This is a genomic window from Arthrobacter gyeryongensis (assembly GCF_039543785.1).
Lineage (GTDB): Bacteria > Actinomycetota > Actinomycetes > Actinomycetales > Micrococcaceae > Arthrobacter > Arthrobacter gyeryongensis.
This window is the reverse complement of sequence record NZ_BAABKK010000024.1, coordinates 1-57,671: the sequence shown is the minus strand read 5'-3', so window position 1 is coordinate 57,671 and position 57,671 is coordinate 1. Positions and strand designations below refer to the sequence as shown.

Sequence of the window (57,671 nt, the reverse complement as noted above, 5' to 3'; positions counted from 1 at the left end):
ACGTGTCAACGGCAAGCTGGTTCCGCTCAACAGCGAGCTCAACCACGGCGACTGGGTGGAGATCTTCACCTCCAAGGCCGAGGGCGCTGGACCGAGCCAGGACTGGCAGCACTTCGTCAAGAGCGCCCGGGCACGCAACAAGATCCGGCAATGGTTCAGCAAGGAACGCCGCGAAGAGGCCATCGAGCGCGGCAAGGACCAGCTGACGCGGGCCATGCGTAAGCAGAACCTGCCCCTGCAACGGCTCATGACGCATGACGCCCTGTCCACGGTGGCGGAGGAATTCCATTACGTCGACATTTCCGGCCTGTATGCCGGTGTGGGCGATGGTCATACTTCGGCTCAGTCCGTCATGGAAAAGCTCATGGAGCACCTTGGCGGTCATGAGACGCCCGACGAGGACCTGGACGAAGTCAGTATTCCCTCGCAACTCCAGAAGACCCGGTACTCGGACTCCGGAGTCATCGTCCGGGGTGTAGGGGACGTCTGGGTGAAGCTGGCCCGTTGCTGCACGCCTGTGCCGCCTGATCCGATCCTCGGATTCGTGACGCGGGGCTCGGGCGTGTCGGTACACCGCACGGACTGTACGAATGTCTCGGATCTCCGTGACCAGCCCGATCGCATCGTCGAGGTTGAATGGGCTCCGACCCAGTCCAGCGTCTTCCTGGTTGAAATCCAGGTGGAAGCACTGGACCGGAAGTCGTTGCTCTCGGACGTCACCCGCGTGCTGTCGGAAAACCACGTCAACATCCTCGCTGCTTCTGTGCACACCTCCAGCGACAGGGTGGCCATCTCCCGCTTCGCTTTCGAAATGGGCGATCCGAAGTACCTGCACCACGTGCTCAGTGCCGTGCGCAGGATCGACGGCGTCTTCGATGTCTACAGGACCACGGGCAACCGCAGGAGGAGCTGAGCCGTAGCACAACTCAGGCGGCCGCCTCCGGTGGGAATACAGCGGCCGGCCGCGCGTCGGCGGTCGGAGCCAGGGCGGCGAGCTTGCGCAAAGCAGCCTTTTTGTGGGGCACCCTCGCGGATGCCTCCACCGCGAGGGTCAAGAGCCGCAACCGCACGCCCAACTCGCCCTGGGAGAGCATCATTCGCAGCGCGGGCACGGCCCTGCTGGCTTCGACGTGCAGGGCCACATCCACGGCCGTCCGCAGGGGACTTGTCACGAGCAGCCCGCCGATGCTGACCACGTCCAGTTGGCCCAAGCGGACTTCGTGCAGAATGCAGCCGCGGGCCGAGCGCAGGCTCGATATGCGGTGTTTGGCGTCCACCAGGAGCGAAAGCCTCTCAGGGGCATCCGCGCAACCGTAGATCCATGCCGCCGTCATGCGGCCCGCAATGACCTTCCTGCGAATACGATCCGGGACCACCAGGGCGGCCGCGCGGGCGCGGAGTCTCGGCGTGACATCCAGCCCGGGAGGAGTGAAGCTCTTCTCGTACAGAGGGCTGAGGACCCCGTCCGCGGCCATCGATTGAAGCTCTGCCCACGTGAACATCGGGCTAGGCGCGTACAGCTCCTGGGAAAGGAAGTCCTGTTGTTGCGGGGGCGGGAGTCCTGGGGCCATTCAGCAATCATCGCGTGGCCGCCGCAACAGAAACAGGCCCCGGCCTGGTTATGTGGATAACCGGGACGGGGCCTGTTGGTTCAAGCTGTGCTGCTAGGCGAGATCACTCGCGGAGCGCTGGATCTGGTCAAGCCAGGCCTCGCGGGCCTCCAGGGCCTCACGTGCATTCTTGATGCGGCGCTGGTCTCCGGCCTTTTCTGCCTTTTCCAGGTCTTCCCTCAGGCCGGCGATGGCCGCCTCCAGTTGCGACAGGGCGCTGTTGGTACGGGCCTTGGTCTCCGGGTTGCTCCGGCGCCACTTATCCTCTTCGGCTTCGCGGACGGCATCCTCAACCTTGCGCAGGCCGGCTTCGATCCTGCCCATGTCGGCGCGGGGGACCTTTCCGGCTTCTTCCCAGCGGTCGCGGATGGACTGCAGAGCCTTCTTGGCAGCATTGAGGTCCGTGATCGGCAGCAGGGCCTGGGCCTCGACAACGAGTTCTTCCTTGACGGAAAGGTTCGCTGTGTACTGCTGGTCGATCTCGTCGTTGGCAGCCTGGCGGTTGCTGAAGAAGACATCCTGCGCGGCACGGAACCGGAGCCAGAGGGCGTCGTCGTCCTTGCGGCTGGCGCGGGGCGTAGCCTTCCACTGGTCCATGAGCCGGCGGTATTCGCCCGCCGCGAAACCCCAGTCCGTGGAACTGGAGAGTGCTTCGGCCTCGACGATCAGTTGTTCCTTGGCGACCTTGGCGGCCGAGTTGGTGCTGTCCAATTGCGAGAAATAGGCCCGGCGGTGGCGGTCAAAAACGGTACGAGCCGAGCGGAACCGCTTCCACAATGCGTCCTCGTTGCTTCGTCCAAGCCGGATGCCGTTCTTCTGGGCTGTTTTCCAGCTCTCGAAGAGTTCGTTCATGCGGGCGCTGGACGTCTTCCACTGGACCTGGGACGGATCCTGGGACGCGATGGATTCTGCTTCGGCAACAATCGCCTCGCGTGCCGCGAGTTCCGCGGAGCGTGCGGCGTCGTGCGCGGCCTTCTCGGACTTTTCCAGTTCGGAAATCTGTCCGGCGAGGGCATCCAGACGGGCTTCCGCAGTGCGGATGTCTCCCACCATGTTGCGCTCGGCCAGCTGCTCGCGCAGGTGCTCGACCGTCTTCTGCATGTCCGTGGCCGGGGCCTTGGACTCGACGCGGTGTTCCATCAAAACGATCTGCGCAACCACGTCGTCGTACTTCCGGGCGAAGTATGCCAGCGCCTCGTCGGTGCTCACTCCCGGGTACTGTCCCACCGGCTGCTCTTCGCCGTCGATGGTCAGGAAGACGTGGCCATCACCCTCGGCGCGCCCCCACTTGGCGGCTTCCGCCAGGGACACCGCCGTAGGCTGGGCTGCCGGCGCCGCCGGAATGACGCTGGCTGAAGCTTTCGGGCGGGCAGCAAATGCCGAGGGAGAAGGCGCATGCGAGGGGGCCGGTCGTGGCGCCGGAGAAGCAGGCTTGGCGGCGGGCTCTGCCGGGGCTGCTGCCGGGGCAGCGGGTTCTGCCGCGTCGGCTACCGGAGCAGCAGGCTCTGCCGGAGCTGCGGGTTCTACCGCGGCGGGCTCAGCCGGGGCAGCGGGCTCTGCCGGAGCAGCAGGCTCGCCGCCGGCTTGCTCAGCTACGGGAGCCTGGGTTTCTTCGTCGTTGGCCACTACTGCAGTTTCGTCGGATTTCTGACTGTCTGTCACCGCTAAAAGTCTTTCGCTTGGAGGGATTACTAAGGTAATGCGCCGTGGACCGTGGTCCGGGCTGGTTACTTCAGAGAAAACGAGTCTATCGTGACAGGTGCCACAGGGGCGCCGTCGGTGGCGCTGCTACCCGGATTAATACCGGCTTGGGCGATCTTCGTCACCACATCCATGCCGCTCGTCACCTTGCCGACCACCGTGTACCCGCCGGCGGAGTCCGGGGGAATGACCGTGTCCTTGTACACGATGAAGAATTGGTGCCCGTTCCCGTAGGCGTTGTTGCCCGTCCTGGCCACAGCGATGGTTCCGGCCGGGTAGGTGTTGTTGGCGGGGGTGTTCTCCAGTGGTCCCCAGTGGAAGTTGGGGTCGTCGGTGGTGTCCGTTCCCTTGGCTCCGCACTGCAGTAGCGAGAAGTTGTCCGCGGTGGTCAGTCGAGGGCACTTGAGCCCGCTGTAGTAACTCGCGTCAGTGAGGGATTTGAACACGGCTGCGGCCTGCGGAGCCGTTGTGCCGTTCAGTTCGACGCCGACGGCCCCTCCATTGAGGCTGAGCTGGCCAGTGAATGTCTTACCCGCGGCTGTGTCGGCTTTGGGAATGCCGGCACTATTCGAGCCTGTTGCTGCGGCGGAAGCGGATGGGTTCGCGGAGGCAGACGGCGAACTCAGCCCGGCCTGCGCCGCTGCGAACTCCGATTCGCTCGGGTTCGAGTTGAACACCGTGAGTTGGAGCACGACGGCGGTAATCAGGGCGGCGGCGCCCACGCCGACGGCGATCACATTGTCCCGGCGCCGGCGCTTGCCCTGTGCACGCCGAAGCTCGCGCTTGGCCTCCATCTGCCTGATGCGCCGTTTGGCTTCACGGTTGTCCCGCGGCCTTGTAGACAAGGGTCCTCCTGGTTGTCTGGACGAGCTTCCATCGCAGGCAGGCCGAACCCGGGTGCCCGCATTAGATGTGCAGGCGCCGAAAGCATAAACTGGCTGCCGCACATAGTTTATGCATGACTGGCTGGACGCCCGCCTAACCTGAGCCGAATCGGCCCGTGGTTCGTGGCGCCAGGTCCGGCCCGCGCAATCATTGAGGAGAAATTTCCACCATGGCCCGTACCGCCTCCCTGTCCGGATTCCCCGAGTGGCTTCCCCAGGAGCGGTTGGTGGAACTGCATGTCCTGGACACGTTGCGCAAGACCTTCGAACTTCACGGTTTTTCTTCGATCGAGACCCGCGCTGTGGAGACAGTCGGCCAGCTCCTGCGCAAGGGCGAGATCGACAAAGAGGTGTACGGCCTCAGCCGCCTGCAGGAAGACGAGGACGCCGCCGGTGGCGAGGGCGGAAAGTCGGACAAGGCAGATCCGAACGCCCTGGCCCTCCACTTCGACCTCACGGTGCCGTTTGCCCGCTATGTCGTCGAAAACGCCGGCTACCTCGCCTTCCCGTTCCGCCGCTACCAGATCCAGAAAGTGTGGCGGGGGGAGCGTCCGCAGGAAGGCCGCGCGCGCGAGTTCACGCAGGCGGACATCGACGTCGTGGGCGACGGCGAGCTACCTTTCCGCTACGACGTCGAGATTGCCCTCGTCATTGCGGAAGCGTTGAGCGCCCTTCCCATTCCGGACTTCCGCCTGCGCATCAACAACCGCAAGCTGGCCGAGGGCTTCTACCGCGGTATCGGCCTCACCGACACTGCCGGCGTGCTTCGCAGCATCGACAAGCTCGAGAAGATCGGCGAAGCGAAAGTTGCCGAATTGCTCAGGAGCGAGCTTGGCGCCACGGATGAGCAGGCAGCGCTTGCCTTGAAGCTCGCCAGCATCCGCACGGAGGACACGTCCTTCGTGGCGCAGGTGCGTGCCCTTGGCGTCTCGGACGAGCTTCTTGAAGAGGGCCTCAGCGAGCTGGAACAAGTGATCGATGCTGCCGTGCAGCGCGCCCCAGGCAAGGTTGTTGCCGACCTCAGCATCGCCCGGGGCCTGGACTACTACACCGGTACCGTCGTCGAAACCGTCCTGGTGGGCCACGAGCAGCTCGGTTCCATTTGCTCGGGAGGCCGCTACGACGCCCTCGCCAGCAAGGGCAACCGCAAGTTCCCCGGCGTCGGCCTCTCGATCGGGGTGACCCGCCTGGTTTCCCGCATCCTGAGCCAGGAATTCGCGACGGCGTCGCGCTTGGTTCCCACGGCAGTCCTCGTGGCGCTGAACAACGACGACAGCTGGTCTGCCGCCCAGGATGTGGCGGCCCAACTCCGCGGGCGGGGGATCGCTACGGAAGTCGCGGCGAAGGCCGAGAAGTTCGGCAAGCAGATCAAATTCGCCGACCGGCGCGGCATTCCTTTCGTCTGGTTCACGGACGACGACGGCAAGCACCAAGTGAAGGACATCCGCACCGGAGAGCAAGTCGACGCGGATCCGGCCAGCTGGGAGCCGTCACCCGAGGATCTCCACGTCCGCATCACCACGCGCTAGCCACGAACCGGCGCCTCAAGGCAAAAGCCCGCGGGCCCCGGGCGGGAGCGGGCCGCGCCCGGTGGGGCCACGCTTCGTTCATACGGGTAAACTCGAACGGGATCGTTTTGTCATGATCCTGAAAATCATGTTGAAAGGAATGCTGTGCTGCGCACACATGACCTCGGATCCTTGCGTTCCGAGCACATTGGACAGACCGTCACCCTGGCAGGCTGGGTAGGCCGCCGCCGAGATCACGGTGGCGTGGCCTTCGTCGATCTGCGTGACGCGTCCGGTGTCGCCCAGGTGGTTGTCCGCGAGGAAGAGGTCTTCCACGGCCTGCGCAACGAATATGTGCTGCAGATCGTGGGCACCGTGAGCAAGCGTCCCGAGGGCAACGAGAACCCGCACCTCGCCACGGGCGAGATCGAGGTCATCGCCGAGAAAGTGGTGATCCTTAACACCTCGGACCCCCTGCCGTTCCAGATCGACGAGCACGTCGAGGTCGGTGAGGAAGCACGCCTCAAGCACCGCTACCTTGACCTGCGCCGCCCCGGTCCCGCCCGGAACCTGCGCCTGCGTTCCGAAGCGAACCGCGTGGCCCGCGAACTGCTTCACCAGCAGGGTTACGTTGAGATCGAGACTCCCACGCTGACGCGTTCGACGCCGGAAGGCGCCCGTGACTTCGTTGTTCCGGCGCGTCTGGCCCCGGGTTCCTGGTACGCGCTTCCGCAGTCGCCGCAGCTTTTCAAGCAGCTGCTCCAGGTCGGCGGTTTCGAAAAGTACTACCAGATCGCCCGTTGCTACCGCGACGAGGACTTCCGTGCGGACCGCCAGCCGGAATTCACCCAGCTCGACATCGAAGCCAGCTTCGTTGACCAGGACGACGTCATTGAGCTCGGCGAAAGCATCGTCAAGGCACTATGGCAGCTGATCGACGTCGAGATCCCGACGCCGATCCGCCGCATGACCTACCACGAGGCCATGGCCAAGTACGGCTCCGACAAACCGGACCTGCGCTTCGGCCTTGAGCTCACCGAGTTGACGGAGTTCTTCAAGGACACGAACTTCGGCGTCTTCAAGGCGCCCTACGTCGGCGCCGTCGTCATGCCCGGCGGAGCCTCGCAGGCCCGCCGCGCGCTGGATGCCTGGCAGGAGTGGGCCAAGCAGCGTGGCGCCAAGGGTCTTGCGTACGTGCTGTTCAAGGAGGACGGCGAGCTCACGGGCCCCGTTGCCAAGAACCTCACGGACACCGAGCGGGCCGGCCTGGCCGACGCCGTGGGCGCAAAGCCCGGCGACTGCATTTTCTTCGCCGCTGGCGAGAAGTCCCCGTCCCGCGCCCTGCTGGGTGCTGCCCGCGTCGAGATCGGACACCGCACCGGCCTGATCGATCCCAAGGACTGGGCTTTCGTCTGGATCGTCGACGCGCCGATGTTCGAACCCGCAGCCGCAGCCGTCGCCTCGGGTGACGTCGCGGTGGGTGGCGGACAGTGGACGGCCCTCCACCACGCCTTCACCTCTCCGAAGCCCGAGTTCCTGGACTCCTTTGACAAGGACCCGGAAGCGGCGCTGTCTTACGCCTACGACATCGTGTGCAACGGCAACGAAATCGGCGGCGGATCCATCCGTATCCACGAGGCCGATGTCCAGGAGCGCGTTTTCGAGCTCATGGGCCTGGACAAGGAAGACGCGCAGACCAAGTTCGGCTTCCTCCTTGAGGGATTCAAGTACGGCGCACCTCCCCACGGCGGCATGGCCTTCGGTTGGGACCGCGTCGTTGCCCTGCTGGCGGGCGTGGACTCGATCCGCGACGTCATCGCTTTCCCGAAGTCCGGCGGCGGCTATGACCCCCTGACCGCTGCTCCTGCGCCCATCACGGCACAGCAGCGCAAGGAAGCCGGAGTTGACTTCAAGCCTGAGGCCAAGGCGCAGGCAGCGCCGGCAGCCAAGCCGGAGTAGCTGGAAACCGCAGCAGTAGCCCGGAGGCCCTCGCACATTGCGGGGGCCTCCGGCGTAGCATGACGGCGACTGAATTTGAGGAGGACGCGTGGCACAGGAAATGAGCCTTACATCGATCGAGGAGCTCATGGACCGGGCATGGCCCGCTCCGCACCGTGAGGACGCCGGGGGATGGGTCATGCGGGCCGCCGGCGGTGTCACGCAGCGGGCGAACTCGGTCTGGCCCAGGGAACAGGCCAGTGACCACGAGTCGGCAGTACGGGCCGCCACGCAGTGGTACCGCTCCCGGCGCCTGCCGCTGATCCTCCAGGTCTTCGACGACGAACGGAGCGCGGGCCTCAACGCAGTGCTCGATGCGCAGCGATTCACCCGGCAGTCCGAGACCCTCATCATGGTCCGCCGGGGCGGCATCCTTCCAGCTACCCGGCTGGGTGACCTTTCGACCGACGTCGAGATCTCCGAAGAGGCTTCCGAAGAGTGGCTCCGGCTGTGGTGGTCGGTTGACGGACGTGGCGGCGACGCGGAGCTGGAGATCGCGCGGAGCATCCTTTCGTCGTGCCCCTCGGTCCACGCCCTCGTGAGGGACGACGACGGCGCCCCAGCCGCCGTCGGGCGCCTCGCCCTGGTGGACGGCAAGGGAGGCATCTACTGCATGGCAACCAAGGCCGGACACCGTCGCAGTGGCTTCGGCCAGCGGGTGCTTGACGCCCTTCTTACGGCTGGCAGTCACCGGGCCGTGTCGGAGTTCTGGCTACTGGTAATGGCCTCGAATACCGGCGCCCGGGCCCTCTATGAGGGCGCCGGCTTCGCAGAGCACGGCAGGTATCTCTACCGGCAGGCCCGGCCGCAGCGGGCGTTGTCAGGCTGCTAGTTGGCGCTACACGCCTCTACAGCGGATCAGTAACCTCGATCCGCACGGCACACGCATCCGCCGCAGCCCTGCGTAGCACGGTTGCGTTGGGGTCGGCAACTGCCAGGAACGCGAGCCTTGTCCGCGACGCGTATTCCTTTAACGCCTTTTCTTCCAGGACCGCCGCGGACAGCGCGGCGTCTCCGCCCAGGACGAGATATTCAATGCTGTGTCCGGCGAACACAGCTGCGGCATAACCGGCCACGGCTTCCGTCAGCGCATTGGCCTGATTCTCGCGACGCCGGGCGAAGCGCTGCTGCGATGATCCACCTGCTGCCGAGCGAGACTGCACGTAACGGGAACCCGATTTGGATGCGGCCACCTTGCCGCCGCTCACGACCCCCACCGCGTAGCCGCCCCGACGCACCAGGATGATTCCGAGCCGCCGTTCCTGCGAAGCGAGCGACGCCAAGCGCTCAACCGTGGTAGCGCCCCTGCCGGGCCTTCCATCGACGGGCCACGGGGCTCTCAAGAGTGCCCGGGCGCCGTCAGCCGCCTTCAGGAGGGTACCGCCGTCGTCGGGCTCCTCCTGAACCGCGCCATGGCTCGCGGCGAAGCGGTCCACCCAGCCGGCCAACCTCGGACCGGGGATGAAAGCGGTGCGCCCCGCCCCGCACGGCTGCTTTTCGTTGGGGCCGGATGGCCGGGTCTCCACGTCGATGTCTCCTTAACTGGAATCATGAGTAGCCTATCCATGTGGATGATCTCTTTGGTGCCGACTCGGACAACGACGACGACGCCGGTAGCCAGGCGGCGGATTCGGACCGTTCCGGGACGGGACGTGCGGGCACAGGACGTGCCGCGTCGCCGCGGAGCCCTTTGGCGGTCCGCATGAGGCCCCGGACGCTCGACGACGTCGTGGGCCAGCAGCATTTGCTGGGCCAGGGGTCCCCTCTGCGGCAGCTTGCCGCGGGGGCCGACGCAGTCGGCCCTGCCGGTCCGAGCTCGGTCATCTTGTGGGGACCCCCGGGCACGGGCAAGACGACGCTGGCGCATGTCATCGCCCGCGGACCGGGCCGGAAGTTCGTTGAATTGTCCGCCATTACCGCGGGCGTCAAGGATGTCCGCCTCGTCATGGAAAACGCCTTGACCGCCCGGGATCTCTACCGGACCACCACCGTGCTGTTCCTTGACGAGATCCACCGCTTCAACAAGGCCCAACAGGACGCCCTGCTTCCCGGCGTCGAAAACCGATGGGTGGTCCTGGTCGCCGCGACCACCGAAAACCCTTCGTTCTCGGTGGTCTCGCCGCTGCTCTCCCGATCCCTGTTGCTCACCCTGAAGCCGCTCACCGACAGCGACATCGAAGCGCTCCTCCAACGGGCCGTTGCCGATGCGCGCGGCCTGGCAGGGGGAGTGGAGCTCACTCCCGAAGCCCTCGATCATTTGGTCCGCTTGTCCGGGGGAGATGCCCGCCGCGCGCTCACCGCGCTCGAGGCCGCTGCCGGCGTCGCCTACGGAGACCGGAACAACGACGGCGGCGACCCTTCCGAAGAGCCGGGGCTCGCGGGTGACGGCGCCCCGGACGCGCCGGTCGTCGTCGAACTCCGGCATACGGAGCGGGCCCTTGATGTGGCGGCGGTCCGATACGACCGCGCGGGCGACCAGCACTATGACGTCGCCAGTGCGTTCATCAAGTCGATCCGCGGCTCAGACGTCGACGCGGCCCTCCACTACCTGGCCCGCATGCTCGAAGCCGGAGAAGACCCGCGCTTCGTGGCCCGCCGGATCGTCATTTCGGCTGCCGAAGACATCGGCATGGCGGATCCGACGGCGCTGCAGACCGCCGTCGCCGCGGCCCAGGCAGTACAGTTGATCGGCATGCCCGAGGGCCGGATCATCCTCGCCGAAGCCGTGGTGCATTTGGCGACGGCGCCCAAGTCCAACGCCGCCTATATGGGCATCAACAAGGCAATCGCCGATGTGCGTGCGGGGATGGGGAACGGGATTCCGGCGCACCTGCGGGACGCGCACTACCAAGGAGCGAAGGGCCTTGGCCACGGCCAAGGCTACAAGTACGCCCACGATGCCCCGCACGGCGTGGCCACCCAGCAGTACGCTCCTGATGATCTGGTCGGCAGGGACTACTACCAGCCGACGGCGAACGGTGCCGAACGGGATATTGCTCCCAGGCTCGAGCGGCTGCGCAGGATCATCCGGGGCGAGTAGGCGTCATGGTAGGCTGGATGCTTGTCTGGCAAGGCTCGGGCGCACAATCCATCAAAATCCAGGTTTTGATGCTGTGCCCTGCGCCCCGTAGCAAAAGGCAGCGGTTGGCCGATGCTCTCCCTCATGGAGGCCAGTAACACTGACACACCGCAGATATTGGAAGGACACAAGTGGCTAACAACACTCGTGCTCGCCGTACCGCACGCCTTTCGCGTGCACTCGGCATCGCTCTGACTCCCAAGGCCGCCAAGTACATGGAGCGCCGTCCGTACGGCCCCGGTGAGCATGGCCGTGCCCGCAAGAAGCAGGACTCTGACTACGCTGTACGTCTGCGCGAAAAGCAGCGTCTGCGCGCCCAGTACGGCATCCGCGAAGCCCAGATGACCCGTGCCTTCGAAGAAGCACGTCGCACCAAGGGCCTGACCGGTGAAAACCTGATCGAACTGCTCGAAATGCGTCTCGACGCCCTCGTGCTGCGTGCCGGCTTCGCCCGCACCATCGCCCAGGCCCGCCAGCTGGTTGTGCACCGCCACATCCTCGTTGACGGTATCCGCGTGGACCGCCCGTCGTTCCGCGTTGCCGAAGGCCAGCTCATCCACGTTCACAGCCGCAGCGAAGTCATGGCTCCGTTCCAGGTTGCAGCTGCCGGCGCACACGTTCTGAACGTCGTTCCGGCTTACCTGGACGTCAAGATCGACGCCCTGCAGGCACGCCTGGTTCGTCGCCCGAAGCGCTCCGAGGTCCCCGTGACCTGCGAAGAGCAGCTCGTGGTCGAATTCTACGCTCGCTAAATTCCAGCAGGCAGATACAAAGAAGCCCGTGGCACGCGCCGCGGGCTTCTTTGTATGTAAGGTACTTGGGGAAGCCACGCCGAGGGTGCCTGTGTAGAACCACGCCGCACACCGATGGCAACGCAACAAATGCTAGGAGATGAGTGTCCATGACTGGTGGCGATATTGCAGGCCTGATCGCAGCCGGAGTTTTCGCGCTCCTTGTGGTGCTGTTGGCTGTGCCGATCCTCAAACTCGGGCGGGTCTTCGATGAAGTCCGCACCTCCATCCGCTCCCTGAGCGACGGAGCAACGCCCCTGATGGACGAAGTCACGGCGACGGTTTCCACCACAAACCAGCAGCTTAAGAAGGTGGATGGCATCACCTCCAACGTTTCCGACGCCTCCGCAAACATCTCTGCTTTGTCCTCACTGGTCGCCGCGACAGTCGGTTCGCCGCTCATCAAGGTGGCAGCGTTCAGCTATGGAGTGCGCTCGGCTTTTGCCGCCCGCCGCAAGTCGAGCAGTGGCCGCCGCAGCCGCTGAATCCGTTCGTAAGTCACGACCTTCGTATGTCAGGAAAACTGTGAAAAGAATTGTCTGGATGGGGATCGGCGTGGCAATCGGAGTCATCGCCTTCCGCAAGATCACCCAAGCGCAGGCCGCTATCGGCCCCGAAGGCCTGAACCGCGCCGTAGCGCGACTGGCCGACGGCGTGTACGACTTCGCCGACGCCGTGCGCGCCGGAATGAATGAACGCGAAGTCGACCTCAGGGCCGCGCTCGGCATCTCAGAGTCCGACGCCGGCGGCCAGTAGCAGCCGCGGTACAACTTGCGGCGGTTCGCCCAAGCGGCCGTCAACAAGGCAGAATTAGAAGCTGCGGCAATGGCATATGCCAGAACCGCGCACAAACTCATGTGCAGTGAATTGAGAAGGGTAAGTAATCAGCTAATGAAGTCGCAGGAGATCACCAAACGCTGGGTGGACTTTTTTGTCAGCAAGGGCCATACCGCCGTCCCCTCAGCATCGCTCGTATCCAGCGACCCTTCCCTGCTCTTCACTGTGGCCGGCATGGTTCCGTTCATTCCTTACCTCACCGCCCGCGAGGAACCGCCCTTCGACCGCGCCACGAGCGTCCAGAAGTGCATCCGCACCGGCGACATCGAGGAAGTGGGCAAGACCGCCCGCCACGGGACGTTCTTCCAGATGTGCGGAAACTTCTCCTTCGGGGACTACTTCAAGGAAGACGCCATCAAGTTCGCTTTCGAACTGCTGACCAAGAGCGTCGACGACGGCGGCTACGGACTGGACGTTGAGCGCCTTTGGGTGACCGTCTACGAAGAAGACGACGAAGCCCAGGACCTGTGGCTCAAGAACACCGGTATCCCGGCTTCGCGGATCCAGAGGATGGGGAAGGCGGACAACTACTGGTCCACCGGGCAACCGGGTCCTGCCGGCCCGTGCTCGGAGATCTACTACGACCGCGGACCCGCCTATGGCGCCGAAGGCGGTCCCATCGCGGACGAAAACCGCTATGTCGAAATCTGGAACCTCGTGTTCATGCAGTACCAGATCGAGAACGTCCGCTCAAAGGTGGACTTCGACATCGCCGGCGAGCTGCCCAAGAAGAACATCGACACCGGCCTCGGCATGGAGCGCCTCGCGATGATCCTGCAGGGTGTCGAAAACATGTACGAAACGGACCAGGTCCGTCCCGTCATCGACAAGGCCGCAGCCCTGTCCGGCAAGGAGTACACCTCTGCCGAGTCCCCGCAAGACCCGCACCACACGGACGACGTCCGGATGCGCGTCGTTGCCGACCACATCCGCTCTGCCCTCATGCTGATCTCCGACGGCGTGTCCCCGTCAAACGAAGGCCGCGGTTACGTCCTGCGTCGGCTCATCCGCCGTGCCGTCCGCGCCATGCGGCTCCTCGGAGTCGAAGAAGCTTGCCTCCCGCAATTGCTTCCGGCTTCCCGCGACGCCATGAAGGGCGTCTACCCCGTCGTGGAATCCGACTTCGACCGCATCAGCCGCATTGCCTATGCCGAAGAACGAGCCTTCCTGCGAACCATCGCTTCCGGCACGGCGCGCCTGGAAGAAGCCGTGGTGCTCTCCAAGGCTGCCGGCAAGCCGCTGTCCGGCGAAGATGCCTTCGCCCTGCACGACACCTACGGGTTCCCGATCGATCTCACCCTCGAAATGGCAGAGGAAGCCGGCTTGAAGGTCGACGAAGCCGAGTTCCGCAGCCTCATGCTCGAACAGCGTCAGCGTGCCCAGGCGGATGCCAAGTCCAAAAAGGGCGGACACGCCGATGTCTCGGCCTTCCAGGAACTCCTGGCCGAGGGCGAGACCGTCTTCACGGGCTACACCGAGCTGGAGGGCGAAGCCCGTGTCCGCGGCATCGTCAGCTCCGGCCGGCGTGTTGCCCACGCCTCCACGGGTGACGAAATCGAGCTCGTGCTCAACGAGACGCCGTTTTACGCCGAGGCTGGCGGCCAGTCGGCCGACAAGGGCCTCATCACCGGTGACGGCTTCGTCGTAGAGGTCCTCGACGTCCAGCGCCCCGTGAAGGGCCTGAGTGTCCACAAGGCGATCGTCCGCGAAGGCGAGATCGCCTCGGACGCTTTGGTGCGCGCCGCCGTCGACCGCGAACGCCGCCACGCCGCAGAGCAGGCCCACACGGGCACGCACATCGTGCACGCTGCGCTGCACCAGATCCTCGGCCCGGAAGCCACCCAGCGTGGTTCCTTCAACAAGGCCGGCTACCTGCGCTTCGACTTTGCCTGGGGAGAAGGTCTGAGTGCCGCCACAAAGTCCGAGATCGAAGAGGTCTCGAACATCGCCATCCGCAACAACTTCCGGGTGGACACCAAGGTGATGGGGCTCGCTGAAGCGAAGGCCCTCGGCGCCATGGCGCTCTTCGGCGAGAACTACGGCAGCGAAGTCCGCGTTGTGGAGATCGACGGCGCGTGGTCCCGCGAACTCTGTGGTGGCACTCATGTGGCCAACACTTCCCTCATCGGTAGCCTGTCGCTCCTCGGCGAACAGTCCGTCGGTTCGGGAAACCGCCGCGTGGAAGCCTTCGTCGGCCTCGACGCCTTCCGACACCTCGCCGCCGAGCGTGCCTTGGTCACCGAGCTCACGGAAATGCTCAAAGTCCCGTCAGGCCAGTTGGCTGACCGGATCTCCAGCACCTTGGCCAAGCTCAAGGCGACGGAAAAGGAACTCGACCGCCTCCGCAAGGAGCAGCTGACGGCAGCCGCCGCTAGCCTCGTTGCCACGGCCCGGGATGCCGCAGGCGTCCAGGTAGTGGCGCACGACGCCGGCCAGGTCGGGGGAGCGGACGACCTCCGCAGCCTCGCCATGGACCTGCGGAACCGGCTCGGCTCCGACGCTTCCACTGTTGCCGTGGCCGGTGTCAGCAACGACCGTCCCGTCATCATCGTGGCCACCAACGAGGCCGCGCGAGAAGCGGGCGTCAAGGCAGGCGCCCTCGTCCGCGTGGCTGCGGGAATCCTCGGCGGCGGCGGCGGCGGCAAGGACGACGTCGCGCAAGGCGGCGGAACCGACGCCGCGAAGATCGCACCGGCCCTTGCGGCCGTTGTGGACGCGATCGCCAAGCGCTGATTTTGGAGGCCATTGCGAGCAACGACGACTACCCCCGGGGCATCAAACTGGGGGTGGACGTCGGCACCGTCCGTGTGGGAGTTGCCATTTGCGATCCGGACGGGATCCTGGCTACGCCGTTCAAGACGGTGAGCCGGGATGCCAAGAAGAATTCCGATATCGGGGTCATTGTCCGGCAGGTCGCGGAGCTCGGCGTCGTCCAGATTTTCGTCGGGCTGCCCCGCACGATGAAGGGCGAGGAACACGCTTCTGCCGTCATGGCCACCGACTACGCGGAGTTGCTGGCAGCCCACTTGCAACGCCGCGGACTCAACGTTCCAGTCAACATGGTGGACGAGCGGCTCAGCACCGTGACGGCCCACCGCAATCTCCATGAAGCTGGCATGAGCAGCAAAGATCATCGTAAAGTGGTGGATCAGGTTGCCGCTGCCGGAATTCTGCAGCACGCGATCGACATGCAAAAAGCCAGAGGTGCGGATGTGGGCAGGCGCGTGCAGGCGCCGATGCCACCCCAACACATTGACGGTGCCAGTACGCCGCTGCCGGCCTCCGGCATTGATCCACACTCTCCAACGAGGGGAAGACAATTGTGAGCCCGGTCAACAACGACCCCTCCAACGACGCATCAGAAGGCCGTACCCGGCCCCTGACTCGTCGTGAAGTCCGTGCCAGGGAACGCTTCCTGGAGACGCAGAACCAGGAGGTCTTGCCACCACCTGTGCCTGTCCACTTTGAACCTGTCCCAGTCCCTAAGCCGCAGCCGGCATATGTCCCGGATTACGCACAGGAGGCCCCGGAAGCGACCACGCACGCCGCTGACCTCCGCGACGACGGTATCCACCGCGAAACGGTCCAGCCCGAAGAGGCTGTGCAGGAGCAGCACGACGCTTCGCATGACGACCTTCTGCACCACGATGACACAGGGCAGCACCCGGACACGGTGCAGCACCCTGACTCAGTGCAACCAGACGTCGAGCACTACGACGTGGCGCACCCCGACGACCTCGTGCCTCACACCGTCGAGCACGACGCTCTGCACCCTGACGCCGTCGACCACGATGCTTTGCACGATGACGCTGTTCACGGCTTCGACGTCGCACACGCTGACGAGTTCCACGAGCTGCAGGCCCATGACGAAGGTTATGCTCACCACGATCCCCAGTTCGACTACGAGGTCCATGATGAGCACGCCGCACATGACCTCATGGCAGCTGCGACTCCTGCGCCAAAGGTCCCCTCGAAGAAGGTCCGCAGGCGCCGCCGTTTTGTGGCGCTCCTCATCACCCTCACGGTGTTCGTCGCAGCGGTTGCAATTGGGGCACAGTTCCTGAAGCCGTTGCTCGGGATGGACAAGGTCAGCGACTACCCCGGCCCTGGTACCGGCTCGGTCACTGTCACTGTGGCCCCCGGCTCCGGCCCCAAGCTGGTTGCAACCAACCTTCAGAGCCAGCACGTCATTGCCGACGCCGATTCCTTCGTGGCGGCCTTCACTGCCGCCGGTGGTGAACTCTCACCCGGTGATTTCACCTTCAAGACGGAAATGAAGAACTCCGATGCGGTGAATGTGCTCCTCGGCAAGGATTCGTCCAAGGTCATGTATTTCGCTTTGAGTGCAGGATTGCGCATCGGTGAATCCCTTGACGCGATCTCCAAGGGTTCGGGCATACCTTTGTCCGAATTGAAGGCGCTCAGCGACTCACCGTCCCAGTTCGGCGTCCCTGCCCCGGCAAAGAACCTCGAAGGCTTCCTGGCACCGGGGGAGTACCGTTTCCCCCTTGGAACCTCCGCCAAGGACATCCTCCAGAAGCTCGTCACGGCCACCACCGACGAGCTCAAGGCCCAGGGAGTCACCGATCCCACCAAGCAGTACCAGGCCATCACGGTGGCAAGCATCGTGCAGGCTGAAGGTGGCCAGGCCGACTACGGCAACGTGGCCGGCGCCATCTACAACAGGCTCAAGCCGGGCAACACCGAGACGAACGGGCTCATCCAATCCGATGCCACGGTTACCTACGGCCTGGGTACCAAGACCTTCCACCTGACCGATGCCCAGAAGGCTGACAAGGGCAACCCCTACAACACCTACGCCAACGTAGGCCTTCCGGTCGGCCCCATCGGTTCACCCGGCAAGACGGCGATCGATGCCGCCGCGAAACCGACGGCCAACAACTATCTTTACTGGGTGACCATCAACCTCGACACCAAGGAAACCAAGTTCTCCAGCACGCTGGCGGAACACCTCAAGTACGTTGACCAATACAACGCGTGGTGTGCGGCCAACGCCGGACGGTGCGTGTGAGTAGACGTGCTGCCGTCCTGGGGCACCCCATCAGCCATTCGAAGTCACCAGCGCTCCACCGCGCGGCCTACGCGAAGCTTGGGCTCGACATCGAATACTCGGCGATCGATGTAACCGTTGAGCGGCTCCCGGCCTTCATGGCGGACCTTGAGGCTGGCGACGATTGGTGCGGTTTGTCCGTCACCATGCCCCTCAAGACGGCGATGGTGGAAGAAGTCGACGAGGTCCGCGGGGCCGGCGCGTACTTGGGTGTCATCAACACGGTTGCTTTTGAGGACACGGGCAACGGAGTGCGGCGGGTCGGCCACAACACTGATGTGGCCGGCATCGTTGAAGCCGTGAGGAACGCAGGGGTGACGGAACAGCCGAATTCCGCGGTTCTTGGCGGCGGCGGAACATCCGCGGCGGCTATCGCGGCACTGCGGGAGCTCGGCTCGAAACACGTTGACGTCTTTGTGCGCGACGTCGGACGCGCCGCCGAGGCGAAAGCCGCGGCAGCCGCCGTCGGGCTTTCGATTCACCTCCGGCCGCTGGCTGAAGCCGCTGGAGGCATGGCGGGAGCCGATCTGGTGATCTCCACGCTTCCGCCGCGGGCGGCGGACGGCATCGCGGCGCAACTCGAGCAGCTTCCCGACGGCGGCACAGGCGTACTGCTCGATGTGGCCTACGATCCTTGGCCCAGCCGCATTGCCGAAGCATGGCATTCGCGGGGCGGAATAGTGGTTCCGGGGCTCGAGATGTTGCTCTATCAAGCCGTGGAGCAAATCCGTTTGTTTTCCGGAGCCGACGTCACCGCCGATGTCATAGATGTGATGTGCGACTCAGTCGGGCTTCCCCGACGGGTCTAGTAAGGGCCTTACATGGCAGGATTGGATATATGTTGCGTTGGTTGACTGCCGGTGAATCCCATGGCCCGGCACTGCTCGGAATTGTTGAAGGCGTCCCCGCCGGTGTGGAACTCACCAGCGAGGAAATACGTGACGCCTTGGCGCGTCGCCGTCTCGGCTATGGCCGCGGCGCCCGGATGAAGTTCGAGCAGGACGAAGTGAGCATCCTTGGCGGCGTCAGGCACGGCGTAACGCAGGGCGGCCCCGTCGCGATCCAGATCGGCAACACCGAGTGGCCCAAATGGGAGCAGATCATGTCTGCCGACCCGGTGGACCCCGCGCTTCTCGCAGACCAGGCCCGCAACGCGCCCTTGACCCGCCCGCGGCCCGGCCATGCGGATTTCACTGGCATGCAGAAATACGGATTCCCTGAGGCCCGCCCTGTACTGGAACGCGCCAGCGCCCGGGAGACCGCCACGCGTGTCGCTTTGGGTACGGTGGCTTCGCAATTCCTGAAGCAGCTTGGCATCGAGCTCGTGAGCCACACCGTGTCCATCGCGAGCGTGACCGTGCCCGAGGGCCGTCCGCTGCCATTGCCGTCCGACGTTCTGGCACTCGATGCCGATCCTTTGCGTTGCTTCGACAGGGAGACCTCGGACGCCATGGTGGCCGAGGTTGACGCAGCACACAAGGAAGGCGAGACCCTCGGCGGCGTGGTCGAAGTCCTCGCCTACGGCCTTCCGCCGGGACTCGGTAGCTACGTGCACTGGGACCGTCGCCTCGATTCCCGCCTGGCTGCTGCCCTGATGGGCATCCAGGCGATCAAGGGCGTCGAAGTCGGCGATGGCTTCCTGACCGCGGCCCGCCGTGGCTCCGCCGCGCACGATGAAATCGTCAAGGACGAGACCGGCCGGATCGTCCGCAAGACCAACCGTGCCGGTGGCATCGAAGGCGGCATGAGCATCGGCGAAGTCCTGCGTGTCCGCGCCGCCATGAAGCCCATCGCCACCGTCCCGCGTGCGTTGAAGACCATCGACGTGAGCACGGGTGAAGCCGCTAAGGCACACCACCAGCGCTCCGACGTCTGTGCCGTTCCGGCGGCGGGTGTCGTGGCCGAAGCGATGGTCGCCCTGGTGTTGGCTGAGGCCGTTGCCGAGAAGTTCGGCGGTGACTCGGTCGCAGAGACCGCCCGGAACCTTCGGGGTTACCTGGACAGCATCCCGGCAACCCTGGACTCGGTCGGCCACTAGTGGTCCGCGGTAACTCGGGCGCCGGTTACGGGCGCGCGATCGTTTTGGTTGGCCCAATGGCCGTCGGCAAGTCGGTCATCGGCCAGCAACTAGCCCAACAATTGGGCGTGCCTTTCGTGGACACGGACGCAGTTATCGTTGAGCACCACGGCACGATTGCGGATATTTTCGCCGGTCGCGGAGAACACGCATTCCGGGAGATCGAGGCCAGGACGGTGGCACGCGCCGTCGACGCTGCGAACATCAACCGTGCGGTGGTCTCGCTGGGTGGTGGCGCAGTGCTCGATTCGGGCACGCAGCAACTGCTGGGCGACTGTACCGTGATCTACCTCGAGTGCGATGCTGAGACAGTCGCCGAGCGCATCGCCCGCAACACGGGCCGGCCACTCCTGGCCGGCGACGCCATGGCCCGCTGGGAGACCCTTTTTGCCGCCCGGCGTCCTGTCTATGAACGCCTTGCAGACATCACCGTCGACGTCCGGTCCGGGACCGTGGCGGAAATCGCCCTCCGCGTGGAGGAAAGACTGCGTGAATACGCGGCCTTGAAAGAGGAAGTGCAAAAGTGAGTAACGAAGCAACTGTCATCAAGGTCACTGGCCAGTCCGCCAACGAGAACTACGACGTCGTCGTCGGGCGCGGCCTCCTGGAGACCCTTCCCGCGAAGCTGGGGGAACGCGTCAGGCGGGTCCTCGTCGTCCACCCGCGTGCCCTGCGACTCACGGGCGATACGGTCCGTGCCGAACTCGAGGCTGCCGGATTCACCGCCCTCACCGCCGAGATCCCTGACGCCGAAGAAGGCAAGCACATCCAGGTTGCCGCGTTCTGCTGGCAAGTGCTTGGCCAGAACGACTTCACCCGCTCCGACGCCATCGTGGCGGTCGGCGGCGGCGCGGTCACCGACCTCGCCGGCTTCGTCGCCGCCACCTGGCTTCGCGGCGTCAAGGTCATCCACATGCCCACGAGCCTCCTCGGCATGGTGGACGCGTCGGTGGGCGGAAAGACCGGCATCAATACCGCAGAAGGCAAGAACCTGGTGGGTTCCTTCCACCCGCCCGCAGCTGTCCTCGCGGACCTGGACACCCTCCAGACGCTGCCCAAGAATGAGCTGATCTCCGGAATGGCAGAGGTCATCAAGTGCGGCTTCATTGCCGATCCCGCCATCCTGGAACTCGTCGAAAACAAGCCGGAGGAAGTCATCGATCCAGGTTCGGCGGTGCTCCGCGAACTCATTGAACGTGCCATCGCGGTCAAAGCGAAGGTGGTTTCCGAGGACCTCAAGGAATCCGGCCTGCGTGAAATCCTCAACTACGGGCACACGCTCGGCCACGCGATCGAACTCGTCGAACGCTACTCGTGGCGGCACGGCGCAGCGGTTTCGGTCGGCATGATGTTTGCCGCGGAGCTCGCCCGCAGCGTCGGCCGGCTTTCCGACGTCGACGCCGACAGGCACCGCACCATCCTGGAGGGACTCGGGTTGCCGGTCACCTACCGCCGGGACCGCTGGCAGGGCCTGCTCGACGGCATGCGCCGTGACAAGAAATCCCGCGGAGACCTCTTGCGCTTCGTGGTGCTCGACGGCGTCGCGAAGCCCGGAATCCTCGATGTGCCGGACACCTCGTTGCTCTTCGCTGCCTACCAGGAGATCGCATCATGACCACCGAGACCTTCAGCAGCATCAGCGATTGGCCCACCGGCGGATTCCCCGGGGTGCGCACCAACCCTGACACGCTCCTGCCGGCCATCGTCAACGAGGAAGCCATGCAGTCGGCGCTGGCTGAGTCCAACGATCCCGCCGACCGCATCATGGCCCTCCTGCTCGAAGGCCACCCGGCAGAAGCCGCCGAGTTGTTGGCCGAGGCGCGCTACAACGATCCCGAGTCGTTCAAATTGCGGATCTTCGAGGCCGAACTGCACCGTGCCACCAACCGCTTTGACCGGGCCGTGGAGCTCTTCCGCCAGCTTCTGGGTGAAGTCCACGGAACCGCCAAGGAACCGGTGGTCCATCAGTATTTGGGGCGGGCCTATTTTGTGGCCGGCAACCACGTCGCCGCTGCAGAATCGTTTACGAAGGCCTTGGACCTGCGGGTCGCCTTGGCGGCCGACGCTTCGCTGATCTATTCCTCCGCTGTGGCCCTGCAACGCGCCCGGAACGTCCTCGAGTTCGCCTCCTGAGGAACGCGAGGGCAGGCGCGCGCTTTTTGCCGGTAGAATGGACTTTGGATTTTTGATAAATACGCGCTGGCTGCCGTCACGGCATGCCTGCTTGGCATAGTCGGCTGGAAGCTAAACCAGTAGCTAAAGCGGTAGCTAGCACCAGTGAGAGAAACCAGAGGATACTAGTGGCAACCACAAATGACATCAAGAACGGAACCGTGCTGAAGCTCGAGGGCCAGCTCTGGAACATCATTGAGTTCCAGCACGTCAAGCCGGGCAAGGGCGGGGCGTTCGTGCGCACCAAGATGCGCAACGTCATGTCGGGCAAGGTGGTCGACAAGACCTTCAATGCCGGCCTCAAGATCGAAACTGCCACGGTTGACCGCCGCGACTACCAGTACCTGTACCAGGACGGCGCGGACTTCGTTTTCATGGACACCCAGGACTTCGACCAGATCACGGTTTCCGGTGCCACGGTAGGCGACGCCACCAACTTCATGCTGGAAAACCAGATGGTCAACATTGCCATCCACGAAGGCACCCCGCTCTACATCGAGCTGCCCCCGAGCGTTGTCCTCGAAATCACCTACACCGAACCGGGCCTGCAGGGCGACCGTTCCTCCGCTGGAACCAAGCCAGCTACCCTTGAGACCGGCTACGAGATCCAGGTGCCCCTGTTCGTTGAGAACAACACCAAGGTCAAAGTTGACACTCGCGACGGCAGCTACCTGGGCCGGGTCAACGACTAGTGAGCGCCCGTGGTAAGGCCCGTAGCAGGGCCCTCGAAGTACTGTTCGAGGCGGAGCAGCGTTCCGCCTCCGCGTTCGAGGTCTTGAAGGCCCGCCGGGAAATGACCGACCTCGTCATCAACCCGTACACGATGGACATCGTGGAAGGCGTGGTTGCCATGCAGCCCACCATCGACGAGTTCCTCCAGACCTACGCCCAGGGCTGGACCCTGGAGCGGATGCCGGCGGTCGACCGTATCATCCTCCGGATCGGCGCCTGGGAACTCCTCTACAACGACGACGTCCCGGACGGCGTGGCCGTCAGCGAAGCGGTGGCACTGGCCAAGGTCATGTCCACCGACGAATCTCCCGCGTTCATCAACGGTCTCCTCGGACGGTTGCAGACGCTGAAGCCTTCCCTGCTCGCTTAGGCGGCATGGAAAGCATGCGAAGGGCCGGTGCCACAGGAAACTGTGGGCACCGGCCCTTCGCATTACCCGGGTGTGAGCTAAAACGCATCGCCCTGGCCCGGAGCGCGCCAGCCGGGCGTCGCCCCTGTGGTAATTTTGAAGAGCAAATGTTCCTTTTTTAATTCCGTCCCGTGAGGCGGGGAAAGGGGAGACGAGCGATGACTGAAGTCACTGCGCCGGTGCCGTCCCGGGTTGTTCTCAACCACGCGGACATCGACCGCGCACTCACTCGTATCGCCCACGAGATCCTCGAAGCCAACAAGGGTTCCCAGGATCTGGTTCTTTTGGGCATCCCACGCCGCGGTTATCCGCTGGCCGTGCGGCTGGCAGAAAAAATCGCCGCCGCTGATCCATCCGTCAACGCCTCGGCAATTGTCGGTCAGCTGGACGTCACCATGTTCCGTGACGATCTTTCCCACCAGCCCGCCAGGCCTCCTTACCCCACCAAACTGCCGCTGTCCGGCATCGACAACAAGGTTGTAGTCCTCATCGATGACGTCCTGTACTCGGGACGCACCATCCGGGCAGCCCTCGACGCGATCATCGACCTCGGCAGGCCACGCATCGTCCGCCTGGCCGTCCTCGTGGACCGCGGGCACCGCGAACTGCCGATCCGCGCGGACCACGTCGGCAAGAACCTGCCTACGTCCTCCTCGGAAAAGGTCCGGGTCCACCTTGAAGAATTCGATTCCGTGGACGGTCAGCCGATCAATGAAGTAGTGATCGAGGCAGGCGCATGAAACACCTGCTCTCCACCGAGAACCTCAGCGCCACGAACGCCATCCGGATCCTGGACACAGCCGAAGAGATGGCGGCAGTAGGGGACCGGGAGGTCAAGAAGCTGCCCGCCCTCCGCGGCCGCACCGTGGTCAACCTCTTCTTCGAAGACTCCACCCGCACCCGCATTTCCTTCGAGGCAGCAGCAAAGCGGCTCTCCGCCGACGTCATCAACTTCGCGGCCAAGGGTTCCTCGGTGTCGAAAGGCGAGTCCCTCAAGGACACCGCGCAGACCCTCGCAGCCATGGGGGCCGATGCCGTAGTCATCCGCCACTGGGCTTCCGGGGCGCCGCACCGCCTGGCCGCCACCGACTGGATCGACGCGGCCGTCATCAACGCCGGGGACGGCACCCACGAACACCCCACGCAGGCTCTCCTCGACGCGTTCACGATGCGCCGCCACTGGTCCAAGCTGCACGGCTCAGCGTCCACGGGCGCAGACCTCACGGGCATGCGCGTCGCCATCGCCGGGGACGTCCTGCACTCCCGCGTCGCACGCTCCAACGTGTGGCTCCTGCGCACCCTTGGCGCGGAAGTGACGCTCGTGGCCCCGCCCACTTTGCTGCCGATCGGCGTCGAACACTGGCCTTGCAAGGTCAGCTACAACCTCGACCAGACCCTCGAGGCCGGCGTGGACGCCATGATGATGCTGCGCGTCCAAGGTGAGCGCATGAACGCTTCATTCTTCCCGTCCACCCGCGAGTATTCGCGGCGCTGGGGCTTCGACGATGCCCGCCTCCGCGCCCTCGACGAACTCGGGCTCAAGGACACCATCATCATGCACCCCGGGCCCATGAACCGCGGACTTGAAATTTCTTCCGCCGCTGCCGATTCGCCCCGCTCCACGGTCCTGGCCCAGGTCCGGAACGGCGTGTCGGTCCGGATGGCTGCCCTGTACCTGCTGCTCTCGGGGGATTCCCGTGAAGCCGCCCCCATGCCGGGCACCGCCCGTTCCGATAAGGAGAGCAACTGATGACCGAGACCGCAACAGGGACAGCAACGGGTACCTATTTGATCCGCGGAGCGGCCATCCTGGGTGGCGACGCCGAGGACCTGCTGATCCGCGACGGAATCATCGCCGAGCGCGGCATCGGCCTTTCCGCCGAAGGTGCCACCGTGATCGAGGCCTCGGGCCTCGTGGCACTTCCCGGCATGGTCGACATCCACACCCACTTGCGTGAACCAGGCCGCGAAGACGCGGAAACCGTTGAAACAGGTACCCGCGCCGCAGCCCTTGGCGGTTACACCGCGGTCCACGCCATGGCCAACAGCAACCCGGTGGCGGACACCGCCGGCGTCGTCGAGCAGGTCCACAGCCTGGGCCGTGCCGCCGGTTGGGTGGATGTCCGTCCCGTGGGTGCCGTCACGGTCGGACTCGCCGGCGAGCAACTCGCCGAACTCGGCGCCATGGCAGACTCCCGCGCCCAGGTCCGGGTCTTCTCCGACGATGGGATCTGCGTCCACGATCCCGTCCTGATGCGCCGCGCCCTCGAGTACGTCAAAGCGTTCGACGGCGTCGTTGCCCAGCACGCGCAGGAACCCCGCCTCACCGCCGGTGCCCAGATGAACGAAGGCACCGTCTCCGCGGTTCTCGGCCTGGCCGGGTGGCCCGCGGTTGCCGAGGAAAGCATCATCGCCCGGGACGTCCTCCTGGCCCAGCACGTCGGCTCACGCCTGCACGTCTGCCACGTATCCACCGCCGGATCGGTGGAGATCGTCCGCTGGGCCAAGGAACGGGGGATCAACGTCACCGCCGAGGTCACCCCGCACCACTTGTTGCTCACCGACGAACTGGTCCGCAGTTACGACCCCGTCTACAAAGTCAACCCGCCCCTGCGCACCGACGCCGATGTCCAGGCGCTCCGTGCCGGACTCGCCGACGGCACCATCGACGTCGTTGGCACGGACCATGCCCCGCATCCGAGCGAGCACAAGGAGTGCGAGTGGGCCCAGGCGGCGATGGGCATGACCGGACTGGAAACTGCCTTGTCGGTAGTCCAGGAAACCATGATCGAAACCGGGCTCATGACGTGGGCAGACTTCGCCCGCGTCACGTCCACCGTCCCCGCTGCCATCGGCCGCGTGGCGGATCAGGGACGACCGCTCGAAGCCGGTGAGCCCGCGAACGTCATCCTCGTGGACCCGGCTGCCCGGTGGACGGTGGATCCGCATAAGATGGCGACCATGGGCCGGAACTCACCCTTTGCGGGCAAAGAGCTGCCTGGCGCTGTCGTCGCCACCTTCTTCAAGGGCCACCCGACCGTACTGGACGGCAAGCTCAACACGCCGTACCGCTACGCCGCGGAGCCCGCGGGCGCCGGCAGCAACTGATGGACAACAAACTTGCTTCCTTGCTCCTCGTTGTGGTTCTTGCCGCGGTCGCGGCCGGACTCATTGCGATAGGTTGGCGCGGCAGGCTCAAACGCCAGGCCGGCCTCGCGCAGCTTCCGGAAGTGCCCGAAAGGCTCAGCCCGGCCGGCATAGTGGCTGAAGGCCAGTACGTGGCCACGACGACGGCGGGAGACTGGCTTGACCGGGTCGCCGTTCATGGACTTGGTTTCCGCGGGAACGCGGAAATGAGCGTCCACCGGGAAGGCGTCCTCTTCGACCGGAAGGGGACAGTACCACTGTTCGTTCCGGCGGAAGCCGTGACCGATTGCGGCAGCGCCGACGGCATGGCAGGCAAGTTCGTAGAGAAGGACGGACTCGTAGTCTTGAGCTGGATGCTCGGAGAACACGAACTCGACACCGGATTCAGGACAAGGCACGCCGCCGACAAGCAACAGCTCCTCGAAGCACTTCAAGAATTGATCTCTGCAGCCCCCCAGGCAGATGCCGATAGTGGAAAGTAACAAAGTGACGGATAGCAATGCAGTAGCAGGCACAGTGACAGGCAATACCAACCCAGCAGAGTCCTCCGCGGCGGTGCTGGTCCTCGAAGACGGCCGCACGTTCCGCGGCCGGAGCTACGGCGCCACAGGCGTCGCGCTGGGCGAGGCGGTCTTCGCCACCGGCATGACCGGCTACCAGGAAACCATCACGGACCCGTCGTATGCCCGGCAGCTGGTGGTCCAGACGGCTCCGCACATCGGTAACACCGGCGTGAACAAGGAAGACGCCGAGTCCCGCCGCATCTGGGTGGCCGGCTACGTGGTCCGCGACGCTGCGCGACGCCCCTCGAACTGGCGCTCGGAGCGCAGCCTCGACGCGGAGCTCGTTGAACAGGGCATCGTCGGCATCCAGGCCGTGGACACCCGCGCCATCACCCGGCACCTGCGCGAACACAAGACCATGCGTGCAGGAATCTTCTCCGGCGAGGCAGCCAAGGCCACCGACAAGGAGCTCCTGGACACTGTCCTCGCCAGCGCGCCCATGGAAGGCGCCCGCTTGGCCGAAGAAGTGAGCATCGACGAAGCATACGTCGTGGAACCCGCGGACCACGGCTGGGACGGCGAGCCGAAATTCAGCATCGCCGCGATCGACCTTGGCATCAAGGCCATGACACCGGTCCGCTTCGCCGAACGCGGCGTGCGCGTCCACGTCCTGCCGGCCACCGCAACGCTGGAAGACGTCAAGGCAGTCAACCCTGACGGTTTCTTCATGTCCAACGGCCCTGGCGACCCCGCCACCGCGGACGCGCAGGTCAAGCTGCTCCGCTCCGTGCTCGATGAGAAGATGCCGTACTTCGGAATCTGCTTCGGCAACCAGATCCTGGGCCGGGCCCTCGGATTCGGTACCTACAAGCTCAAGTATGGCCACCGCGGCATCAACCAGCCGGTGATGGACCGCCGCACGGGCAAAGTCGAAATCACCTCGCAGAACCACGGCTTCGCCGTCGACGCTCCCATGGACGGCGCCACCATGGCTCCGGAAGAGCGCTTTGGCCGGGTGGAGGTCAGCCACGTGAGCCTCAACGACGACGTCGTCGAAGGACTCGCGTGCCTCGACATCCCCGCCTTCTCGGTCCAGTACCACCCCGAAGCCGCGGCCGGACCGCACGACGCCGCCTACCTCTTCGACCGCTTCATCGACCTGATGGCGAATACGAAGAACGGCCAGGACGCCGCACAGGCCGCCGACACTCAGACATCGAACTCCGCGAAGAACGAGGACACCAAGTAATGCCAAAGCGTACAGATCTCAAGAGCGTCCTCGTTATCGGTTCCGGCCCGATCGTCATCGGCCAGGCGGCCGAGTTCGACTACTCCGGAACCCAGGCCTTGCGGGTGCTCAAAGAGGAGGGCCTCCGCGTCATCCTCGTCAACTCCAACCCGGCCACCATCATGACGGACCCCGAGTTCGCCGATGCCACCTACGTGGAGCCCATCACGCCCGAGGTGGTCGAAAAGATTATCGCCAAGGAGCGCCCGGACGCCATCCTGCCCACCCTGGGCGGACAGACGGCCCTCAACACGGCCATCGCCCTGGACAAGAACGGCGTGCTCGAGAAGTACAACGTCGAACTGATCGGTGCCAACATTGCCGCGATCGAACTCGGCGAGGACCGCGAAAAGTTCAAGGGCGTCGTGGAACGCTGCGGCGCCGAGTCGGCCCGCAGCCACATCATCCACACCATGGATGAAGCACTGACCGCGGCGGAAGACCTCGGCTACCCGATGGTTGTCCGTCCGTCCTTCACCATGGGCGGCCTGGGCTCCGGCCTGGCGTACAACGAGGACGACCTGCGCCGCATCGTGGGCCAGGGCCTGCAGTACAGCCCCACCTCCGAGGTCCTGCTGGAGGAAAGCATCCTCGGCTGGAAAGAGTACGAGCTGGAGATGATGCGCGACAAGAACGACAACGTCGTTGTTGTCTGCTCCATCGAGAACTTTGATCCGGTAGGTGTCCACACGGGCGACTCCATTACCGTTGCCCCGGCCCTGACCCTGACTGACCGCGAGTACCAGCGGCTGCGCGACATCTCCATCGCTGTCATCCGCGAAGTCGGCGTCGACACCGGTGGCTGCAACATCCAGTTCGCCATCGAGCCCAACACGGGACGCGTCGTCGTCATCGAAATGAACCCGCGTGTTTCGCGCTCTTCGGCGCTGGCCTCCAAGGCCACCGGCTTCGCGATCGCGAAGATCGCCACGAAGCTCTCCCTGGGCTACACCCTGGACGAGATCCCCAACGACATCACGCAACAAACGCCGGCTTCGTTCGAGCCGACGCTCGACTATGTCGTCGTCAAGGTTCCCCGCTTCGCGTTCGAGAAGTTCCCGGCAGCGGACAACACGCTGACCACCACCATGAAGTCCGTCGGTGAAGCCATGGCCATGGGCCGCAACTTCACGGAGGCCTTGCAGAAGGCCCTTCGCTCCCTCGAGCAGAAGGGCTCGCAACTGGACTTCAGCCACGTGCCCGAATGGGAAGTTCCGGAACTCATCGAGAAGTCCAAGCGCCCGACGACGGACCGCCTCCACCAGGTCCAGCGCGCCCTGCTCGGCGGTGCTTCGCTCGAGGACCTCTACGCCGCCACCAAGATCGATCCGTGGTTCCTGGACCAGCTGCAGCTGCTCAACGAGATGTCCCACGAGATCCGCAAGGCCGGCGCCCTGACGGAAGACATGCTCCGCAACGCCAAGCGCCACGGCTTCTCGGATGAGCAGATCGGCTCGTTGACCCACAACCCGGAGGCCGTTGTCCGCGGCGTGCGGCAGGCCCTGGGCATCCGTCCGGTCTACAAGACGGTGGACACCTGTGCCGCCGAATTCGCCGCGTACACCCCGTACCACTACTCGTCATATGACGAAGAGGACGAGGTCGGCTTGCACTCCAAGCCGTCCGTCATCATCCTGGGGTCCGGCCCCAACCGCATCGGCCAGGGCATCGAGTTCGACTACTCTTGCGTCCACGCCTCCATGGCGTTGCGCAAGGCCGGCTACGAAACCGTCATGGTCAACTGCAACCCCGAAACCGTCTCCACGGATTACGACGTCTCCACGCGCCTCTACTTTGAACCGTTGACACTCGAGGACGTCCTCGAAGTCATCGCGGCAGAGGAACGCACGGGCGGCGTCATGGGCGTGTTCGTGCAGCTCGGCGGCCAGACCCCGCTCAAGCTCGCACAGCAGCTGGCAGACGCCGGCGTTCCGATCCTTGGCACCTCGCCGGAAGCGATCGACCTCGCCGAGCACCGCGGCATGTTCTCCCGCGTGCTCGACCAGGCTGGATTGATCGCCCCGAAGAACGGCACCGCCGTGTCCTTCGAAGACGCCAAGAAGATCGCCGACGAAATCGGCTACCCGGTCCTCGTCCGTCCGTCCTACGTGCTTGGCGGCCGCGGCATGGAAATCGTCTACGACGAAGCCAACCTCTCGCGCTACATCGCCAACGCCACGGAAATCACCCCGGACCACCCGGTGCTGATCGACCGCTTCCTTGAGGACGCCGTCGAGATCGACGTCGACGCGCTCTTCGACGGCACGGACATGTACCTCGGCGGCATCATGGAGCACATCGAGGAAGCCGGCATCCACTCCGGTGACTCCGCTTGCGTCCTGCCGCCGATCACCCTTGGCAGCAACGTGATCGAACGCGTCCGCACGGCCACGCGGGCCATCGCTGAAGGCGTAGGCGTCCGAGGCCTGATCAACATCCAGTTCGCTCTGGCTTCCGACGTGCTCTACGTGCTGGAGGCCAACCCGCGCGCTTCCCGCACGGTTCCGTTCGTCTCCAAGGCAACGGGCGTGCAAATGGCCAAGGCCGCGGCGCTCATCGGTACGGGCGTCACCATCAACCAGCTCCGCAGCGCCTACAAGATGCTGCCGGAAACGGGCGACGGTTCAACCCTGCCGCTCGATGCTCCTGTCGCGGTGAAGGAAGCCGTGCTGCCGTTCAGCCGCTTCCGGACACCGGAAGGCAAGGTAGTGGACTCGCTCCTCGGCCCTGAGATGCGCTCCACCGGCGAAGTCATGGGCATCGACAAGCACTTCGACACCGCCTTCGCCAAGAGCCAGGCCGCGGCCAACAACGCCCTGCCCACCGAAGGCAAGATCTTCGTTTCTGTCGCCAACCGCGACAAGCGTTCGGTGATCATGGGCGTCAAGCGCCTGTCCGATCTCGGTTTCGAAATCGTCTCCACGGGCGGAACCGCGGATGTCCTGCGCCGCAACGGCATCCAGGCCACCCCGGTCCGCAAGGTTGCCGAAGGCAGCAGCGCCGAAGGCGAAGGAACCATCGCGGACCTCATCATCGCCGGCGAGATCGACATGGTCTTCAACACGCCTTCCGGCGGCGAAGCCCGCAGCGACGGCTACGAACTCCGTGCGGCCGCTACGTCCATAGGCATTCCCTGCATCACCACGGTTGCGGAGTTCAACGCCGCCGTGCAGGCAATCGAGGCGCTGCGCACTTACGAGTGGTCGGTGACGAGCCTGCAGGAGCACGCCGCTGCGCTGTCAGCTTCCCAGGCCGCGGCAGCCGAGGCCGTCAATGCCTGAGTCTGCCGCAGCCGGGGAGCAGCCTGTTCTTAGCTCGGGGCCCCGACAGCCGTTCGGTTCCCGCCTGGCTGCCGCGATGGCCGCCCGCGGCCCTCTGTGCGTCGGCATTGACCCGCACCCGGGGCTCCTGGCGGACTGGGGATTGAACGACGACGTCGCCGGCCTGGAGCGCTTTTCGCTCACCGTCGTGGAGGCCGTGGCAACGCTCGCTGCGGCGGTCAAGCCGCAGGTGGCGCTCTATGAGCGTCACGGCTCAGCGGGCATGGCGGTATTGGAACGGACCCTTGCGGCCGCATCCGATGCCGGAGTTTTGAGTATCGCCGACGCCAAACGCGGAGACATCGGCTCCACGATGGCTGCCTACGCCGACGCCTGGCTGCGGGATGGCTCCGCCTTGGCAGCAGACTCCGTCACGCTGAGCCCGTACCTCGGCTTCGAGTCGCTGCGCCCGGCGCTCGACCTCGCGGCCGAGTCCGGACGGGGTGTTTTTGTGCTCGCCCTGACCTCCAACCCGGAGGGCAAGTCCGTGCAGCATGTTGGCGGTTCGGAATCGGTGGCCCGGCGGATCGCCGAGGCCGCGGCCGAGGAGAACCGCCGCTATTCCGGGACTCTGGGTTCGGGGGGCAGCGGGTCTGCGGGCCTGGGCTCGGTCGGTCTCGTGGTGGGTGCCACGATCGGCGGGGCACTCGTGGAACTTGGACTGGACCTCGACGCCGTTCACGGGCCCATCCTGGCGCCCGGCCTGGGCGCGCAAGGGGCAACGCCGGCGGATCTGCGTGCCACTTTCGGCACGGCGTACCCGGCGGTCCTGGCGACGTCGAGCCGCGGAATCCTCGCGGCCGGTCCAACGATTGCCGGACTGCGTTCCGCCACTGAGGCCACCCGCGACGGCTTGCTGAAAGCTTGAGCAGGATCTTCGTGGGTCCAATGCATTGCGCTCCGCACTGACCACGCGATAACTTCGGGATCAGTCCAATCCGCTATGCACTCGATGCCGGCCAAAGGGGGATGTGTCAGTGACCTTAAAGGCTCTGTCGCCAGAGGAACGTTCCGATGCCTTGGAAAAGGCAGCGAGAGCCCGGGCAAGGCGGGCTCTCGCGAAGGAACAACTCAGGACGGGCGAACTCAGCATTGCCCGGCTGATCAAGTCGGCACAGACTGACGAGGCCATCGCCCGCATGCGTGTTTCCGAGCTCATCGAGGCTGTCCCGGGCATCGGCCCGGTCCGGGCAGCGGCCATCATGGCGGAGATCGGGATCGCCCCGTCACGCAGGCTCAGGGGCCTGGGAATTCACCAGTCCCGGTCGCTGATAGATTTTATGGAAGACAAATACAGCGTTTAAACGAATACAGCGTTTAACAAATGCGGCGTTTATGAAGAAATGCAGCGTATATAGCCTCTCCACGAAGGACGATGTGAGTAAGAATCCGGGACTGACCGTCCTCGCAGGCCCCACTGCCGTTGGCAAGGGAACAGTATCCACGTATATCCGGGACAATTACCCCGAGGTCTGGCTGTCAGTTTCAGCCACCACCCGCGCGCCGCGGCCGGGGGAGAAGGACGGCGTCCACTACTACTTCAAGTCCGCCGAAGAATTCGACGCACTCGTTGAGGACGGCCAGTTGCTTGAGTGGGCCGTGGTCCACGGAAAGAACCGCTACGGCACACTGCGCAGCACCGTGGACGCCGCCATCGCCGAAGGCAGGTCCGTGCTGCTGGAGATCGATTTGCAGGGCGCCCGCCAAGTCAAGGCGGCAGTTCCGGACGCCAACTTCGTGTTCCTTGCTCCGCCCAGCTGGGACGAAATGGTCCGCCGTCTGGTGGGACGCGGCACCGAAACCCCGGAGGAACAGCAGCAACGGCTGGAAACCGCTAAACTGGAACTTGCCGCTGAACCGGAGTTTGACCACACCGTCATCAATGACGACGTACGCCGGGCAGCGGACGAGCTTGTTTCACTCATGGGGCTTACCCCGCACCAGCGCTAAGCGCTAGCACTTGTCAGCCCGTTAGAATTTGGAGAATTCGTGTCCACGAACCTTGAAGGCATCATCAACCCGCCGATCGACGAGCTGCTTGCTGCTGCCGATTCAAAGTACGGCCTGGTGATTTTCGGCGCCAAGCGCGCACGCCAGATCAACGCGTACTACGCCCAGCTGCACGAGGGCCTCTTCGAGTACGTTGGCCCGCTGGTCGACACGAAGCTGAACGAGAAGTCGCTCTCCATCGCGCTCCGCGAGATCAACGAAGGCCTGCTGGTTTCCACTCCCATCGAGCCCGCAGAGTAAAACAGACTGCCTGTTGACGGAGGTCACGTGCGCATAGTCCTCGGAGTCGGGGGAGGGATCGCAGCCTATAAGGTTGCATCGCTCCTCCGGCTTTTTACTGAAGCCGGACACAACGTCACGGTCATTCCCACGGAAGCGGCCACCCGGTTTGTCGGCGTGGCTACCTGGGAGGCCCTCTCGGGCAACCCGGTGAGCAACAGCGTCTTTGACGACGTCGAGAAGGTCAACCACGTCCGTCTCGGGCATGAGGCGGACCTGATCGTGGTCGCCCCGGCAACAGCGGACCTGCTGGCCAAGGCAGCAACCGGCCAAGCGGGGGATTTGCTGACCAATACACTCCTCATGGCCCACGGTCCGGTGCTTTTCGCTCCCGCAATGCACACCGAAATGTGGCACAACAAAGCCACCCAGGCGAATGTGGAGACACTGCGCAGCCGGGGCATCACGGTCCTGGAACCCGCAGTGGGCCGGTTGACGGGCGCGGACTCCGGGCCAGGCAGGCTGCCCGAGCCGGAAGCGATCTTCGCGGCCGCCATGGCTTTGGTCGACACATCCTCGCCTTCAACCCTGCTTGCTGGCCCGAAACCCCTGGCCGGGCGCACCATCACGATTTCCGCCGGCGGCACCAGGGAAGCCCTGGATCCGGTCCGTTTCCTGGGGAACAGGTCTTCCGGCAAGCAGGGTGTTGCACTGGCCGCCGCGGCCCTTGACGCAGGCGCCCATGTCAGGTTCCTCGCAGCCCACATGGAGGTCCAGGCACCCGCGGGCGTCGAATTGATCCAGGTTGAATCCGCTTTGGAGCTCCGTGACGCCGCGCTGGAAGCCGCCGTCGGCTCCGACGTCGTGATCATGGCCGCGGCCGTCGCGGATTTCCGCCCCGCCGAAGTTTCGGACACGAAAATCAAGAAGGTCAACGGCAACGACGCCCCCGTGGTTCGGCTGGTGCAGAACCCGGACATCCTGCATGAACTGGTGGTGCGACGCGACGCTGAAGCATCCACGCAATTGATCATCGGGTTTGCGGCCGAAACCGGGGACGAGGACGGGAACGTCCTGGAACACGCCACCGCCAAGCTCAAACGCAAAGGCTGCGACCTTTTGGTGGTCAACCAGGTCGGCGTCGGGCGGGTGTTCGGCCAGGACCAGAATTCTGTGATCATTCTCTCCGGCCATGGCGCGGCGCCGCAGTCGGCGGCGGGTTCCAAATCCGACGTCGCCGCCGCCGTCATTGACCGCATCAGCACGGAACTGAGCCGCGTACACCCGGCAACGTAGGCGCCGGGTGAGGCTCATTCCTTAGCTGGTCCATCCTTAGCATAGGGACATACGGCGGAAGCCGGCCGCCCCCAACCGAGTAAGGTAGTCGAGTGACTTTACCGCTGCACCATGAATCCCACGGCATCCCGTCCAAGCTCCGGCTCTTCACCTCGGAGTCTGTTACGGAAGGACACCCGGACAAGATCTGCGACCAGATCAGCGATGCCATCCTCGATGCGCTCCTGGCGGCAGATCCCGAGTCGCGCGTGGCTGTTGAAACCATGGCCACCACCGGCTTGGTGCACGTAGCAGGCGAAGTCACTACTGATGCGTATGTCGAAATTCCGCAGATCGTCCGCGAGACTATCCTCGGCATCGGTTACGACTCGTCCGCCAACGGCTTCGACGGCGCCCGTTGCGGCGTATCTGTCTCCATCGGACAGCAGTCCAACGACATCGCCGGCGGCGTCTTCAATTCGCTCGAGGCCCGCGAAGGGCGCCAGGAGGACGACTACGACCTCCAGGGCGCCGGTGACCAGGGCATCATGTTCGGCTACGCGAGCGATGAGACTCCGTCCTACATGCCGACGCCGATTTGGCTCGCCCACCGGCTCTCCGAGCGTCTCACCGAAGTCCGCAAGAGCGGCGAACTGGCCTACTTGCGCCCTGACGGCAAGACCCAGGTCACGGTCGGGTACGACCGCGACCGTCCGGTTTCCGTTGAAACGGTGGTCATCTCCAGCCAGCACGCCGAAGGGACCCACCTCGATCGCTTGCGCGCCGATCTCGCCTCCCACGTGATCGAGCCCGTCCTGGCCGTGTCCAACCTGGACATCTCGCACGTCGCGAACATCTTGAACCCGGCCGGCGCCTTCGTCATCGGCGGTCCCGTCGGCGACGCAGGGCTGACAGGCCGAAAGATCATCGTTGACACGTACGGCGGCATGGCCCGTCACGGCGGCGGTGCCTTCTCCGGCAAGGATCCGTCGAAGGTGGACCGTTCGGCGGCCTACGCGATGCGCTGGGTAGCGAAGAACGTCGTCGCGGCAGGTTTGGCCAAGCGGGCCGAAATCCAGATCGCCTACGCGATCGGCCAGGCGCGTCCAGTGGGCACCTACGTGGAAACCTTTGGCACCGAGACTGTTGACCCGGCCAAGATCAGCGAAGCGATTGCGGAGATCTTCGACCTCCGTCCGCGCGCCATCATCGACGCCCTCGACCTCAAGCGCCCCATCTACGCCAAGACTGCGGCGCATGGCCACTTCGGCCGCGACGAGCCGGATTTCACGTGGGAACGATTGGACCGCGTGGACGAATTGAAGGAATTCTTCAACGCCTGACTTGGCTGCTCCAGCCAGGGCCGGAATTGTCGGTGGTGCCTGCTTGGATTGCCCCAAGGCATCCGGCACTCCAGGGAGGTGACAAGCATGAGCGATGGTTCGCTGCTTCCGTTTGCCATGGTGTCGCCTTCGCCGTCCCATCAGCCGTCCTTGTTGCAAGGCTTCCCTTCGCGCGGGAGCGACGTCGCCGGGCCACCGCTCGCGGCGAACAATCCGGTGGCACGGGTCTTGATCGAATCATCCTTGCCGCATCTCGACAGGCCTTTCGACTACAGCGTGCCGGCCGAGTTGGACGGGACCGCCCTCGCAGGCGTCCGGGTCAAAGTCCGCTTCAGCGGCCAGGAACTCAACGGCTACGTCCTGGAGCGTATGGAATCGTCGGACGCCGGGCATGCCCTGACTCCGATTCTCAAAGTGGTCTCAGCCGTCCCGGTGCTGACTCCGGCGTTGCTGGAGCTTGCCTCCAGTGTCGCGGCCCGCTACGCCGGCACGCTCAGCGATGTCCTCCGCACCGCCATTCCGCCCCGTGTCGCGCGCCTGGAGAAGCAGCACCTGTCCGGCGTATCTCTCTTGGAGGAGCCAGGGGAAGGCAGCAAGAAGCGCAGCGGGTCCGTACAGGGCTCCGCTAAGCGGGCGCAAGCGGCGTGGGCTTCCTACGCCAACGGGGCGCCTTACCTGCAACACCTCGCCGGGGGTGGCTCACCCCGTGCCGTCTTGACTGCGACACAGGGTTTTGGAGCCGCCGGCTGGCCCGAGCTTGTGGCGTCTGCGGTGGCGGCAGTCCGCTCCTCAGGGCGGGGCGCCGTCGTCGTCGTTCCCGACTACCGTGATCTCGACCGCATGGAGGCGGCGCTGCGCGCTGTCCTGCCACCAGGAGACGTCGCGCGGTTGACGGCGGACGACGGCCAGACACCGCGGTACCGGAGCTACCTTCGGCTCCTCAGCGGCGCCGCCAAGGTGGCAGTGGGTACCCGCTCCGCTGCGTACGCTCCGGTGCAGAACCTGGGGCTGGTGGTGTGCTGGGACGACGGCGACGACCTCCACATTGACCAGCGCGCCCCTTACGCGCACACCCGGGAAATCCTGCTCTTGCGTTCCGAACAGGAATCAGCGGCGTGCCTCATGGCCGCGCATAGCCGTAGCACAGAGCTTCAGCGGCTTGTCGAAGGCGGCTGGGCTGTGCCCGTGGAAGCTCCCCGGCAAGTCGTCCGAGCCAGGACGCCCCGGGTGCTCAATACGGCAGACAGCTTCGAGCAGGAACGCGACCCCCTGGCGAAGATCGCACGATTGCCCGGTGCCGCTTGGCGGGCCGCCAAAGAGGGACTGGAACGCGGGCCCGTCCTGGTGCAGGTGGCCCGGGCCGGCTATGCCCCGTCCCTTGTCTGCGAGGATTGCCGCGAAACCGCCAGGTGCAACAACTGCCAGGGACCCCTCGCAATCGCCGGTCAATCAGCCCTGCCGCAGTGCCGCTGGTGCTCCACCCCGGCCCCGGAATGGCGTTGCCGGCATTGCGGCGGAGGCCGACTCCGCAGGGGGGCGGCCGGTGTGCTGAGGACCGCGGAAGAACTGGGCAGGGCTTTTCCAGGCAAGGCCGTCGTGACGTCTTCGGGGGACCAAGTCAAAGCCACGGTATCCGATGCCCGTGCCCTCGTGGTCGCGACTGTTGGCGCTGAACCGGTAGCCGGCGGGGGCTACGCGGCGGCGCTGCTCCTGGATGGCAATTCGCTTCTGCGCAGGGAAAACCTGCGCGCCGGTGAGGACACGGTACGGCGATGGTTCAACGCGGCGGCCCTCGTACGGCCCGCGAACGAAGGCGGACTCGTAGTCATCACTGCAGACGACACCACCGCGACGGGCGCGTTGTTGCGCTGGGACCCTGCGGGATATGCCTCCCGCGAGCTGGCACTCCGGCAGGAACTCCAGTTGCCGCCGGCAGTCCGGATCGCCTCAGTGACAGGCAAGCGGGCCGACGTCGTGCACTTCACCGAAAGCCTGGCCGAAACTATCCAGCTGCGAACCGCGGGCCCCGCGCCGGTCTCCCTCACGCTGTCTGCGCAGCGTGCGGTAGAACAGGAACGCGATCCGGACGTCCGGACACTGATCTTCATTCCCTATGCACAAGCGGTGGAGGCAACGCGTGCCATGCGGGCCGTCAAAGCCGCCAGCGCGGCGAAGCGCACCTCGGGACCCGTGCAACTGCGGCTTGACGGAGTCGACGTCCTCTAGCGTCGCTTGGGGCTGCGCATCGCAACGATCTCTTCGGCCACGGCCAGCAGTTGGCGGGCCGACTCGTCCCAATTGAAATCAGCGGCGCGTTCCACGGAGCGGCGTGAGCGCGCCTGCCACAATTCCGTGTCTTCAAGGGCCTTGACTGCCGCAGCAAATTCGCCCGGCGATTCGGGGTGCACGTAACTCACCGCATCCCCGCCGACCTCACGGAAGATGGGGGTGTCACTGGCGATCACGGGAGTGCCAAGTGCCATCGCCTCAACCAGGGGCAGCCCATAGCCTTCTGCCTTGGACAGGCTGACGAGGGCGGTAGCCCGGAGTAGGAGGGAATCGTATTCGGCATCCGTGACGCCGTTGTGGAACTCGACCTTCGCGCCCGGCGGGACCAAGGGCTCCAGCTCGGCGCGGCGCTGGGGGGTGATCCGGCTAAGCAGGTGCAGGGTGAATCCGGGCAGTTCGGTCATTCCCTGGATCATGGTCTCCACATTCTTGTAGGGCATGAACGAGCCCATGTAGAGCAGGGACTTCTCGGCGCCGGCTGCGGGATCGCGCGGCGTCTGGCCTGGCTGAGGCGCGTTGCCCACGATCCGGACCGGGCGGCGGGTCAAGTTGAACTTCGCCATAAGCGACTCGGTGGTGTGGCTGATGGTGGCAACGATATCGGCCCGGTTGAGAAGCAAGCGCTGCGGCCAGTAGGCCTTGTGGTAAAGCCGCCAGAGCAACCGCACTGGTGCGGGCAGGAAGCCCGGAGGGGCCGGGTGCTCATAGTAGATGAGGTCGTGCAAGGTCAGGACCAGTCCGTACTTGCGGCCCCAGGTGCCCATGGTCTGCATCGGGCAAACCACGACGTCGGCCTCGAGCTTGTTGACTTCGCGCGCCACGAACAGTTCGCGCGGGGACAGCGGGCTGGTGATGTGGACATAGGGGACATCCGGCAGGAGCGCCAGCTGGCGCTTGTCGCTGATGAGCATCGTGACGTCCGCGATCTTGGACGTCGCCGCTATGAGGCTCGATCCGTAGCGGCTGATCCCGTCATGATGGTCCGTGCGGGTGAAGCGGGCATCTATGACGATTTTCACGCGGGGTGTTCCTCCAGGAAACTGCGGATGGCGGCGGCGGCCGGCGCCGGTGTCTCGTAGTGGATCAAATGCCCGACGTCGGGAATCACTTCCAGCGCGCCGTCCGGGAGCAGCTCCAACAGCTTGTGCTGGTCCTTGAGCAGGGCGATCTCGTCTTTCTCGCCTGCCACCAACAACACGGGAAGGTCCAATTGCCCGGCGACCTCGGCCACATGGCTGGACACCGAAGCCCGGAAAGACTCCAGGAGGCTCGCGCGGTCGGCGAACGCGGAGAAGTACGCATCGTGCTGGCCATGGACGAAGGCCCGGAGTTCCTTGTCCCGGGTCTTGGCCATCGCGGCGCTCATGACGCGGACAATGAGGCGGCTGCGCAGGACGGCGAGCCCCAGCCGGCGCGGGAGCTTGGCGGAGACCTGGTAGTACAGGACTGCCAGCTTGGTCATGAGGCCTTTGGGACCCTCAAGCGCGGGAGCGGCGATGGGATTGACCAGGATCAGCGGACGGATGGCTCCCGGATTCGCGGCGGCGAAATGGCTGGCAACAATGGATCCGAAGGAGTGCCCGAGGAGAACCGTGTCCGCTCCGAGGCCCAAGGCCGCCATGAAACCGGTGATGAACTTCCCGTAGCGTTCCACGGTGTGGGGGTCTCCGGCGAAAGGCTCCGAGCTGCCAAAGCCGGGAAGGTCGGGCATGATGACACGCATTTCCGGCAGGTGGTCTACGACGCGGAGCAGGCCGTGGTGATCGCCGCGGAAACCGTGGATGACCAGTATGGTCCGGGTATCCGCGGTCACTGTGACCGGTTCGTAGCACCAATAGGCGACATTGCTGCCGTCGAGGTCGATGTCCGAGGCACTCGTCCGGGCGGCCAAGGCCTTGCTGAAGAACTCCCGTGGGGAGGTTGGTGCGGGTTCGGGGGAGTGGTTCGTGTCCACTTGTTCCATTCGGCAGGTCCTAGTTGACGTTGTCCGGGTGTGACCCAGTGCGGTGGTGGCGTTCGAGGGCGGCCAAGCCATCCATGTCATCGGCGTCCAGCTCGAAGCCGAAGACATCGAAGTTCTCCTGGATGCGTGCCGGTGTGCTCGCTTTCGGGATGACGATATTTCCCAGTTGGAGGTGCCAGCGGATGATGATTTGCGCAGGTGTCTTTCCATATTTTTCCGCGAGGGCCCGAACTGCCGGATCCTGAAGGACCTGGCCGCGGCCCAAGGGGCTCCACGCTTCCGTGCGAATGCGCAACTGCTCGTGGAGGGTGCGGAGCCGGGTCTGCTGCAACCAAGGGTGCAGTTCAATCTGGTTCACCGCCGGAACCACTTCGGCTTTTTGCATGAGCGCTTCGAGATGGTCCGGCTGGAAGTTGGAGACGCCGATCGCACGCACCCGGCCTTCGCGGTACAGGGTTTCCATTGCCCGGTAACTTTCCTGGAACAAACCGCGCCCTGCGCAGGGCCAGTGGATCAGGTACAGATCGACGTAGTCGAGGCCGAGATTGGCCATCGAAGAATCGAAGGCACGGAGCGTGGAGTCGTAGCCCTGGTCGTCGTTCCAGAGCTTCGTGGTGACAAAGACGTCTTCGCGGGAGAGGCCGTGGGTGCCTTCCCCGGAGCCTCCCGTGTTGCTGTCCACTCCGGGCGGGGGAATGACCGCACTGCCGATGCCCCGGCCGACCCCGGTCTCGTTGCCATACATGGCAGCTGTATCGAAGTGCCTGTAGCCGGCGCCCAGCGCAGTGGCGACCAAAGACGTGGCGTCCGCCGGCGGCACCTTGTAAAGCCCGAACCCCAACTGGTCAATCAAGACACCGTTGTTGAGACTGAGCCGAGGCGAGGGTTTCATAGCCAAGACTCTACCTACCTCGATGCCGGGAATGTTTCAGGGTCGTTCAATTATTCAGGAAGGGCTGCCGAAACTGACCAGGCGCTTCGCCGTTGCCTCATCCAGGATCAGATCTGTGGCCAGCCTCGCTTCCAGAGCTCCGCGCAGCCCGTTGATCTTGGATGCACCCGAGACGACGCAGATGCGGCGGCGGACCTGCCTTAGTTGTTCGTGGCTTGGGCCGGTGGACCGCTCGTTGAGGGTAATGCCGTCGGAAGAGCCGTCGGCGCGGAAGAAGACGGTGGCAACATCGCCCACGACGTCCGAGCTGGCAAGCAGAAACAGGTCCGTTTCGTCGAGGTAGCCGCCGGCGTAGACGTGGCTGGGATAGTCCGAATGCACCGATCCGACACCGAAGATGGCAATGCTCATCCTGGCTTGGAGATCGAGCACGCGCTGGACGCTGCGCTCATTCCACATCGCGGTCTTCGTGGAAGCGTGGTCGAAGAAAGCGGGTACAGGGAACTGTTCCACCCGCGCACCATAGGCGATGCCGAAACGGCGCATGATGTCGCTCGCGTAGGTGATGCCGGTGGTCTGCATGTTGCCGGCGCCGTTGAGCTGCACAATAGTGCTGCCGTGCGTGATCTTGCGCGTCAGGTGCCTGCTGACTGCGCTGATGGTGGCACCCCAGGCCACTCCGATAATGGCGTTGGAATCGACCAGGGGACCAATGGTCCGTGCGGCCTGCGTCGCCACCCGGTCAAGGGTTTCCGCCTCGTTCAAGGTGTCCAGGACGGGCACCACATGCACATCGACGCCGTATTCGTTGCGGATCATACGCTCCAGTTCAGGGGCGGAATCCAGTGGACTGCGGATCTGGATCTGGACCAATCCCGACTCACGGGCCGAGGACAGCAGCCGGGAGACGGTTGAACGCGAGGTCCGAAGTTCGCGGGCGATGGCGTCCATGGTGAGGTCCTGCAGGTAGTACATCTGTGCTGCCCGGAGGGCGTCTGAATGTCGTGATCGTGGCATCTCAATTCCGTTCTGCACGTTTGTGCAACTAGCTTGATTTCATTTTCCATTCTTTCGAAGAATAGTTGTGCAAGGTGCGACGTCAAGTGATGCAGCGCACACACCAAAGCCCAAGGGAGCAGTTTTGGGATACACCAGCAATTCCGGTTCCGCAGCAGGATCACCCCGTCGGACCTCGGTTTCGGCACTTCGCGAACGGCCGCAAGCCCAGGTGTTGATCATCGGAGGCGGCATCAACGGCGTCGGCACCTTCCGTGATTTGGCACTGCAGGGCGTGGATGTCGCACTCGTGGAACGCGGCGATTACTGCCAGGGCGCCAGCGGAGCCTCATCCCACATGATCCACGGCGGCATCCGCTACCTCGAGAACGGGGAATTCCGCCTCGTCCAGGAATCCGTGGTCGAGCGCAACCGGCTTTTGAAGATCGCTCCCCATTACGTCAAGCCCCTGCAGACAACCATCCCCATCTTCAGCACCTTCTCCGGGATACTTTCCGCCCCCACACGCTTCCTCACGCACAAGCAAGGCAAGCCGAAGGAACGCGGCGCCTTCCTCATCAAGCTCGGATTGAGCATGTACGACTTCTTCTCCCGCGACGGCGGCAGCGTCCCCCGCCATCAGTTCCGTGGCAAGGAGAAGGCCTTGGCTGAGCTGCCGCGATTGCACCCCGGCATCAAATATGCAGCCACCTACTTTGACGCGTCCGTGCACAACCCGGAGCGACTGACCCTCGATGTGCTGCAGGACGGCGAAAAGGCAGGGATTGGGAGCGGCTTGCCGGGCGGCAGCGCCCGTGCCAGCAACTACGTCTCCCTTCTCTCGACGGACGCCGAATCAACCGGCACGGCCGGCGCTGTTTTGCTGCGCGATGAACTCACGGGCGAGGAATTCAGCTTCCAGGCCGACGTGATCGTCAACACCACGGGCGCCTGGGTCGACCTCACCAATGAGGCAATAGGTGCCGCGAGCCGTTTCATGGGAGGAACCAAGGGTTCCCACATTGTCCTGGACCATCCGGAATTGCTTGCCGCATGCGACGGCCGCGAGATCTTCTTCGAACACACGGACGGGCGGATCGTGCTGATCTACCCGATGGGCGACCGCGTCCTGGTGGGCACCACCGACGTCGAGGCCGACATGGCCCAGGATGCCGTCTGCACCGAAGCCGAGATCGACTACTTCTTCGACCTCGTCGGCCACGTCTTCCCCTCCATCAAGGTTGAGCGCAGCCATATCGTCTACAGCTTCGCCGGCGTCCGGCCGCTTCCGCGCCACGACGACACCCAGCCGGGCTTCGTATCCCGCGACTACCGCATCGAGCGAAGCGAGCGGAAAGCCTCCGGTGCTGCGGCCGCTCAAGGCGGCGAGGCCGCCGTCGTACTTTCATTGATCGGCGGAAAGTGGACCACTTTCCGGGCCCTCGCCGAACACCTGAGCAACGACGTTCTGCGCGAGCTGGGCATGGAGCGGAAGACCTCGACGGCGAAGCTCGCCATAGGAGGCGGCCAGGGTTTCCCGGACAGCGAAGACGGGATCCAGGACTGGGTCAAAAAGCACATGGCTCCCGGTCTCGGTGCCGACCGGGTCAGCGGCCTGCTTACCCGCTACGGCACCCGCGCCGAGGACGTCATCGCCTACCTCACGGCAGGCGAGGACCGGAAACTGCGCTCCACGAACGAGCTCAGCGTCCGGGAGCTCGAATTCATGGCGGTCAACGAACAGATCGGGCACCTCGTGGATGTCCTCATCCGCCGCACCTCGCTGGCCTTCCGGGGCCTCGTGACCGGGGAGCTCCTGAACGAAATTGCCGAAGTCCTCGCCACGCAGCTTGGTTGGGATTCAGCGAAGCGTGAAGTGGAAATCCAGCACGCACAGGAGGTGCTTCTACGTTTTCATGGCGTGACTGTTCACAGCCTCGTCGCATGAACGTAATGTACGTCACATCAGCTTGATTGTTCCGGCCAAGAAGCCTGGACACAAGGGTTGCGGTTCTCCGCTCCGCAAGGGAGACCCGCAACCGGGACGGCGCTAACAGACGCCGGCCCAACGGCCCCCACAAAACCTGCAGGGCTGACAACAGAAGAAAATGAGGAGTCAAAGATGTCTCTCGGAATTGTTTTCCTTTCCGAAGTGTTCGGAACCGGAATGCTTACCCTGCTTGGCTGTGGCGTTGTGGCAAACGTCGCTCTCAAAGGCACGAAGGGTAACAGCGGCGGGTTCCTGATGGTGAATTTTGGCTGGGGCATCGCAGTATTTGCCGGCGTATACGTAGCGGCTATGTCCGGTGCGCACCTGAATCCGGCGGTCACGCTTGGTCTCCTGGTTGACGGCAAGGCCGAGTTCGCCCCCGGGGTGGCCGTGAGTGCGGCATCCACGTTCACCTACTTCGGTGGAGAACTGCTCGGCGCCTTCCTGGGCGCTGTCTTCGCCTGGCTCGCCCACAAGCAGCACTTCGACGCCGAGCCATTGGCAGCCAGCAAACTCGCCGTATTCTCCACGGGACCGGCCATCCGCTCGTACCCCTGGAACCTCGTTACGGAAATCATCGCCACGTTTGTGCTGGTCTTCGTGATCCTGACCTTCGGCGGCACTCCCTCCGGCCTGGGCCCGCTCGCGGTGGCATTGCTCGTCGTCGGCATCGGCGCCTCCCTTGGCGGCCCGACGGGCTACGCGATCAACCCCGCCCGTGACCTCGGTCCGCGTATCGCCCACGCTATTCTGCCGATCAAGGGCAAGGGCTCCAGCGACTGGGCCTACTCCTGGGTTCCGATCCTCGGCCCGCTCCTGGGCGGGACCATCGCCGGACTCGTCGCCCACTCCATACCGATCATGGCAACCGTCGCCAAATAGCAAACCGCTCAGAAACTTATCCCGCAACCACCAAAGCAAGCAGACAAGGACGTCAAAATGTCGCAATACGTCATCGCCATTGACCAGGGAACCACCAGCTCGCGTGCCATCGTTTTCGACCACTCGGGAAACATCGTTTCCTCCGGCCAGATGGAGCACGAGCAGATCTTCCCCCAGGCCGGATGGGTGGAGCACAACCCGGTTGAAATCTGGGACAACACCCGCGAGGTCATTGGCTCGGCGCTCTCCAAGGCGAACCTGACCCGGCACGACATCGCCGCCGTCGGCATCACCAACCAGCGCGAAACCACCGTTGTGTGGGACAAGAACACGGGCGAACCCATCTACAACGCGATCGTCTGGCAGGACACCCGCACACAGCCAATCGTGGACGAGCTGGGCCAGGACGGCGGTCCCGAGCGCTTCAAGCAGAAGGTCGGCCTGCCCTTGGCCACCTACTTCTCCGGCACCAAGATCAAGTGGATCCTGGACAACGTTGAAGGTGCGCGGGCCAAGGCTGAAGCCGGGGACCTCATCTTCGGCAACACCGACTGCTGGGTCCTGTGGAACCTGACAGGCGGCGTCGACGGCGGCGTGCACGCCACGGATGTCACCAACGCCTCGCGCACCATGTTCATGGACCTCGACACCTTGCAATGGGACCAGGAAATTCTGGACGTGTTCGGTGTTCCGCTGTCGATGATGCCCGCCATCAAGTCCTCCTCCGAGGTCTACGGCACGGTCCACACATCGCAGCTACTGCGCGAAGTGCCCGTCGCAGGCATCCTGGGCGACCAGCAGGCGGCAACCTTCGGCCAGGCGGCGTTCCAGGCGGGCGAAGCTAAGAACACCTACGGCACCGGCTGCTTCCTGATCTTCAACACGGGCGAGGAAATCGTCCACTCGAAGAATGGCCTGCTGACCACGCTCGGCTACAAGCTGGGCGACGCCAAGCCGCACTACGCATTGGAAGGTTCCATCGCTGTCACGGGCTCACTGATCCAGTGGCTCCGCGACAACCTCGGCCTGATCAGCTCCGCTCCCGAAGTGGAGACACTGGCGGCTGGCGTCGAGGACAACGGTGGCGTCTACATCGTCCCCGCGTTCTCCGGCTTGTTCGCCCCGTACTGGCGCGCCGACGCCCGCGGTGCCATCGTTGGCCTGACCCGTTTTGCCAACAAGGGCCACATCGCCCGCGCGGCCCTGGAGGCCACCGCCTTCCAGACCCGCGAAGTGCTCGACGCCGTCAACGCGGACTCGGGCGTTCCGCTGACCGAGTTGAAGGTCGACGGCGGCATGGTCGCCAATGAGGCGCTCATGCAGTTCCAGGCCGACATCCTGGGCGTGCCCGTGGTCCGTCCGAAGGTCGTGGAAACCACGGCCCTCGGTGCTGCCTACGCGGCCGGACTCGCCGTCGGCTTCTGGAAGGACCTCGGCGAACTCAGCTCAAACTGGGGCGAAGACAAGCGCTGGGAGCCACAGCTTCCGGCCGAAGAGCAGGAGCGGCAAATGCGCCTGTGGAAGAAGGCTGTGACCAAGTCCATGGATTGGGTGGACGAGGACGTTAAGTAGGTCTCTCGTTTCCTGTTCGCGCCGCACCTAAGTTAGGGGCCGCCTCGCCTGTTTCGATGGGGCGGCCCCTGCCCCGCCCGCCGAGTTAGCCCTACTCGCCCCGAAAAGGGGCCGGTAACTCCCGCCCGCCCGCTTCGCGGTGCCCACCACACCATGGCGGGGAGTCACCGGCCCCTTTTCTCCGGGGCTGCTCACCCACGCGAAATGCGGCCTCCTTCAACCTTCACCTACACGTAGCGCCCCTTGAAACCACGCCATGGGCTTGGTGCGGTAAGGTGGCTTTATGCGTGCGATCCTTCTGCTTAGCTAGCCGCCCGGTATACGTCGATTTAGACCATCGCGAACCGAGCGGCCGCCCCTCCTTGCCGAGGGGCTTTTGTGTGTCCGGGACCTTCCGGGGCCCGGAGCAGGAGGCAAAACCGTCATGGAAGAACAGAAGAGGGCAGCAGTGAGCGTTCAGCCGGAGACAGAAACCGGAGCACAGTCAACAGTGGCAGGCGAGACGCCCGAGGAGGGTGTCTACAGCTTCGCATCGATGGAGGCCAAATGGCCGCAGGTCTGGGAAGACCTCAAAGTCTTCACTCCTGTCGACGACGGCTCCCGCGAGCGGCGCTATGTCCTGGACATGTTCCCCTACCCTTCGGGCGACCTCCACATGGGCCACGCCGAGGCTTTCGCAATGGGCGACGTCGTGGCGCGGTACCTCCGCCAGAAGGGTTTCGACGTCCTGCACCCCATCGGCTGGGACTCCTTCGGCTTGCCGGCCGAGAATGCCGCCATTAAGCGCAACGCCCACCCCAGCGAGTGGACGTACGCCAACATCGATACGCAGGCCGCATCGTTCAAACGTTATGCAATCTCTGCCGATTGGTCCCGCCGGCTGCATACTTCCGACCCGGAGTACTACCGCTGGACGCAGTGGCTGTTCAAGCGCTTCTACGAGCGCGGACTGGCCTACCGCAAGGATTCCCCGGTCAACTGGTGCCCGAAGGACCTGACCGTCCTCGCCAACGAACAGGTAGTCAACGGCGCGTGCGAACGCTGCGGGACCCCGGTCACCAAGAAGTCCCTGAACCAGTGGTACTTCAAGATCACCGATTATGCCGACCGTTTGCTCGACGACATGTCCGAACTCCAGGGACACTGGCCCGAGCGCGTCTTGGCGATGCAGCGAAACTGGATCGGCCGCTCCGAGGGCGCGCACGTCCGCTTCGCGATCGAAGCCACAGACGGCCGCGCCGAACGCGAGGTCACAGTCTTCACCACCCGCCCGGACACCTTGTACGGGGCAACGTTCTTCGTCGTCGCCGCGGATGCGCACCTGGCGCTGGACCTGGTCACGCCCGAACAGCACGATGCCCTCATGGCCTACCGCGAAAAGGTGAAGGCGCTGTCTGACATCGAGCGCCAGTCCACTGAGCGCGAGAAGACGGGCGTGTTCACCGGCCGCTACGCCATCAACCCGCTCAACGGTGAGAAACTGCCTGTGTGGGCAGCCGACTACGTGCTCGCCGACTACGGCACGGGCGCCATCATGGCAGTGCCCGCACACGACCAGCGCGACCTCGACTTCGCCCGCGCGTTTGACCTGCCGGTGCGTCCGGTCCTGAACACCGGAGGGGAAGACCCGGCGGAAACCGGCATCGCGACCGCCGGAGAGGGCACCCTGATGAACTCCGGCGAACTGGACGGTTTGTCCAAGGCCGATGCCATCCCCGCAGCTATCGACATCCTGGAGAAGCTGGGCACGGGGGAGAAGTTCGTCAACTTCCGCCTGCGCGACTGGCTCCTGAGCCGCCAGCGTTTCTGGGGTACTCCGATCCCCATCATCCACTGCGCCGAATGCGGCGAGGTGCCTGTACCGGACGATCAACTGCCCGTCAGGCTGCCAGAAAACCTGCGCGGCGAAGCGCTGTCGCCGAGGGGCACGTCTCCTCTCGCCGCAGCACTGGAATGGGTCAACGTCGAGTGCCCCAACTGCGGACGGGCCGCCCAGCGCGACACTGACACGATGGACACCTTCGTAGACTCGTCCTGGTACTTCCTGCGCTTCGTTTCCCCGCACTACACCGAGGGACCGTTCGACCCGGCCAAGATCAACGACTGGATGCCGGTCGGCCAGTACGTGGGTGGTGTCGAGCACGCCATCCTGCACTTGCTGTACGCCCGCTTCTTCACCAAGGTCATCCACGATATGGGCATGCTCGCCGCGGACGAACCCTTCAGCGCGCTGCTCAACCAGGGGCAGGTCCTCAACGGCGGCAAGGCCATGAGCAAGTCCCTCGGCAACGGCGTGGACCTTGGCGAGCAACTGGACAAGTTCGGCGTCGACGCCGTCCGCCTGACCATGGTCTTCGCGTCGCCGCCAGAGGACGACGTCGACTGGGCGGACGTCTCGCCGTCGGGCTCCGCGAAGTTCCTCGCCCGGGCCTGGCGCCTTGGCCAGGATGTCGCAAGCGAGCCCGGCGTCGATGTCTCCACTGGTGACCGAGCGCTGCGCACCGTCACCCACAGGACCATCGCCGACGCCGCTGAGCTGTTGGACAACAACAAGTTCAACGTCGTGGTCGCCAAGCTGATGGAGCTCGTCAACGCGACCCGCAAGACCATCGACTCCGGTGCCGGTGGCACGGACCCCGCCGTCCGTGAAGCCGCCGAGGCCGTGGCAATCATCCTGAGCCTCTTCGCGCCATACACGGCCGAGGACCTGTGGAACCAGTTGGGCCACCCGGCCTCGGTCGCGAACGCTGGCTGGCCCTCCCACGATCCTTCGCTTCTTGTCCAGGACACCGTGACGGCTGTCGTGCAGGTCCAGGGCAAGGTCCGTGACCGTTTGGACGTCTCGCCGGACATCAATGAGGACGAGCTGCGGGAGCTCGCCCTCGCCAGCGAAAACGTACAGCGGGCACTCGATGGCCGCGGCATCCGCACGGTGATCGTTCGCGCCCCTAAACTGGTGAACATCGTCCCGGCATAGCCGGGAAACGGCCGCCGGCGCCTGCCGGCGGCCGGCCACCAGTTCCAGGAGGCTCCCTTGACGGACCGCGAACCACCGGCTTGGTTGTGGCTCAAGGAACGTTTGGCCCGACTTCGCCAGTCCACGACGCCAGGGCGCACCGGAACTGAGCCGGCGCCCGTCGTCGTGCGCACCGCCGTCGTCACCGACTCAGCAGCCGCACTCCCGGCCGAATGGGTCAAGACGTTCGTTGCCGACGGCCGCCTCGCCGTCGTACCGATGCCCGTCATGGTGGGCGAAGAGATCTACGGCGAGGGGGAGGACGACATCACCCAGATGCTCGCGCTGGCCCTGGCGGCGGGATCGTCCGTGAAGACTTCACGTCCTTCACCCGGGCAATTCGAACAGGCCTATCTCGCCGCCCTGCACCGCGGATTCGAAGCCGTCGTCTCCATCCACATTTCTGCCGGGCTGTCCGGCACCGCGGACGCCGCAAGGCTGGCTGCGCAACGCGTCTCAATCCCAGTCGAAGTCATTGACTCCCGCACCGTGGGAATGGCGCAAGGCATGGGCGTCCAAAGCGCGCTGGTTGCCGCCGCGGACGGCCGTTCGGCAGCCGAAGTCCGTCGCTTTGCCGAGGAGCGATTAAGCCGCACCAAAGTCTACTTCTATGTGCCGAGCCTTGAGCAGCTCCGGCGGGGCGGACGAATCGGCACTGCTGCGTCGTGGCTCGGAACAATGCTGTCCATCAAGCCGATCCTCGCGGTGGACGACGGCAAGATCGTACCGCTCGAGAAGGTGCGCTCGGCTGCCAAAGCCGTCGCCCGGCTTGAAGAAATCGTCGCTGCCGACGTCAATTCCCGGCCCGCAGGACAATCGCGGCTCGCCGTGCATCACTTCGGAAACCTGGCAGAGGCAGAGCGGCTCGCGGCCCGTCTCGGGGAGAAATGCCTGGGTTGCCCGCCTGCACAGATCAGTGCCCTGCCAGCCGTGTTGGCGGCCCACGCCGGGCTCGGCGTTTTGGCCGTCGTTGTCGGGGAAAGCAGTACCCCGGGCGCCACGACGCTCCCTGCGCGGAGCCGCCCGTAGCCTCGGTCAAGGTGCGCGGGCACACGTTTTGAGCGATCGCGTTATTTTGTCAGTGCCTCCTGGCTGAGTATTTCCGGATGGCTCACTGGGCCGGAGTATGCCCTGGCAGCCACGAATCCGGCGGGATCAAGAAGCCAGGAGGCCGGCGAAACGGCAACAAAGCACTCGGAGCTGCCCTGGGCAACGCGGCGATGGGCGCGGCCCGGACCAAAAACACCTACCTCCGCGAACGCTACTACCGCCTCGCTGCCAGACGAGGCAAACAACGAGCCATCGTCGCGATCGAGCATTCTCTGCTCACCGCGATCTGGCACATGCTCATGAACAACCTCGACTACCTCGAACTTGGACCCGACCACTTCACCCGACGCGAGCCCACCCACGTCATGCGCCGCATCACCAAACAAGCCAACGCACCCGGCCTGACCGTCCGTTTCAACCCCATCCATCAGACCGCAGCGGCAACCTGAAGCCATTCACCATCCATTTTCGAGTCAGGCAACGCCCATCCTGAGCGACGGCCTTATTTTGTCGTAGCCTCCTGGCAGAGTTATCCCATGGAAGCGATCGGATACTTCGACACCCGGCCGGGCCTTGCGTCCCGGGGGCTCTTCGGAGTGTCCCGCAGTTCCCGTGGTCCGCGCTTGGCCGAGGTATCGGGCGGCCTTCCGGACAGGCTGGCGTTGGTGGATCCACGCGATCGGGGCGGCCGGCGGGCCGTATTGGGCGGGACCGTGGCGGCAGTGAGGTCGCTGGCCGAAGAAGCGGCCGACGACGTCGGAGCCCTGGGTTTGCAGGAGGCTGTCGCGTTCGCGTCCGGGGTGGAGGAACTCTCCCGGACCCTGGATTATCTTCAGCTGCTCGCCGCGGCCGGGCTGGACCGGGCCCGGAACGATGAACCCGTCAGCCGGCCGGGCTGGACAACGGGCTGGGCCGCTGATGCGGATGCCGGCTCCGGCGTGGGCTGGACGTCCGTGACCGCGGCGGGCCCCGCGGGCGCGCAAGATGGTGCCGCCTGCTCGGTGCAGGCGGGAGCGGCCGGCTCCGAGCAGGCGGGGAGCGCACTGGGCGGTGAGTTCAGGTCCACGGCCGAGCACCTGCGGTCCTTGCTGCGCATCAGTGCCGCCGAAGCCAGGCGCCGGCTCGCCCTGGCGAGCGAGCTGCTGCCGGGCTGCGCCCTCACCGGGCAACGGGTCCCTGCCCGGCACGAAGAAACCGCCGCGGCGCTGGCCTCCGGGATGATCGGATCCGGTGCGGCCGGGATCATCACGATGGCCGTGGCGAAGGTGCGCCCGCTGTGCAGCCCGGAGAAGGCCGCGGAAATGGAACACGCCCTGGCCCGCACCGCGGAGGACAACGACCAGGACTTCCTGGCCAGGGTGGCCCGGCGCTGGGTCGAGGCGATCGACCAGGACGGCCCGGAACCGTCCGAGGAATCCCTGCGCCAGCACCAGGGGGCGTTCCTGCGCCGTCCCAAACACGGCCTGGCGCACGTGGAGATCTTCGCCACCGCCGAGCAATACGAACACCTGCTCACGGTCATGAACACCGCCACCAACCCCCGCACACCCCAGGGCACAGCAGCCCAGGGCACGGTTCCTGTCTGCGCTGAACCGTCCGCCGGTCCGTCCGGGGAACCAATCGGCGATTCGTCAGGCGATTCCTCCGGCGATTCCTCCGCCGAGGCGTCGGAGAATGCCGTGGCGCTGGAGCGGCGATCGCGGGCGCAGAAGCTCCTGGACGGTCTGGTCGGCGCCTGCCGGCTCGCCCTGGCCACGGGCTCCCTGCCCGCCACGGGCGGGCACCGCCCGCAGATCCTGGCCACTATCGACCACCGCGACCTCTTCCCCCAACACCACCGGCCTCCGCAGCCCGGGCAAGCTTTACAGGACGGGCAATCTTCCCAGCCCGGGCAACTTTCGCAGCCCGGGCAGCCCGCCCTGTTCGACCGGCCCCGGCAGGGCGGCGGCACCGGGTCGTTCACGTTCACCGGGCCCGTCCCGGCAGCGGAGTTGCGCAAACTCGCCTGCGACGCGGACATCATCCCTGTGGTCCTGGGCGGCGAGGGCCAGGTCCTGGACATCGGACGGGCCTCAAGGATCTTCCCGCCGCAGCTCCGCAAAGCCATCACCGCGCGGGACAAGGGCTGCGCCTTCCCCTGCTGCACCATGCCGGCGCCGTGGTGCGAGGCCCACCACATCGAGTACTGGTCCCGCGGCGGGCCCACGAGCGCCGCGAACGGCACGCTGCTCTGCAGCCATCACCACCACCTGATCCACAAGGAAGAATGGCACATCCAAGTCCAGGAAGGCGTGCCCTGGTTCATCCCGCCGCCCCACACCGACCCGCACCAGACACCCCGAAGAAACCACTACTTCCAGATATAACCCCGAAATTCGCCTCGTCCCGCGCCGCCCACTGATCCTCCACAGGCATCCTGCGGCGGCCCTGTCCACATAGCGCCATTCCGGGCTGCTGCTGCGGGCCTTGGCGTCCTAGGCTCGTGGATATGCCACGCAGGAATCGAGCCTCACCCGCGGACGATGCTGCGAGTGCCGCCCGGCTCCGATTCGCTGTTCGCCTTGCCCCACGGTCGGGCCGAGAGGCCGTCGCGCAGCCGTCGGACCACGACGCCGACGCCCCACCGGGCGCCCACAACAAAACAGAACCTCTGCTTCCATTGCAAACCTTGATGACATCCAGCTTTGGGATGGCCGATGTGGGGGAGCGGTCAGGCACCGATCAGTTGTCCGAAGAGGCAGGAACTCCATCGCGACTCCGGTGGCGCACCCCATGGCGCGTAGCCGTGTTGTTGGCGGTGCCTTGTTTGGTGCTGGTGGGCTGGTTCTTCTGGCAGTCCTGGTCCGGGCAGCCGACGATCGAGCCGCTCGTGCGAAGTTCACATGCGGGAGGAACTGCAGAAGCGGGTACGGGAAGCGGAAGAGGCGGTGTCAACGAGGCTACGGAACCACAGAATGGAGACCAGCTACTTACGGTCCACGTTGCCGGTGCGGTGAAGAGTCCGGGGATCGTCAGGGTGCCCGCCGGAGCACGGGTGTTTGACGCAATCGCTGCTGCCGGTGGTGCGGATCCTGCAGCCGAACTGAACAGCCTTAACCTTGCGGCGGTGGTGCAGGACGCCGCGAAGATCCACGTTCCGCGGACGGGGGAGGCGGCTCCTCCACCAAGCCAGGGCGCTGCTGGCGGGACGGTGGCCGGCGGCCCTCCAACAGCCGGCAGCACAGGAGCCGGGACTTCTGCCGGCGGAAAAGTGAATCTCAACACCGCCACGGCTGAGGAACTCGATGCCTTGCCGAAGGTCGGCCCCGTCCTGGCAAAACGCATCGTCGAATGGCGCGAGCAGCACGGTCCGTTCGCTTCGGTGGAGGACCTCGATGCAGTGGATGGCGTCGGTCCCAAGATGATGGAATCCCTTCTGCCTTTGGTGACGGTTTAAGGTGCATGGAGCCAAAGTGAGCACGGGCCGAGTGGACCTTCGGCTGGTCCCGTCTGCCATTCTGACGTGGGCTGTTTCCCTTGCGGGCGCCTATCTACCTTCGCTGTGGACGGGAGTCGTATGCGTGGCTTTGGGTGTCGCCGCGTGTCTTCTTCTCACCGCCCGGGCCGTGGCCCCGCGAAGCCTGAGGACCTTTCCTGCCACTCTGGCCGTCGCGTGCTTGTTCGGAGCGGCCGTGGCCGCCCATGCCGCAACGGAAGCGGGCCCGCGCCAAGACGGTCCGGTTGCCGACGCTGCGGCTACACGCGATTCGGTTGTCATTCACGTGCTGATCGTGGGTGATCCTCGCGAACTGGGCACGGATTCACGTGGGTCTGGACGCTGGGCCGTACCGGCCGAAGTAATCGATATTGCGGCCGACGGCATGCTCATCCGTTCCCGCACAAGAATTCTGCTGACTGGAGGCGAAGGCTGGAACCAGGTCGTCACGGGACAGGAGGTAAGAACCGCCGGAAGACTAAAGCCGGCAAAACCAGGACAAGTCGAGGCCGGTGTTCTTGCCGCCGTCACCCCACCCATGCGGCCGGACTCGCGGCACAAGCCGGACCCGGGGCACAGTCCTGAAGCTCAAAGCAACCCCGCAGCACTTGCCAGCATTCCCCAAGGTCCAGCGCAATTGAAAAGGCAATTCGCTTCGGCCGCCGAATGGATAAAGGGCGACGCCGCCGGGCTCCTGCCCGGGATGGTCACGGGCGACACCACTGGCTTGGACGAAAGCCTGGAAACGGCCATGAAGACCACCGGCACCACCCACCTCACTGCGGTCAGCGGGACGACCGCATGAGCTCCGTGGCACCAAAGTTGTTATAGGAGGTGGGTACCAAAATCCCCGGGATTACGCGGGTCCCGGCCTATCTGTGGACATCTTTGTGGCACAGCAAAGACCCACCTCATTAGTAACGTTGGTGGCATCATTTTTGCGGACATCGCCATCGCCTCGGACGCAGAGGGCCCTATGCCAGGCGGGCATTGCGGGCGGGACGGGAAAACCTCTTAGCCGTTGGCTGTGTGTGGCAGCCACCAAACTAAGAGGTCTTCACGTATTCACGATGTAAACGAACATCCTGACCCGTACAGCTCGTTCGCGGTCAGCTCAGGGGCGATTACCCGTCACTTCTGCATTCCAGGCTAACCAGCGAGGCCGTGGGTAGCTGTGCCCGGGGACACGGTCGCGGACGTGAGGACGGCCGTCTCCCGCTCGCCCTGCTGCACCTCGTCGAGTTCCTTGAGCGTGTATTTCTTGGTCTCCTTGGCGGTGAGGGCTGAGATTCCTGCCAGGACCATGAACCCGAGCGCGACCATGGACGGGCCGACCCAATCTTTCAGGTCGGGGCCAGCGAGTGCTGTCGAGAGAACGGGGCCGATGACGCCCGAGATGGCGAAGCCGATCTGGGTGCCAAGGGCGAGTCCGGAGACGCGCAGCCGGCCGGGGAACATCTCTGCGAAGAACGAGGGCCAGGACGCGTTAACCATTGAGTAAAAGAGGGAGTAGTTGATGATGCCAAACAGGAAGATCAGTGACCAGTTGCCGGTCGTGATTGACCACAGGTAGGGCACCATTGTGACGCCTACGCCGCCCGTTGCGATGAGGAACATCGTTTTGCGGCCGACCTTGTCCACAAGGAATCCTGCCAGGGGCGTGATTCCGAGGGCGATCACTGCCGAGACTGTGGTCGTCAGGAGCATGGTCGGCTTATCCAGCTTGTATCCGGCGGTCCCGAATGCTACCGAGAAGGTTTGCATCATGTAGCTTGTGCCCGCGATGAGCGCACAGAATACGATCCGCAGCACCGCGCGCCAGTGGAAGCGCAGAAGGTGCCTGAGGGGGGCAACATTCACCTTGGCGGCCTGGACCTTTACGAATTCGGGCGGCTCCTGGATGTGGCGGCGGATCAGGTATGCAGCGACGACTACGACGGCGGAGGCCCAGAACGGAAGCCGCCAACCCCAGGTCAGCAACTGCTCCGAGGGCATAGCGGCGACAGGGATGAAGACCAGCAGGGTGAGCAGCGTGCCCGAGGAGGAGCCCAACGTGGTGAAGCTTGCGAGGAAACCGCGTCGGCCCTCGGAAGCATGCTCCAGGCTCATGGTGATGGCACTGGGCTGCTCGCCGGAAAGGCACAGTCCTTGGATGACGCGGATCAGCACGAGCAGGATCGGAGCGAGAGGACCGATCTGGGCGTACGTGGGCAGGCACCCGATCAGGAAGGTGCAGCCGCCGATGCCGAACAGTGTGATCATCATGACGAATTTGCGGCCACGGCGGTCACCCATCGGCCCAAGGATGAGAGAGCCGATGGGGCGGACCGCGTAGCCGACCGCGAAGGTGATCATGGCGAGCAGCACGCTGACGCCCTGGGGCAACTCGGGCGAGAAGAAGAGGACGTTCAGAATCAACGCCGACGAGGTGCCATACACCGCGAAGTCGTAGTACTCCAATGTCGTGCCGATCCAGGCCGCGATTGCGGCCCTGACCGGGGTCTTCCCGGGAGGTGTGGTTTCTGTCATTTCGTCTCCGTTGGCGATGGGTGAACGGCGGCCTACGGCTACACGTGGGCTGGGAAAGAGATCTCGATTGAGAGCGTCCTATTGGTCCTGCTGCGGGCCCTCAGGTGCGACATCCTGTGTTTGTACGGCTTTGCGGACTGGCCCCCGACATCACGTTAACGTTTGCGGCGCGGGTCACACAAAGACGGCTTTCCTGTCCCTACATAGCGATTTCCTATGGAGGATTTCGAAAGGTGGGAGACCTTGGACAACCGGAAGCTCGAAGAGGAACGGGGACGCCGCGGATCTGCCTTCACTTCATATCGTCTACCTCGTGGGTAAGTGGCCTGCACCCGGCTGTGGTGCAGGGCGAGCACCTCAGTGCTCGCGTGGGCGTAACTGGTTCCGCACGACGTCGGCGAGTGAGTATCAGGTCGTGAACCTGCAAAAGTCTCAGTGGGGCAGCGGAAGCTTCTATCTCAACCTTGGCTGGGACCCGGCGGTCTCTGTTGGTGAGTTTCGTCCGGAAAACCTCTGCCTTCTCAGTCTTCGAACCGAAGAAGCCGATGTCATTGCCTCAATTGATTTTGTGAGACCTGATGGGTTGGTGGCTCGGGTTCTTCCTGGAACTATCCTGCTCGACGCCGAAATGAGCGGTCGCATGCCCGTGGAATCCTTCATCAAAGAGCTCACTGAAGTCGCCATAGTACTCGCTGAAAATCGGGCGGATAGGGCTTACAAGGGCGGCCTGGTCGCGTCGGGTGCCCGGCGGGAGCGTGGCGATTTAGGGGTGGGTCTGGTCAACGGCTTGAGGGTGGGCCCGGCGTTTCTGGTGCTCTGAGCGCCCGGTAGATGCTGGCCATGCTGGGGTTGCGGCCTTTGTGTTTGCCGTTGCGGATGATCAGGTCGAGGCGGATGTCGTGGAGGGAGTCGCCGTTCGCGCGGCGGCGCAGCAGGGTGTGCAGCATGTCCTCGGTGATGACCGGGGGCCGGCCGCCGTTGTTTCCCTTGCGGGCGGCCGGGTTGAGGCCTTCGAGGGTGGCTTCGCGGATGTTCTCGCGTTC

Annotated in this window: 50 protein-coding genes and 1 pseudogene (1 of these 51 running past the window's edge); 41 read left to right on the top strand and 10 right to left on the bottom strand. The window is 64.7% G+C overall.

What is annotated here, in order from left to right:
• A protein-coding gene (locus tag ABEA18_RS16015; RefSeq protein WP_345450653.1) for a RelA/SpoT family protein crosses the window boundary here: on the top strand, positions 1-913 show its end. The gene continues 1,481 nt to the left of window position 1, outside the view; the window shows 913 of its 2,394 coding nt (coding positions 1,482-2,394); the start codon falls outside the window, past its left edge; its stop codon occupies positions 911-913.
• Positions 914-926: 13 nt separating this feature from the next.
• On the opposite strand, the gene ABEA18_RS16010 is transcribed toward ABEA18_RS16015, so the two are convergent.
• The 3 genes from ABEA18_RS16010 to ABEA18_RS16000 form a co-directional block, all read right to left on the bottom strand.
• Positions 927-1,571, bottom strand: coding sequence for a type IV toxin-antitoxin system AbiEi family antitoxin (locus ABEA18_RS16010; RefSeq protein ID WP_345450651.1), 645 nt, complete (start codon positions 1,569-1,571; stop codon positions 927-929).
• 93 nt (positions 1,572-1,664) lie between these two features.
• Complete coding sequence (locus ABEA18_RS16005; protein ID WP_345450649.1) at positions 1,665-3,272, bottom strand: DUF349 domain-containing protein; 1,608 nt, start codon at positions 3,270-3,272, stop codon at positions 1,665-1,667.
• A 65-nt stretch (positions 3,273-3,337) separates the two neighbouring features.
• The gene (locus ABEA18_RS16000) at positions 3,338-4,105 is read right to left on the bottom strand and encodes a peptidylprolyl isomerase (protein WP_425550548.1); all 768 of its coding nucleotides are present in this window, start codon (positions 4,103-4,105) and stop codon (positions 3,338-3,340) included.
• A gap of 260 nt (positions 4,106-4,365) precedes the next feature.
• Here ABEA18_RS16000 and hisS point away from each other — a divergent pair, with 260 nt between their 5' ends.
• The 3 genes from hisS (at position 4,366) to ABEA18_RS15985 (ending at position 8,533) form a co-directional block, all read left to right on the top strand.
• Positions 4,366-5,724, top strand: coding sequence for a histidine--tRNA ligase (gene hisS, locus ABEA18_RS15995; protein ID WP_345450645.1), 1,359 nt, complete (start codon positions 4,366-4,368; stop codon positions 5,722-5,724).
• A 144-nt stretch (positions 5,725-5,868) separates the two neighbouring features.
• Positions 5,869-7,662: an aspartate--tRNA ligase gene (aspS, locus tag ABEA18_RS15990; protein ID WP_345450643.1), complete on the top strand. Its 1,794-nt coding sequence runs from the start codon at positions 5,869-5,871 to the stop codon at positions 7,660-7,662.
• Between the two features lie 100 nt (positions 7,663-7,762).
• Entirely contained in the window at positions 7,763-8,533 is a 771-nt protein-coding gene (locus ABEA18_RS15985; protein ID WP_345451193.1) for a GNAT family N-acetyltransferase, read from the top strand.
• 16 nt (positions 8,534-8,549) lie between these two features.
• On the opposite strand, the gene ABEA18_RS15980 is transcribed toward ABEA18_RS15985, so the two are convergent.
• Positions 8,550-9,227, bottom strand: a complete 678-nt coding sequence (locus ABEA18_RS15980; RefSeq protein WP_345450641.1) for an acVLRF1 family peptidyl-tRNA hydrolase — start codon at positions 9,225-9,227, stop codon at positions 8,550-8,552.
• 41 nt (positions 9,228-9,268) lie between these two features.
• Here ABEA18_RS15980 and ABEA18_RS15975 point away from each other — a divergent pair, with 41 nt between their 5' ends.
• The 27 genes from ABEA18_RS15975 (at position 9,269) to ABEA18_RS15845 (ending at position 38,200) form a co-directional block, all read left to right on the top strand.
• A complete protein-coding gene (locus ABEA18_RS15975) occupies positions 9,269-10,741 on the top strand; it encodes a replication-associated recombination protein A (protein ID WP_345450639.1) in 1,473 nt (490 codons plus the stop codon).
• A gap of 170 nt (positions 10,742-10,911) precedes the next feature.
• Positions 10,912-11,532, top strand: coding sequence for a 30S ribosomal protein S4 (gene rpsD, locus ABEA18_RS15970; RefSeq protein WP_028267147.1), 621 nt, complete (start codon positions 10,912-10,914; stop codon positions 11,530-11,532).
• Between the two features lie 149 nt (positions 11,533-11,681).
• Entirely contained in the window at positions 11,682-12,056 is a 375-nt protein-coding gene (locus tag ABEA18_RS15965; protein ID WP_345450636.1) for a DUF948 domain-containing protein, read from the top strand.
• 58 nt (positions 12,057-12,114) lie between these two features.
• Positions 12,115-12,327 carry a hypothetical protein gene (locus ABEA18_RS15960; RefSeq protein ID WP_345451191.1) on the top strand — a complete coding sequence of 71 codons (213 nt, stop codon included), beginning with the start codon at positions 12,115-12,117 and terminating at the stop codon, positions 12,325-12,327.
• A 135-nt stretch (positions 12,328-12,462) separates the two neighbouring features.
• Positions 12,463-15,141: an alanine--tRNA ligase gene (alaS, locus tag ABEA18_RS15955; RefSeq protein ID WP_345450634.1), complete on the top strand. Its 2,679-nt coding sequence runs from the start codon at positions 12,463-12,465 to the stop codon at positions 15,139-15,141.
• Positions 15,142-15,143: 2 nt separating this feature from the next.
• Positions 15,144-15,734: a Holliday junction resolvase RuvX gene (gene ruvX / locus ABEA18_RS15950; protein ID WP_345450632.1), complete on the top strand. Its 591-nt coding sequence runs from the start codon at positions 15,144-15,146 to the stop codon at positions 15,732-15,734.
• Positions 15,731-17,440: an endolytic transglycosylase MltG gene (mltG, locus tag ABEA18_RS15945; RefSeq protein ID WP_345450630.1), complete on the top strand. Its 1,710-nt coding sequence runs from the start codon at positions 15,731-15,733 to the stop codon at positions 17,438-17,440. Before ruvX ends, mltG begins: the two co-directional genes overlap by 4 nt.
• Positions 17,437-18,288 carry a shikimate dehydrogenase gene (locus ABEA18_RS15940; RefSeq protein WP_345450626.1) on the top strand — a complete coding sequence of 284 codons (852 nt, stop codon included), beginning with the start codon at positions 17,437-17,439 and terminating at the stop codon, positions 18,286-18,288. Before mltG ends, ABEA18_RS15940 begins: the two co-directional genes overlap by 4 nt.
• A 29-nt stretch (positions 18,289-18,317) precedes the next feature.
• Positions 18,318-19,517, top strand: a complete 1,200-nt coding sequence (gene aroC / locus ABEA18_RS15935; protein WP_345450624.1) for a chorismate synthase — start codon at positions 18,318-18,320, stop codon at positions 19,515-19,517.
• Positions 19,517-20,083 (top strand): shikimate kinase, encoded by a 567-nt coding sequence (locus ABEA18_RS15930; protein WP_345450622.1) that lies wholly within the window; start codon positions 19,517-19,519, stop codon positions 20,081-20,083. The genes aroC and ABEA18_RS15930 overlap by 1 nt, the downstream gene beginning before the upstream one ends.
• Positions 20,080-21,171, top strand: a complete 1,092-nt coding sequence (gene aroB, locus ABEA18_RS15925) for a 3-dehydroquinate synthase (RefSeq protein ID WP_345450620.1) — start codon at positions 20,080-20,082, stop codon at positions 21,169-21,171. The genes ABEA18_RS15930 and aroB overlap by 4 nt, the downstream gene beginning before the upstream one ends.
• On the top strand, positions 21,168-21,689 hold the full coding sequence (locus tag ABEA18_RS15920) for a tetratricopeptide repeat protein (RefSeq protein ID WP_345450618.1): 522 nt from the start codon (positions 21,168-21,170) through the stop codon (positions 21,687-21,689). Before aroB ends, ABEA18_RS15920 begins: the two co-directional genes overlap by 4 nt.
• Before the next feature lie 167 nt (positions 21,690-21,856).
• The gene (efp, locus tag ABEA18_RS15915) at positions 21,857-22,420 is read left to right on the top strand and encodes an elongation factor P (protein WP_028267136.1); all 564 of its coding nucleotides are present in this window, start codon (positions 21,857-21,859) and stop codon (positions 22,418-22,420) included.
• Complete coding sequence (nusB, locus tag ABEA18_RS15910; RefSeq protein ID WP_234754228.1) at positions 22,420-22,830, top strand: transcription antitermination factor NusB; 411 nt, start codon at positions 22,420-22,422, stop codon at positions 22,828-22,830. Before efp ends, nusB begins: the two co-directional genes overlap by 1 nt.
• A gap of 197 nt (positions 22,831-23,027) precedes the next feature.
• On the top strand, positions 23,028-23,609 hold the full coding sequence (gene pyrR / locus ABEA18_RS15905) for a bifunctional pyr operon transcriptional regulator/uracil phosphoribosyltransferase PyrR (protein WP_234754227.1): 582 nt from the start codon (positions 23,028-23,030) through the stop codon (positions 23,607-23,609).
• Complete coding sequence (locus ABEA18_RS15900; RefSeq protein WP_345450615.1) at positions 23,606-24,619, top strand: aspartate carbamoyltransferase catalytic subunit; 1,014 nt, start codon at positions 23,606-23,608, stop codon at positions 24,617-24,619. The genes pyrR and ABEA18_RS15900 overlap by 4 nt, the downstream gene beginning before the upstream one ends.
• Complete coding sequence (locus ABEA18_RS15895) at positions 24,619-25,977, top strand: dihydroorotase (RefSeq protein ID WP_345450613.1); 1,359 nt, start codon at positions 24,619-24,621, stop codon at positions 25,975-25,977. The genes ABEA18_RS15900 and ABEA18_RS15895 overlap by 1 nt, the downstream gene beginning before the upstream one ends.
• Positions 25,977-26,498 (top strand): PH-like domain-containing protein, encoded by a 522-nt coding sequence (locus ABEA18_RS15890; protein WP_345450611.1) that lies wholly within the window; start codon positions 25,977-25,979, stop codon positions 26,496-26,498. Before ABEA18_RS15895 ends, ABEA18_RS15890 begins: the two co-directional genes overlap by 1 nt.
• Entirely contained in the window at positions 26,479-27,768 is a 1,290-nt protein-coding gene (carA, locus tag ABEA18_RS15885; protein ID WP_345450609.1) for a glutamine-hydrolyzing carbamoyl-phosphate synthase small subunit, read from the top strand. Before ABEA18_RS15890 ends, carA begins: the two co-directional genes overlap by 20 nt.
• Positions 27,768-31,088 (top strand): carbamoyl-phosphate synthase large subunit, encoded by a 3,321-nt coding sequence (gene carB, locus ABEA18_RS15880; protein ID WP_345450607.1) that lies wholly within the window; start codon positions 27,768-27,770, stop codon positions 31,086-31,088. Before carA ends, carB begins: the two co-directional genes overlap by 1 nt.
• Complete coding sequence (gene pyrF, locus ABEA18_RS15875; protein ID WP_345450605.1) at positions 31,081-31,995, top strand: orotidine-5'-phosphate decarboxylase; 915 nt, start codon at positions 31,081-31,083, stop codon at positions 31,993-31,995. Before carB ends, pyrF begins: the two co-directional genes overlap by 8 nt.
• A gap of 109 nt (positions 31,996-32,104) precedes the next feature.
• Entirely contained in the window at positions 32,105-32,431 is a 327-nt protein-coding gene (gene mihF / locus ABEA18_RS15870; protein WP_345450603.1) for an integration host factor, actinobacterial type, read from the top strand.
• 73 nt (positions 32,432-32,504) lie between these two features.
• The gene (gmk, locus tag ABEA18_RS15865) at positions 32,505-33,077 is read left to right on the top strand and encodes a guanylate kinase (protein ID WP_345450601.1); all 573 of its coding nucleotides are present in this window, start codon (positions 32,505-32,507) and stop codon (positions 33,075-33,077) included.
• A 39-nt stretch (positions 33,078-33,116) separates the two neighbouring features.
• Complete coding sequence (rpoZ, locus tag ABEA18_RS15860) at positions 33,117-33,377, top strand: DNA-directed RNA polymerase subunit omega (protein WP_028267125.1); 261 nt, start codon at positions 33,117-33,119, stop codon at positions 33,375-33,377.
• A gap of 27 nt (positions 33,378-33,404) precedes the next feature.
• Positions 33,405-34,652 (top strand): bifunctional phosphopantothenoylcysteine decarboxylase/phosphopantothenate--cysteine ligase CoaBC, encoded by a 1,248-nt coding sequence (coaBC, locus tag ABEA18_RS15855; RefSeq protein WP_345450598.1) that lies wholly within the window; start codon positions 33,405-33,407, stop codon positions 34,650-34,652.
• A 92-nt stretch (positions 34,653-34,744) separates the two neighbouring features.
• Positions 34,745-35,974 (top strand): methionine adenosyltransferase, encoded by a 1,230-nt coding sequence (gene metK / locus ABEA18_RS15850; RefSeq protein WP_234754218.1) that lies wholly within the window; start codon positions 34,745-34,747, stop codon positions 35,972-35,974.
• A gap of 117 nt (positions 35,975-36,091) precedes the next feature.
• Positions 36,092-38,200, top strand: coding sequence for a primosomal protein N' (locus ABEA18_RS15845; protein WP_345451189.1), 2,109 nt, complete (start codon positions 36,092-36,094; stop codon positions 38,198-38,200).
• Here the strand turns inward: ABEA18_RS15845 and ABEA18_RS15840 are convergent.
• Genes ABEA18_RS15840 through ABEA18_RS15825 form a run of 4 tightly spaced genes read right to left on the bottom strand, consistent with a single transcriptional unit; the run spans position 38,197 to position 42,135 of the window.
• Positions 38,197-39,282, bottom strand: coding sequence for a glycosyltransferase family 4 protein (locus tag ABEA18_RS15840; protein ID WP_345450596.1), 1,086 nt, complete (start codon positions 39,280-39,282; stop codon positions 38,197-38,199). The genes ABEA18_RS15845 and ABEA18_RS15840 overlap by 4 nt on opposite strands.
• Complete coding sequence (locus ABEA18_RS15835; protein ID WP_345450594.1) at positions 39,279-40,226, bottom strand: alpha/beta fold hydrolase; 948 nt, start codon at positions 40,224-40,226, stop codon at positions 39,279-39,281. Before ABEA18_RS15835 ends, ABEA18_RS15840 begins: the two co-directional genes overlap by 4 nt.
• A 10-nt stretch (positions 40,227-40,236) precedes the next feature.
• Entirely contained in the window at positions 40,237-41,118 is an 882-nt protein-coding gene (locus tag ABEA18_RS15830) for an aldo/keto reductase (RefSeq protein ID WP_345450592.1), read from the bottom strand.
• Positions 41,119-41,172: 54 nt separating this feature from the next.
• Positions 41,173-42,135 carry a sugar-binding transcriptional regulator gene (locus tag ABEA18_RS15825; protein WP_345450591.1) on the bottom strand — a complete coding sequence of 321 codons (963 nt, stop codon included), beginning with the start codon at positions 42,133-42,135 and terminating at the stop codon, positions 41,173-41,175.
• A 124-nt stretch (positions 42,136-42,259) separates the two neighbouring features.
• Here ABEA18_RS15825 and ABEA18_RS15820 point away from each other — a divergent pair, with 124 nt between their 5' ends.
• From ABEA18_RS15820 to ABEA18_RS15780, 9 genes are all read left to right on the top strand, one after another.
• Complete coding sequence (locus ABEA18_RS15820; RefSeq protein ID WP_345450589.1) at positions 42,260-44,062, top strand: glycerol-3-phosphate dehydrogenase/oxidase; 1,803 nt, start codon at positions 42,260-42,262, stop codon at positions 44,060-44,062.
• A gap of 174 nt (positions 44,063-44,236) precedes the next feature.
• A complete protein-coding gene (locus tag ABEA18_RS15815; protein WP_345450587.1) occupies positions 44,237-44,986 on the top strand; it encodes an MIP/aquaporin family protein in 750 nt (249 codons plus the stop codon).
• A 57-nt stretch (positions 44,987-45,043) separates the two neighbouring features.
• Positions 45,044-46,558 carry a glycerol kinase GlpK gene (gene glpK / locus ABEA18_RS15810; RefSeq protein ID WP_345450585.1) on the top strand — a complete coding sequence of 505 codons (1,515 nt, stop codon included), beginning with the start codon at positions 45,044-45,046 and terminating at the stop codon, positions 46,556-46,558.
• Between the two features lie 448 nt (positions 46,559-47,006).
• Positions 47,007-49,535 (top strand): leucine--tRNA ligase, encoded by a 2,529-nt coding sequence (gene leuS / locus ABEA18_RS15805; RefSeq protein WP_345451187.1) that lies wholly within the window; start codon positions 47,007-47,009, stop codon positions 49,533-49,535.
• Positions 49,536-49,592: 57 nt separating this feature from the next.
• Complete coding sequence (locus tag ABEA18_RS15800) at positions 49,593-50,603, top strand: DegV family protein (RefSeq protein ID WP_345450583.1); 1,011 nt, start codon at positions 49,593-49,595, stop codon at positions 50,601-50,603.
• Positions 50,604-50,680: 77 nt separating this feature from the next.
• Positions 50,681-51,073 carry a transposase gene (locus ABEA18_RS15795; protein WP_345450581.1) on the top strand — a complete coding sequence of 131 codons (393 nt, stop codon included), beginning with the start codon at positions 50,681-50,683 and terminating at the stop codon, positions 51,071-51,073.
• 87 nt (positions 51,074-51,160) lie between these two features.
• Positions 51,161-52,990, top strand: a complete 1,830-nt coding sequence (locus ABEA18_RS15790; protein WP_345450579.1) for an HNH endonuclease signature motif containing protein — start codon at positions 51,161-51,163, stop codon at positions 52,988-52,990.
• 305 nt (positions 52,991-53,295) lie between these two features.
• The gene (locus ABEA18_RS15785) at positions 53,296-54,060 is read left to right on the top strand and encodes a ComEA family DNA-binding protein (RefSeq protein ID WP_345450577.1); all 765 of its coding nucleotides are present in this window, start codon (positions 53,296-53,298) and stop codon (positions 54,058-54,060) included.
• 16 nt (positions 54,061-54,076) lie between these two features.
• Positions 54,077-54,904, top strand: coding sequence for a hypothetical protein (locus ABEA18_RS15780; RefSeq protein ID WP_345450575.1), 828 nt, complete (start codon positions 54,077-54,079; stop codon positions 54,902-54,904).
• Between the two features lie 344 nt (positions 54,905-55,248).
• Here the strand turns inward: ABEA18_RS15780 and ABEA18_RS15775 are convergent, their stop codons facing one another.
• The gene (locus ABEA18_RS15775) at positions 55,249-56,628 is read right to left on the bottom strand and encodes an MFS transporter (RefSeq protein WP_345450573.1); all 1,380 of its coding nucleotides are present in this window, start codon (positions 56,626-56,628) and stop codon (positions 55,249-55,251) included.
• Positions 56,629-57,043: 415 nt separating this feature from the next.
• On the opposite strand from ABEA18_RS15775, the gene ABEA18_RS15770 reads away from it, so the two are divergent.
• Positions 57,044-57,448 carry a hypothetical protein gene (locus ABEA18_RS15770; protein ID WP_345450571.1) on the top strand — a complete coding sequence of 135 codons (405 nt, stop codon included), beginning with the start codon at positions 57,044-57,046 and terminating at the stop codon, positions 57,446-57,448.
• On the opposite strand, the pseudogene ABEA18_RS15765 reads toward ABEA18_RS15770, so the two are convergent.
• Positions 57,408-57,671: pseudogene (locus ABEA18_RS15765) on the bottom strand (hypothetical protein); the annotation flags it as partial. The gene ABEA18_RS15770 and the pseudogene ABEA18_RS15765 sit on opposite strands and share 41 nt — an antisense overlap.

Coding starts and splice junctions, on each gene's coding strand:
- ABEA18_RS16010 (WP_345450651.1), bottom strand. CDS start 1,571: ATGGCCCCAGGACTCCCGCCCCCGCAACAACAGGACTTCCTTTCCCAG.
- ABEA18_RS16000 (WP_425550548.1), bottom strand. CDS start 4,105: ATGGAGGCCAAGCGCGAGCTTCGGCGTGCACAGGGCAAGCGCCGGCGC.
- hisS (WP_345450645.1), top strand. CDS start 4,366: ATGGCCCGTACCGCCTCCCTGTCCGGATTCCCCGAGTGGCTTCCCCAG.
- ABEA18_RS15985 (WP_345451193.1), top strand. CDS start 7,763: ATGAGCCTTACATCGATCGAGGAGCTCATGGACCGGGCATGGCCCGCT.
- ABEA18_RS15965 (WP_345450636.1), top strand. CDS start 11,682: ATGACTGGTGGCGATATTGCAGGCCTGATCGCAGCCGGAGTTTTCGCG.
- ABEA18_RS15960 (WP_345451191.1), top strand. CDS start 12,115: ATGGGGATCGGCGTGGCAATCGGAGTCATCGCCTTCCGCAAGATCACC.
- alaS (WP_345450634.1), top strand. CDS start 12,463: ATGAAGTCGCAGGAGATCACCAAACGCTGGGTGGACTTTTTTGTCAGC.
- aroC (WP_345450624.1), top strand. CDS start 18,318: ATGTTGCGTTGGTTGACTGCCGGTGAATCCCATGGCCCGGCACTGCTC.
- ABEA18_RS15920 (WP_345450618.1), top strand. CDS start 21,168: ATGACCACCGAGACCTTCAGCAGCATCAGCGATTGGCCCACCGGCGGA.
- pyrR (WP_234754227.1), top strand. CDS start 23,028: ATGACTGAAGTCACTGCGCCGGTGCCGTCCCGGGTTGTTCTCAACCAC.
- ABEA18_RS15900 (WP_345450615.1), top strand. CDS start 23,606: ATGAAACACCTGCTCTCCACCGAGAACCTCAGCGCCACGAACGCCATC.
- ABEA18_RS15895 (WP_345450613.1), top strand. CDS start 24,619: ATGACCGAGACCGCAACAGGGACAGCAACGGGTACCTATTTGATCCGC.
- ABEA18_RS15890 (WP_345450611.1), top strand. CDS start 25,977: ATGGACAACAAACTTGCTTCCTTGCTCCTCGTTGTGGTTCTTGCCGCG.
- carA (WP_345450609.1), top strand. CDS start 26,479: ATGCCGATAGTGGAAAGTAACAAAGTGACGGATAGCAATGCAGTAGCA.
- carB (WP_345450607.1), top strand. CDS start 27,768: ATGCCAAAGCGTACAGATCTCAAGAGCGTCCTCGTTATCGGTTCCGGC.
- pyrF (WP_345450605.1), top strand. CDS start 31,081: ATGCCTGAGTCTGCCGCAGCCGGGGAGCAGCCTGTTCTTAGCTCGGGG.
- ABEA18_RS15845 (WP_345451189.1), top strand. CDS start 36,092: ATGGTGTCGCCTTCGCCGTCCCATCAGCCGTCCTTGTTGCAAGGCTTC.
- ABEA18_RS15835 (WP_345450594.1), bottom strand. CDS start 40,226: ATGGAACAAGTGGACACGAACCACTCCCCCGAACCCGCACCAACCTCC.
- ABEA18_RS15830 (WP_345450592.1), bottom strand. CDS start 41,118: ATGAAACCCTCGCCTCGGCTCAGTCTCAACAACGGTGTCTTGATTGAC.
- ABEA18_RS15825 (WP_345450591.1), bottom strand. CDS start 42,135: ATGCCACGATCACGACATTCAGACGCCCTCCGGGCAGCACAGATGTAC.
- ABEA18_RS15815 (WP_345450587.1), top strand. CDS start 44,237: ATGTCTCTCGGAATTGTTTTCCTTTCCGAAGTGTTCGGAACCGGAATG.
- glpK (WP_345450585.1), top strand. CDS start 45,044: ATGTCGCAATACGTCATCGCCATTGACCAGGGAACCACCAGCTCGCGT.
- ABEA18_RS15795 (WP_345450581.1), top strand. CDS start 50,681: ATGGCTCACTGGGCCGGAGTATGCCCTGGCAGCCACGAATCCGGCGGG.
- ABEA18_RS15790 (WP_345450579.1), top strand. CDS start 51,161: ATGGAAGCGATCGGATACTTCGACACCCGGCCGGGCCTTGCGTCCCGG.
- ABEA18_RS15785 (WP_345450577.1), top strand. CDS start 53,296: ATGACATCCAGCTTTGGGATGGCCGATGTGGGGGAGCGGTCAGGCACC.
- ABEA18_RS15775 (WP_345450573.1), bottom strand. CDS start 56,628: ATGACAGAAACCACACCTCCCGGGAAGACCCCGGTCAGGGCCGCAATC.